Annotated in this window: 56 protein-coding genes, 1 tRNA gene, 1 other RNA gene and 3 pseudogenes (1 of these 61 cut by a window edge); 22 read left to right on the top strand and 39 right to left on the bottom strand. The window is 63.3% G+C overall.

Annotated features, from left to right (window positions below):
- The 3 genes in view from MESS4_RS05825 to MESS4_RS05815 are tightly spaced (at most 27 nt apart) and all read left to right on the top strand, a layout consistent with a single transcriptional unit that may run on beyond the window.
- Positions 1-109, top strand: the 3' portion of a protein-coding gene (locus MESS4_RS05825) for an SRPBCC domain-containing protein (RefSeq protein ID WP_006327639.1). 374 nt of this gene lie to the left of the window's left edge; only the last 109 of its 483 coding nucleotides appear in the window; the start codon falls outside the window, past its left edge; the stop codon is at positions 107-109.
- A 13-nt stretch (positions 110-122) separates the two neighbouring features.
- On the top strand, positions 123-485 hold the full coding sequence (locus tag MESS4_RS05820; protein ID WP_006327638.1) for a hypothetical protein: 363 nt from the start codon (positions 123-125) through the stop codon (positions 483-485).
- Between the two features lie 27 nt (positions 486-512).
- Positions 513-980 carry an SRPBCC family protein gene (locus MESS4_RS05815; protein ID WP_006327633.1) on the top strand — a complete coding sequence of 156 codons (468 nt, stop codon included), beginning with the start codon at positions 513-515 and terminating at the stop codon, positions 978-980.
- A gap of 163 nt (positions 981-1,143) precedes the next feature.
- Here the strand turns inward: MESS4_RS05815 and MESS4_RS05810 are convergent, their stop codons facing one another.
- The 4 genes from MESS4_RS05810 to ssrS form a co-directional block, all read right to left on the bottom strand.
- Positions 1,144-1,911, bottom strand: a complete 768-nt coding sequence (locus MESS4_RS05810) for a TerC family protein (RefSeq protein ID WP_006327632.1) — start codon at positions 1,909-1,911, stop codon at positions 1,144-1,146.
- Positions 1,912-1,981: 70 nt separating this feature from the next.
- Positions 1,982-2,806, bottom strand: coding sequence for a YmdB family metallophosphoesterase (locus MESS4_RS05805; RefSeq protein WP_006327630.1), 825 nt, complete (start codon positions 2,804-2,806; stop codon positions 1,982-1,984).
- A gap of 57 nt (positions 2,807-2,863) precedes the next feature.
- Positions 2,864-3,451: a 5-formyltetrahydrofolate cyclo-ligase gene (locus tag MESS4_RS05800; RefSeq protein ID WP_006327625.1), complete on the bottom strand. Its 588-nt coding sequence runs from the start codon at positions 3,449-3,451 to the stop codon at positions 2,864-2,866.
- A 192-nt stretch (positions 3,452-3,643) separates the two neighbouring features.
- A non-coding RNA gene (gene ssrS / locus MESS4_RS31775) (6S RNA) lies at positions 3,644-3,799 on the bottom strand.
- 171 nt (positions 3,800-3,970) lie between these two features.
- Here ssrS and MESS4_RS05795 point away from each other — a divergent pair.
- The 6 genes from MESS4_RS05795 to msrB all read left to right on the top strand — a co-directional run bounded on the left by MESS4_RS05795 (position 3,971) and on the right by msrB (position 8,153).
- Positions 3,971-4,810, top strand: a complete 840-nt coding sequence (locus MESS4_RS05795; RefSeq protein ID WP_006327624.1) for a MoxR family ATPase — start codon at positions 3,971-3,973, stop codon at positions 4,808-4,810.
- A 78-nt stretch (positions 4,811-4,888) separates the two neighbouring features.
- Positions 4,889-5,335 carry a GNAT family N-acetyltransferase gene (locus tag MESS4_RS05790; RefSeq protein ID WP_006327623.1) on the top strand — a complete coding sequence of 149 codons (447 nt, stop codon included), beginning with the start codon at positions 4,889-4,891 and terminating at the stop codon, positions 5,333-5,335.
- 37 nt (positions 5,336-5,372) lie between these two features.
- Positions 5,373-5,633: a type II toxin-antitoxin system HicB family antitoxin gene (locus tag MESS4_RS31770; RefSeq protein ID WP_006327622.1), complete on the top strand. Its 261-nt coding sequence runs from the start codon at positions 5,373-5,375 to the stop codon at positions 5,631-5,633.
- A gap of 3 nt (positions 5,634-5,636) precedes the next feature.
- On the top strand, positions 5,637-6,827 hold the full coding sequence (locus MESS4_RS05785; protein WP_006327621.1) for a VWA domain-containing protein: 1,191 nt from the start codon (positions 5,637-5,639) through the stop codon (positions 6,825-6,827).
- Between the two features lie 25 nt (positions 6,828-6,852).
- Positions 6,853-7,650: a hypothetical protein gene (locus MESS4_RS05780; protein WP_006327620.1), complete on the top strand. Its 798-nt coding sequence runs from the start codon at positions 6,853-6,855 to the stop codon at positions 7,648-7,650.
- 98 nt (positions 7,651-7,748) lie between these two features.
- On the top strand, positions 7,749-8,153 hold the full coding sequence (gene msrB / locus MESS4_RS05775; protein ID WP_006327618.1) for a peptide-methionine (R)-S-oxide reductase MsrB: 405 nt from the start codon (positions 7,749-7,751) through the stop codon (positions 8,151-8,153).
- A gap of 71 nt (positions 8,154-8,224) precedes the next feature.
- Here the strand turns inward: msrB and MESS4_RS05770 are convergent, their stop codons facing one another.
- Complete coding sequence (locus tag MESS4_RS05770; protein WP_006327617.1) at positions 8,225-8,569, bottom strand: hypothetical protein; 345 nt, start codon at positions 8,567-8,569, stop codon at positions 8,225-8,227.
- Positions 8,570-8,750: 181 nt separating this feature from the next.
- Here MESS4_RS05770 and MESS4_RS05765 point away from each other — a divergent pair, with 181 nt between their 5' ends.
- Positions 8,751-9,260 (top strand): arsenate reductase ArsC, encoded by a 510-nt coding sequence (locus MESS4_RS05765; protein ID WP_006327616.1) that lies wholly within the window; start codon positions 8,751-8,753, stop codon positions 9,258-9,260.
- A gap of 51 nt (positions 9,261-9,311) precedes the next feature.
- Here the strand turns inward: MESS4_RS05765 and MESS4_RS05760 are convergent, their stop codons facing one another.
- The 13 genes and pseudogenes from MESS4_RS05760 to MESS4_RS05705 form a co-directional block, all read right to left on the bottom strand.
- Positions 9,312-9,761, bottom strand: coding sequence for a hypothetical protein (locus tag MESS4_RS05760; RefSeq protein ID WP_006327608.1), 450 nt, complete (start codon positions 9,759-9,761; stop codon positions 9,312-9,314).
- Positions 9,762-9,811: 50 nt separating this feature from the next.
- Positions 9,812-10,072 carry a DUF2312 domain-containing protein gene (locus tag MESS4_RS05755; RefSeq protein WP_006327606.1) on the bottom strand — a complete coding sequence of 87 codons (261 nt, stop codon included), beginning with the start codon at positions 10,070-10,072 and terminating at the stop codon, positions 9,812-9,814.
- 398 nt (positions 10,073-10,470) lie between these two features.
- The gene (gene pyc, locus MESS4_RS05750) at positions 10,471-13,929 is read right to left on the bottom strand and encodes a pyruvate carboxylase (RefSeq protein WP_006327605.1); all 3,459 of its coding nucleotides are present in this window, start codon (positions 13,927-13,929) and stop codon (positions 10,471-10,473) included.
- 175 nt (positions 13,930-14,104) lie between these two features.
- A complete protein-coding gene (locus MESS4_RS05745; protein ID WP_006327601.1) occupies positions 14,105-15,223 on the bottom strand; it encodes a branched-chain amino acid ABC transporter substrate-binding protein in 1,119 nt (372 codons plus the stop codon).
- A 139-nt stretch (positions 15,224-15,362) separates the two neighbouring features.
- Positions 15,363-15,710, bottom strand: a complete 348-nt coding sequence (locus MESS4_RS05740) for a DUF6867 family protein (RefSeq protein WP_006327599.1) — start codon at positions 15,708-15,710, stop codon at positions 15,363-15,365.
- 19 nt (positions 15,711-15,729) lie between these two features.
- The gene (locus tag MESS4_RS05735; RefSeq protein ID WP_006327597.1) at positions 15,730-16,458 is read right to left on the bottom strand and encodes an ABC transporter ATP-binding protein; all 729 of its coding nucleotides are present in this window, start codon (positions 16,456-16,458) and stop codon (positions 15,730-15,732) included.
- Positions 16,458-18,014, bottom strand: coding sequence for an ATP-binding cassette domain-containing protein (locus MESS4_RS05730; protein WP_006327596.1), 1,557 nt, complete (start codon positions 18,012-18,014; stop codon positions 16,458-16,460). Before MESS4_RS05730 ends, MESS4_RS05735 begins: the two co-directional genes overlap by 1 nt.
- Positions 18,014-19,123 (bottom strand): annotated as a pseudogene (gene livM / locus MESS4_RS05725) (high-affinity branched-chain amino acid ABC transporter permease LivM); the annotation flags it as partial. The gene MESS4_RS05730 and the pseudogene livM, both read right to left, overlap by 1 nt.
- 144 nt (positions 19,124-19,267) lie before the next feature.
- A pseudogene (locus MESS4_RS35100) lies at positions 19,268-19,609 on the bottom strand (DUF3382 domain-containing protein); the annotation flags it as partial.
- A gap of 4 nt (positions 19,610-19,613) precedes the next feature.
- Positions 19,614-20,516 carry a branched-chain amino acid ABC transporter permease gene (locus MESS4_RS05720; protein ID WP_006327594.1) on the bottom strand — a complete coding sequence of 301 codons (903 nt, stop codon included), beginning with the start codon at positions 20,514-20,516 and terminating at the stop codon, positions 19,614-19,616.
- A 336-nt stretch (positions 20,517-20,852) separates the two neighbouring features.
- Complete coding sequence (locus tag MESS4_RS05715) at positions 20,853-21,854, bottom strand: 4-hydroxyproline epimerase (RefSeq protein WP_006327593.1); 1,002 nt, start codon at positions 21,852-21,854, stop codon at positions 20,853-20,855.
- Between the two features lie 9 nt (positions 21,855-21,863).
- Positions 21,864-23,117, bottom strand: coding sequence for an FAD-binding oxidoreductase (locus tag MESS4_RS05710; RefSeq protein WP_006327592.1), 1,254 nt, complete (start codon positions 23,115-23,117; stop codon positions 21,864-21,866).
- 68 nt (positions 23,118-23,185) lie between these two features.
- Positions 23,186-24,079 (bottom strand): dihydrodipicolinate synthase family protein, encoded by an 894-nt coding sequence (locus MESS4_RS05705; protein ID WP_006327591.1) that lies wholly within the window; start codon positions 24,077-24,079, stop codon positions 23,186-23,188.
- A 103-nt stretch (positions 24,080-24,182) separates the two neighbouring features.
- On the opposite strand from MESS4_RS05705, the gene MESS4_RS05700 reads away from it, so the two are divergent.
- Positions 24,183-24,836, top strand: coding sequence for a GntR family transcriptional regulator (locus tag MESS4_RS05700; RefSeq protein WP_006327590.1), 654 nt, complete (start codon positions 24,183-24,185; stop codon positions 24,834-24,836).
- 1 nt (position 24,837) lies between these two features.
- On the opposite strand, the gene MESS4_RS05695 is transcribed toward MESS4_RS05700, so the two are convergent.
- Positions 24,838-25,227 carry a winged helix-turn-helix transcriptional regulator gene (locus MESS4_RS05695; protein WP_085987808.1) on the bottom strand — a complete coding sequence of 130 codons (390 nt, stop codon included), beginning with the start codon at positions 25,225-25,227 and terminating at the stop codon, positions 24,838-24,840.
- An 84-nt stretch (positions 25,228-25,311) separates the two neighbouring features.
- On the opposite strand from MESS4_RS05695, the gene MESS4_RS05690 reads away from it, so the two are divergent.
- Positions 25,312-25,641, top strand: coding sequence for a nuclear transport factor 2 family protein (locus tag MESS4_RS05690; RefSeq protein WP_006327588.1), 330 nt, complete (start codon positions 25,312-25,314; stop codon positions 25,639-25,641).
- 33 nt (positions 25,642-25,674) lie between these two features.
- On the opposite strand, the gene MESS4_RS05685 is transcribed toward MESS4_RS05690, so the two are convergent.
- From MESS4_RS05685 to MESS4_RS05670, 4 genes are all read right to left on the bottom strand, one after another.
- Positions 25,675-25,989 carry a hypothetical protein gene (locus MESS4_RS05685; RefSeq protein ID WP_006327587.1) on the bottom strand — a complete coding sequence of 105 codons (315 nt, stop codon included), beginning with the start codon at positions 25,987-25,989 and terminating at the stop codon, positions 25,675-25,677.
- Between the two features lie 327 nt (positions 25,990-26,316).
- Entirely contained in the window at positions 26,317-26,733 is a 417-nt protein-coding gene (locus MESS4_RS05680) for a type II toxin-antitoxin system VapC family toxin (protein ID WP_006327586.1), read from the bottom strand.
- A complete protein-coding gene (locus tag MESS4_RS05675; protein WP_006327585.1) occupies positions 26,730-27,122 on the bottom strand; it encodes a hypothetical protein in 393 nt (130 codons plus the stop codon). Before MESS4_RS05675 ends, MESS4_RS05680 begins: the two co-directional genes overlap by 4 nt.
- A 212-nt stretch (positions 27,123-27,334) precedes the next feature.
- Positions 27,335-28,831, bottom strand: a complete 1,497-nt coding sequence (locus tag MESS4_RS05670) for a CoA-acylating methylmalonate-semialdehyde dehydrogenase (RefSeq protein ID WP_006327583.1) — start codon at positions 28,829-28,831, stop codon at positions 27,335-27,337.
- Positions 28,832-29,209: 378 nt separating this feature from the next.
- On the opposite strand from MESS4_RS05670, the gene MESS4_RS05665 reads away from it, so the two are divergent.
- The 3 genes from MESS4_RS05665 to MESS4_RS05655 all read left to right on the top strand — a co-directional run bounded on the left by MESS4_RS05665 (position 29,210) and on the right by MESS4_RS05655 (position 32,849).
- Positions 29,210-30,091: a LysR family transcriptional regulator gene (locus MESS4_RS05665; RefSeq protein ID WP_006327581.1), complete on the top strand. Its 882-nt coding sequence runs from the start codon at positions 29,210-29,212 to the stop codon at positions 30,089-30,091.
- Between the two features lie 170 nt (positions 30,092-30,261).
- Positions 30,262-30,699: a hypothetical protein gene (locus MESS4_RS05660; RefSeq protein ID WP_006327577.1), complete on the top strand. Its 438-nt coding sequence runs from the start codon at positions 30,262-30,264 to the stop codon at positions 30,697-30,699.
- Positions 30,696-32,849: a phosphatidylserine/phosphatidylglycerophosphate/cardiolipin synthase family protein gene (locus tag MESS4_RS05655; RefSeq protein WP_006327575.1), complete on the top strand. Its 2,154-nt coding sequence runs from the start codon at positions 30,696-30,698 to the stop codon at positions 32,847-32,849. The genes MESS4_RS05660 and MESS4_RS05655 overlap by 4 nt, the downstream gene beginning before the upstream one ends.
- A 101-nt stretch (positions 32,850-32,950) precedes the next feature.
- On the opposite strand, the gene MESS4_RS05650 is transcribed toward MESS4_RS05655, so the two are convergent.
- The 8 genes from MESS4_RS05650 to rsfS all read right to left on the bottom strand — a co-directional run bounded on the left by MESS4_RS05650 (position 32,951) and on the right by rsfS (position 41,180).
- Positions 32,951-34,207, bottom strand: coding sequence for a D-amino acid dehydrogenase (locus MESS4_RS05650; protein ID WP_006327572.1), 1,257 nt, complete (start codon positions 34,205-34,207; stop codon positions 32,951-32,953).
- An 84-nt stretch (positions 34,208-34,291) separates the two neighbouring features.
- Positions 34,292-35,443, bottom strand: a complete 1,152-nt coding sequence (gene alr / locus MESS4_RS05645; protein ID WP_036240781.1) for an alanine racemase — start codon at positions 35,441-35,443, stop codon at positions 34,292-34,294.
- A gap of 86 nt (positions 35,444-35,529) precedes the next feature.
- Positions 35,530-36,054 (bottom strand): RNA pyrophosphohydrolase, encoded by a 525-nt coding sequence (locus MESS4_RS05640; protein WP_036240771.1) that lies wholly within the window; start codon positions 36,052-36,054, stop codon positions 35,530-35,532.
- A 2-nt stretch (positions 36,055-36,056) separates the two neighbouring features.
- Positions 36,057-37,220 (bottom strand): divergent polysaccharide deacetylase family protein, encoded by a 1,164-nt coding sequence (locus tag MESS4_RS05635; RefSeq protein WP_006327569.1) that lies wholly within the window; start codon positions 37,218-37,220, stop codon positions 36,057-36,059.
- Between the two features lie 206 nt (positions 37,221-37,426).
- Positions 37,427-38,752, bottom strand: a complete 1,326-nt coding sequence (locus MESS4_RS05630) for a S41 family peptidase (RefSeq protein WP_006327568.1) — start codon at positions 38,750-38,752, stop codon at positions 37,427-37,429.
- Between the two features lies 1 nt (position 38,753).
- Complete coding sequence (locus MESS4_RS05625; RefSeq protein ID WP_051070849.1) at positions 38,754-40,082, bottom strand: murein hydrolase activator EnvC; 1,329 nt, start codon at positions 40,080-40,082, stop codon at positions 38,754-38,756.
- Between the two features lie 129 nt (positions 40,083-40,211).
- Positions 40,212-40,694, bottom strand: a complete 483-nt coding sequence (gene rlmH / locus MESS4_RS05620) for a 23S rRNA (pseudouridine(1915)-N(3))-methyltransferase RlmH (protein WP_036240769.1) — start codon at positions 40,692-40,694, stop codon at positions 40,212-40,214.
- A 108-nt stretch (positions 40,695-40,802) separates the two neighbouring features.
- Positions 40,803-41,180 carry a ribosome silencing factor gene (gene rsfS, locus MESS4_RS05615; protein ID WP_006327558.1) on the bottom strand — a complete coding sequence of 126 codons (378 nt, stop codon included), beginning with the start codon at positions 41,178-41,180 and terminating at the stop codon, positions 40,803-40,805.
- 242 nt (positions 41,181-41,422) lie between these two features.
- On the opposite strand from rsfS, the gene MESS4_RS05610 reads away from it, so the two are divergent.
- The 3 genes from MESS4_RS05610 (at position 41,423) to MESS4_RS05600 (ending at position 43,750) form a co-directional block, all read left to right on the top strand.
- Positions 41,423-42,280, top strand: a complete 858-nt coding sequence (locus MESS4_RS05610; RefSeq protein WP_006327556.1) for a mechanosensitive ion channel family protein — start codon at positions 41,423-41,425, stop codon at positions 42,278-42,280.
- Between the two features lie 139 nt (positions 42,281-42,419).
- Positions 42,420-42,893 carry a carboxymuconolactone decarboxylase family protein gene (locus MESS4_RS05605; RefSeq protein ID WP_006327554.1) on the top strand — a complete coding sequence of 158 codons (474 nt, stop codon included), beginning with the start codon at positions 42,420-42,422 and terminating at the stop codon, positions 42,891-42,893.
- Entirely contained in the window at positions 42,893-43,750 is an 858-nt protein-coding gene (locus tag MESS4_RS05600) for a sigma-70 family RNA polymerase sigma factor (protein ID WP_006327553.1), read from the top strand. The genes MESS4_RS05605 and MESS4_RS05600 overlap by 1 nt, the downstream gene beginning before the upstream one ends.
- A 17-nt stretch (positions 43,751-43,767) precedes the next feature.
- Here MESS4_RS05600 and MESS4_RS05595 read toward each other — a convergent pair whose 3' ends face one another.
- The 5 genes from MESS4_RS05595 to obgE all read right to left on the bottom strand — a co-directional run bounded on the left by MESS4_RS05595 (position 43,768) and on the right by obgE (position 49,500).
- Complete coding sequence (locus MESS4_RS05595; RefSeq protein ID WP_006327551.1) at positions 43,768-45,066, bottom strand: MFS transporter; 1,299 nt, start codon at positions 45,064-45,066, stop codon at positions 43,768-43,770.
- 93 nt (positions 45,067-45,159) lie between these two features.
- Positions 45,160-45,747 (bottom strand): nicotinate-nucleotide adenylyltransferase, encoded by a 588-nt coding sequence (locus MESS4_RS05590; RefSeq protein WP_036240768.1) that lies wholly within the window; start codon positions 45,745-45,747, stop codon positions 45,160-45,162.
- Positions 45,748-45,991: 244 nt separating this feature from the next.
- Positions 45,992-47,281, bottom strand: coding sequence for a glutamate-5-semialdehyde dehydrogenase (locus tag MESS4_RS05585; protein ID WP_006327546.1), 1,290 nt, complete (start codon positions 47,279-47,281; stop codon positions 45,992-45,994).
- 3 nt (positions 47,282-47,284) lie between these two features.
- Positions 47,285-48,466, bottom strand: coding sequence for a glutamate 5-kinase (gene proB, locus MESS4_RS05580; RefSeq protein WP_006327545.1), 1,182 nt, complete (start codon positions 48,464-48,466; stop codon positions 47,285-47,287).
- A 2-nt stretch (positions 48,467-48,468) separates the two neighbouring features.
- On the bottom strand, positions 48,469-49,500 hold the full coding sequence (gene obgE, locus MESS4_RS05575; RefSeq protein WP_006327544.1) for a GTPase ObgE: 1,032 nt from the start codon (positions 49,498-49,500) through the stop codon (positions 48,469-48,471).
- Between the two features lie 99 nt (positions 49,501-49,599).
- Between obgE and MESS4_RS05570 the strand changes: the two genes are divergently transcribed.
- A complete protein-coding gene (locus tag MESS4_RS05570) occupies positions 49,600-50,469 on the top strand; it encodes an endonuclease/exonuclease/phosphatase family protein (protein WP_006327542.1) in 870 nt (289 codons plus the stop codon).
- A 214-nt stretch (positions 50,470-50,683) separates the two neighbouring features.
- On the opposite strand, the gene MESS4_RS05565 is transcribed toward MESS4_RS05570, so the two are convergent.
- The 3 genes from MESS4_RS05565 to MESS4_RS05555 form a co-directional block, all read right to left on the bottom strand.
- Positions 50,684-51,271, bottom strand: a complete 588-nt coding sequence (locus MESS4_RS05565; protein WP_006327540.1) for a GNAT family protein — start codon at positions 51,269-51,271, stop codon at positions 50,684-50,686.
- A 117-nt stretch (positions 51,272-51,388) separates the two neighbouring features.
- Entirely contained in the window at positions 51,389-51,658 is a 270-nt protein-coding gene (gene rpmA / locus MESS4_RS05560) for a 50S ribosomal protein L27 (RefSeq protein ID WP_006327539.1), read from the bottom strand.
- Between the two features lie 99 nt (positions 51,659-51,757).
- Positions 51,758-52,465 carry a 50S ribosomal protein L21 gene (locus MESS4_RS05555; RefSeq protein WP_006327535.1) on the bottom strand — a complete coding sequence of 236 codons (708 nt, stop codon included), beginning with the start codon at positions 52,463-52,465 and terminating at the stop codon, positions 51,758-51,760.
- A 323-nt stretch (positions 52,466-52,788) separates the two neighbouring features.
- On the opposite strand from MESS4_RS05555, the gene MESS4_RS05550 reads away from it, so the two are divergent.
- The 3 genes and pseudogenes from MESS4_RS05550 to MESS4_RS05540 all read left to right on the top strand — a co-directional run.
- Positions 52,789-52,878, top strand: a tRNA-Ser gene (locus tag MESS4_RS05550).
- Between the two features lie 201 nt (positions 52,879-53,079).
- Positions 53,080-53,268, top strand: a complete 189-nt coding sequence (locus MESS4_RS05545) for a DUF2158 domain-containing protein (protein WP_006327533.1) — start codon at positions 53,080-53,082, stop codon at positions 53,266-53,268.
- Between the two features lie 369 nt (positions 53,269-53,637).
- Positions 53,638-54,760, top strand: a pseudogene (locus tag MESS4_RS05540) (calcium-binding protein); the annotation flags it as partial.

Below are 54,760 nucleotides of genomic sequence, written 5' to 3'. Positions count from 1 at the left end.
GCAGATGCTGGCCTGCATGAAGGCCTATGTCGAATACGGCATCAACCTGCGCGACGGCTATTACCGCGGCGAGATGAAGGGCGAGCCCGCCAACGAAGACAATATTTGAGGAGGGGCCTGCAATGACGACGAAGATCACCGGCGGTATCAACATCGCCATGAAGGTGCCCCCGCACCAATACCAGGAGACGATCGCCTTCTACCGCGACGTCGTCGGCTTGACGCCGTTCACCGCCAAGGCGCCGGCAATCGGCTTTGAGCTCGGCCCCAACCGCCTGTGGATCGATGAAGCACCGATGCTGAGCCAGGCCGAGGTCTGGCTTGAACTCTTCACCGACGATTTTCCGGCCGCCGCCGGTCATCTCGCCAAGGCCGGTGTCGCGCGTTGCGACGCCATCGAGCCTTTGGGCGAGGGCTTCCGCGGCGGCTGGATCACCAATCCGGCCAACATCGTTCACATGGTGCGCGAACCCGACGCCTGGTGAGCGTCAATGCCTGAAAGGAGCATCCCATTGGAGATCCGCGAAAACCCGGCAGCCGAAGCCGGCATGCTGATCCGGCGGCCGGTCGCGGAGGTGTTCGAGGCCATCGTCGATCCGGCGATCACCACGAAATTCTGGTTCACGCACGGCAGCGGCCGGCTGGACGGCGGCAAGCAAGTCCGCTGGGAATGGCGCATGTACGACGTCTCGGCGACGGTCGATGTCAGCGAGATCGTCAAGGACAAGAAGATCGTCATGCAGTGGAGCGAGCCGCCGACCACCGTGGTCTGGACCTTTACCGAAATGCCCGGGAGCGCCACCTTTATCGAGGTCCGAAATTTCGGCTTTGCCGGCAATGGCGACGAGCAGGTGAAAGAGGCAGTCGGCTCGACCGGCGGCTTCACGCTCGTGCTAGCCGGCGCCAAGGCATGGCTTGAACAAGGCCTGACGCTTGGCCTGATCGGCGACCGCCACCCGAAGGGCGTGCCGGCGAACTAGAACCGGCTCAGGATCGCCGCTTTTCCTGCCCACGGCGAGCTTGAAGCCAATTCTCGGCCGGAGCTTCCGGAATGTCCGAAGTATCGATCTCACGGTCAGGCAAATCGGCCAGCCTCGCCAGCTGATCGAGCTGATCCTGGCTAAGATCCTTGGTGGTCATAGCTCAATGCCCGCCGCCGGACTTTGCCTTCTTCCGCCGCCGGGACAGCATGTTGAGCCCCTCGACCAGCGCCGAAAAACCCATGGCCGCGTAGATGTAGCCCTTCGGCACGTGGTAGCCCATGCCGTCGGCGATCAGCGTCATGCCTATCATCAGGAGGAAACCCAGTGCCAGCATGACGATGCTCGGGTTCTTGGCGATGAAATCGGCGAGCGGTCCGGCCGCCAGCATCATAACGGTCACCGCCACGATCACGGCGATGTACATGATGGCGATCTCGTCGGTCATGCCGACGGCGGTGATGATCGAATCGATCGAGAAGACGAGGTCGAGCAGCAGGATCTGGAAGATGGCGCCGGCGAGCGAGATCTGCAGCGTCTCACCCATCATCGTGTCCTTATGATCGTCAGGATCGACCGTATGGTGGATTTCCTTGGTCGCCTTCCAGACCAGGAACAGGCCGCCAGCGATCAGGATGAGATCGCGCCACGAATAGCCGTGGCCGAAGGCCGTGAATACCGGCGTGGTCAGCTGGACGATGATCGAGATGGTGGCCAGCAGCACCAGCCGCATGATCAGCGCGGCCGAGATGCCGAGCCGCCGGGCCTGAGCCCGCTGCCCTTCCGGCAGCTTGTTGGTGAGGATCGAGATGAAGATCAGATTGTCGATGCCGAGCACGACCTCCAGCACCACCAGCGTCAGCAGCGCGACCCACGCGGTCGGGTCGGAGACAAAGGCAAAATGCGGCGCCAGGAATTCGATGAGCTGCATGGAGGTCGTCCCCTCTACGATCTAGAGCAGTTTCGTCGGCAATTAGGTATTGCAAGCGTCTATATCAATGTCACGACCAGAAGGACGGCGCGGTTTCTTCCAGCCGCGGACCGCGGCGAAACGGCGCGATCCGTTCGGTCAGGCCGGTGCGGTCGGAAATCTCGGCGCCGACGCCGCACAATGTCGCCGGTCCGGTCGCCGCCTCGAAACGACCTTTGGGCACCTTCGACAAAAACCGGTTGAGCGGCTCCTCCTTGTCCATGCCGAGCGAGGAATCATAATCGCCGCACATGCCGGCGTCGGAAATATAGCCGGTGCCGCCGTTGAGGATCTGGTGGTCGCCGGTCGGCATGTGTGTGTGGGTGCCGACGACCAGGCTGGCGCGACCATCGACGAAATGCGCAAAGCACATTTTTTCCGAGGTCGCCTCGGCATGGAAGTCTATAACGACAACATCGGCCTGCTCGCTGAGCGGGCAGGCCGCCAGTTCGCGCTCGCCGGCCTGGAACGGATCGTCGAGCTCGGGATGCATGAACACCCGGCCCATGATGTTGGCGACCAGTACGCGCGCGCCGTTCCTGGCGATATAGACGCCTGAGCCGCGCCCGGGCGTGCCCTTGGGAAAATTCGAGGGGCGCAGAAAGCGCTCCTCGCGCGGCGCGAAGATCAGCGCATCGCGCTGGTCCCAGACATGGTTGCCGGTGGTGACGACATCCGCACCAGCCGCAATCGTCTCGCGAAAGATCTCCTCGGTGATGCCGAAGCCGCCGGCGGCGTTCTCGCCATTGACGATGACGAAGTCGAGCTTGAAATCGGAGATCAGGCCGGGCAGCTGTTCCCAAACCGCCGTGCGTCCCGTCTTGCCGACCATGTCACCGAGGAAGAGAAGTCTCATCTAGTTCCTGAAAAAGCAGCATGACTTTCTGAAAGATCATGCGTTCAAAGATTCTATCTACAATCCTGACGCGAAGCGGCGCAACCCGCTCTCGGTGAGTATTTCCGGTATGATCACGTCATGGTCCTCATCCGGGACCAGCGCCACCTCCTGGCAGTCGAAGGCGATGCCGATCAGCCGGGGCGGCCGCCCCTTGTCGACCAGCCTGGCGATCGCACGGTCATAATAGCCGGCGCCGTAGCCGATGCGGTGGCCGCGCGCATCGAAGGCGGCGAGCGGCACCAGCATCACCGAGGGATCGAGCACCGCAGCTTCCTCATGCGGCCCGACGGTGCCGAACCCCATATCGACCATCGGCGCACCACGCACCAGTTCGCGAAACACGATGGTGGTCTTGTCGAGTATGGCCGGCAGGCAGAGCCGTGCGCCCTTCTCGCGCAAGGCGAACAACAACGGTCGAACATCGACCTCCGAGCGCATCGGCCAGAAGCCGGAAACGACCTGACCCGGCTCGACATCGAGGTGATCCCGCGCCGTCTCGGCCATTTCAAGCGCAACTTCCACACGCCAGAATTCGTCGAGCGCATCGCGGCGCCCGAGTGCTTGCTTGCGCAGCTGTTTTTTGAGGTCTTTCGAGGATGTCATGCGCCGACGATAGAAAAGGTCAGATTTGGATGGAGTCTTAGGAGCGACGTTTTCTACAGCATGATCCACCGAAGTGTCAGCAGTTCGGTGAAAAGATCATGCAAAATGAGATCGGCGGAGCGAACTTTTCGTTCGTGAGCTCCACACAAACGGCGCGACGACAAAACCAGCCAAATATGGCCTTTCCGATGGTGACGATCCACACAACCGGTGGAGAAGTCGATCCCGGGTGCCTACAAAGTAGGTGGGCGCCGTGTGAGAAAACCCACGGGTCTTCCCAGGGACAGCTCCCTAAGGATCGTTAAGGCCCCGGGGAAAAGTGTCTCCTGCCGGGAAGCGCAGACCGTCACCACCAATATAGGCCGATGGCCGGCCAAGCGCCAGAGAACGGCAGGGCAATTCGCTGCAAATCCTTGGCTGATAGGCAGCATCGCCACGAAGTTCCGCCACGCCCTTGGCCGCGGCGCTTGCACTGGCTAGGTCGTCTCCTTACGGTCGCCGGAAAACCGAGGAGCAGAAATGCGTTTTGAAGGCACGGCGGCCTATGTCGCCGACAAGGATCTGATGGTGGCGGTCAACGCGGCGATCGCGCTGGAACGGCCATTGCTGGTCAAGGGCGAGCCCGGCACCGGCAAGACCGAACTTGCCCGCCAGGTGGCGGCCGCGCTTGGCCTCGACCTGATCGAATGGCACGTCAAATCGACGACCCGAGCACAGCAGGGTCTTTACGAGTATGATGCCGTCTCGCGATTGCGCGACAGCCAGCTCGGCGACGACCGCTTCAACGACATCAAGAACTACATCAAGCGCGGCAAATTGTGGGAGGCGTTCGCGGCTGGCAAGAAGGTCGTGCTTCTGATCGACGAGATCGACAAGGCCGATATCGAGTTCCCCAACGACTTGCTGCAGGAACTCGATCGCATGGAGTTCTTCGTCTACGAGACCGGCGAGACCATCCGCGCGGCAGTCAGGCCGATCGTCATCATCACCTCCAACAACGAGAAGGAACTGCCGGATGCCTTCCTGCGCCGCTGCTTCTTCCACTATATCCGCTTCCCCGATGTCGACACGCTGCACCGGATCGTCGACGTCCACTATCCCGGCATCAAACAGAACCTGGTGCGCGCCGCCCTCACCCAGTTCTACGCGATCCGCGAAGTGCCGGGCCTGAAGAAGAAGCCCTCGACCTCCGAGGCGCTCGACTGGATAAGGCTGCTGGTCGCCGACGACATCGCGCCGGAGGATCTGCGCGCCGACCCTAAGAACGCGCTGCCCAAGCTGCACGGCGCATTGCTGAAGAACGAACAGGACGTGCATCTGTTCGAGCGATTGGCCTTCATGGCAAGACGGCAGCAATAGCGGTTTCTCCCGCTGTGGACCGTTGCCGCAAGGCAAACGGCAAGGCAGCCTCGGACCTGAACTTCACAGGAGAGCGAAATGACCGAGATCACCATCCGCCCCTTGGCGCAATCCGACCATGCCGACTGGCAACGTCTGTGGACCGCCTATCTCACCTTCTACGAAACCAAGCTGCCGGAAGAGATCTACGCCATCACCTGGAAGCGGCTGTTCACGGCGGGCGAGTTCGAGCCGAAGGGGTTCATCGCCACCCTCGACGGCAAGGCGGTCGGCCTCACCCACTATCTCTATCATCGCTCCTGCTGGTCGCAGATAAACAACTGCTATCTGCAGGACCTGTTCGCCGACCCCGAGGTGCGCGGCAAGGGCGTGGGTGCCGCCCTCATCGAAGCGGTCAAGCAGGAAGCCGGCAAGATCGGCGTCAAGAACGTCTACTGGATGACCCACGAGACCAACGCCACCGCGCGCAAGCTCTACGACTATGTCGCGCGGCGGACCGGCTTCATCGAGTACGATCTGCTATAATGGCAGGCGCGGTTGAAGTAGCCTGGGAACGAGCTGAATGATCCGCTATGTCGCAATTCTGGATGGCGCAGATGACGTCTGGGGAGTGCGGGTGCGCGATCTTCCCGGCTGCCACGGTGGCGGCGCAAGCCCCGGGGAAGCAATTGCCGACGCTACGTCTGCCATGCGCGAATGGGCCGAAGCGCGTACTGCAAGGCACTTGCCCATACCCGATCCAAGTACGGTAGCGGATCTGCTGCGATCCGGTGAAATCGACAGTGCCGGGGGTGAATCCGCCGTGATCTTGAGGCACAGATAGCAATTGTTCATCCCCTTCTTCCTCGAACTGAAGGCAGCACGCGTTCCCGTTTCGCTGCGGGAATATCTGTCGCTGCTGGAAGGTCTGGAAGCAGGATTGGTCGATTATGACGTCGAGGGTTTTTATTACCTCGCGCGCACAGCCCTGGTGAAGGACGAGCGCCACATCGACCGCTTCGACCAGGTCTTTTCGCACATCTTCAAAGGCGTCGAGGCGCTGGCAGGCGAAAACGCGGTCGATGCCGCTAACATCCCGGAGGAATGGCTGCGCCGCCTAGCCGAAAAGCATCTGACCGACGAGGAGAAAAAGCTGGTCGAGGCGCTCGGCGGTTTCGACAAGCTGATGGAGACGCTGAAAAAGCGGCTGGAAGAGCAAAAAGGCCGCCATCAGGGCGGTTCGAAATGGATCGGCACCGGCGGCACCTCGCCCTTCGGCGCCCATGGCTACAACCCCGAAGGCGTGCGCATCGGCCAGCACGAAAGCCGCCACCGCCGCGCGGTCAAAGTCTGGGACAAGCGCGAGTTCAGGAATTTCGACGACGCCGTCGAACTCGGCACCCGCAACATCAAGGTCGCGCTGAAGCGGCTGCGCCGCTGGGTGCGCGAGGGCGCCGAGGAAGAGTTCGACCTGCCCGGCACCATCCATGCCACCGCCGAGCATGGCTATCTCGACGTCAAGACGCGGCCCGAGCGGCGCAACGCGGTGAAACTCCTGATGTTCTTCGATGTCGGCGGCTCGATGGACGATCACGTCCGGAGCGTCGAGGAGCTGTTTTCGGCCGCCCGCGCCGAATTTCGCCAGCTCGAATATTTCTATTTCCACAACTGCCTCTACGAGGGCGTATGGAAGGACAATCGCCGCCGCCATGCGGAGGTGATTGCGACCTTCGACCTCCTTCACAAATATGGTCCCGACTACAAGGTGATCGTCGTCGGCGACGCCTCGATGAGCCCTTATGAGATCGCGCATCCCGGCGGCTCGGTAGAGCATTGGAACCCCGAGGCCGGCGCCGTCTGGCTCGGCCGCCTGCTGCAGCAATGGCCGAACGCGGTATGGCTCAACCCGGAAAGCCAGAAGAACTGGGGTTACACCCATTCGATCGCCATGATCCGCGACATCTTCGGCGGCCGAATGTTTCCGCTAACGCTCTCCGGCCTCGAAGCCGCGACGAAGCAGCTTTCGCGAAAGCACTGAGCGATTTCCCATCACTGGAGCCATCATGACCTGCTTCCTCTGCCTGCAATGCGGTGTCCAATTCGCAGCGAGCGAAGCGCCCCCAGAACGCTGCCCGGTCTGCGAAGACGAGCGGCAATATGTGCGCTGGGAAGGCCAGGCCTGGATCACCCCGGAAGCGCTCGCGGCCGGGCATCGGCTTGTGATGAAGGACGATGCCGGCGTGCTTGCCTTAGGCATCGAGCCACGCTTCGCCATCGGCCAGCGGGCACTGCTGGTCGAAACGCCGCACGGCAACGTGCTGTGGGACTGCATCTCGATGGTCAGCGATGAGGCGGTCGCCGAGATCAACTGGCGGGGCGGCCTCGCGGCGATCGCCATTTCGCACTGCCACTTCTATTCGGCGATGGTCGAGTGGAGCGAGGCGTTTGGCGGCGTGCCGATCTATCTGCACGCCGATGACCGCAAATGGATCATGCGGCCACATCCGGCGATCATCGCTTGGCAGGGCGAGACGCGGGCCATAAACCCTTCGCTGACACTTATCCGCTGCGGCGGCCACTTTGCCGGCAGCCAGGTGCTGCACTGGAAACGCGACGGCGGCAACGCCATGCTGACCGGCGACACGGTGCAGGTGACGCCGACGCGCCGCCATGTCAGCTTCATGTACAGCTACCCGAACCACATTCCACTGAACGCAACGGCAGTGTCCCGCATTGCGGCGGCGCTGGAGCCGTTCGAGTTCGACCATATCCATGGCGCATGGTGGCACCAGAACGTCATCGGCGACGCAAGGACAGCATTCAATGCATCCGTCACGCGCTATCTCGCGGCGATCGCTTGAGGCACGATCGAAGTGCGGGCAAACGCCGTAACAAATGCCTATCTTCGTGCGAATATCACTGCAACCAATAACGAGCCGCCAAGACTGAGGAGATTTCGATGGACACCCACACTTATCCCGTCACCCGCACCGACGCCGAATGGCGCGCCCGGCTGACACCGGAGCAATATGCCGTCATGCGCAACCACGGCACCGAGCGGCCGGGAAGCTGCGCCCTGCTCTACGAGAAGCGCGCCGGCACCTTTTCCTGCGTCGGCTGCGACCAGCCGCTGTTCGAATCCAGGCTGAAGTTCGAGAGCGGCACCGGCTGGCCGAGCTTCAACGACCCGGTGCCCGGTTCGGTCGAGACCACGAGCGACCGCGGCTATGGCATGGTTCGCACCGAATGCCACTGCGCCCGTTGCGGCAGCCATCTCGGCCATGTCTTCGAGGACGGCCCGCCGCCGACCGGTCTGCGCTACTGCATCAACGGCGTGGCGCTGAAATTCGAGCCGGCCGCCTGAGCCCATCGTTTGATCGTCACCTTTGTAAAGGGCGGCTGCGGCCGCCCTTTTTCATGCGTGACCGCATCGTGTCAGACCACCACCACCAGGACCAGCCACAGCACGGCCCCGATCATCATCAGCGAGGCCTTGAAGCCGCCGGACTTTTCCGCGGTTCGCCAGACGGCAAGAGTGAGAAAGATGTTGTAGGGCACCAGCGCGAAATGCACGGCGAGAACGAGGGCAAGCGGCATTTTCAACCCGAGCAGGATGAGTGCCAGCACCGACACTGCAATGTTGATCGCCGTGCCAACCAAGACCAGATCGCGCCAGAACAGCCGGTCGAGCGGCGCCGCGCCCTGCCAGCGCGAACGGAAGAAGCCGGCTGGCTGGCTGACCTTTTTCGGCGCCGTTTCGGCCTGATCCGAATCGCCCATCGATTGAGCCTCGCTTGCGCTCGTGGAACGTCGAAAATGCCGAACCTCACCGGCAAAGCAAGACCCGGCGAAATGTGACACGTACATGACACAGAAATCTGTCATTAATACTTTCACAATCCGGAACTTGTTGTCCGCATCGCCATTCTGTCACAGCAGCGCCAACACGGAGGAGTTCTGAATGAGCGATCATGCCTATAATGTCCTCTTTCTCTGCAACGCCAACTCGGCCCGGTCGATCATGGGCGAAGCCATTCTCAACCGCATCGGCGACGGCCGCTTCAAGGCCTTTTCCGCCGGCTCGCAACCGAAGGGAACCGTCAATCCCTATGCGCTGCAGCTGCTGGAAAGCCTGAAATACGACACATCCTTCGCCAGGTCGAAAAGCTGGGACGAATTTTCCAAACCCGGCTCACCGGAGATGAACTTCGTCTTCACCGTTTGCGACAGCACGGCCAATGAAAGCTGCCCTATCTGGCCCGGCCACCCGATGACCGCGCTATGGGCGGTGCCGGACCCCGCCAAAGCCGACGGCACCGAGGCCGAGCAGCATCTCGCCTTCGCCGAGGCCTACCGCATGCTCAACAACCGCATCGCGGTATTCACCAATTTGCCGATGGAGTCGCTCGACAATCTGGCCCTGCAGCAACATCTCGACGAAATTGGGCGCGACGCCTCGAAGCCAAACTGAGGGCGATGCGTTTCGATTGCCGTGCGGTCAGTGCATGACTGGCGACCAACCTCACGATCGGGCTTCGTCTCCCAAAACCTCGACGACCGCGCGTTCGATGCGCGAAGCCTCCGTCACCAGCCAGTCGGCCATCGCCGGCCAATTGTCCTCGGCAAAGCAGTTCACCCGCCACAGCGAGTTTATGCCCAGCCCTTCGGAACGCTGCTCGGGCCTAAGTCCCAGTCTGTCCTCGATTGCCGCCTTGAAGGGCCGGAGGCGCGTCCATGCTTCGGTGGCGCCGAGCTTCTCGTTGCGACCGAAGAAGACACCGACATGGTTCTGCGCCGGCGCGACATACATGGAAACGACCAACGCGAAGTCGGGCAGCCCGCGCTGCCAGAACCAGGGTCCGCGCCTCGCCATCAGAGCCCTTTCTTCCGGATGCCGTTCCGCGAACAGCGCCCAGAAGCCGCGTTGGCGGAATTCAGAAGCGCGACGGGCGCCGAAATCGAATTCGCTCATGGTTCACCCGTTGAGGGCGCCGCAACCGGCGCCCAAGGCTGTTACCAGCCTTACACCATGCCGAGCGCGGCCTTGTAGAGGTCGAGGATGGTTTCCTCTTCCTGGCGCTCGGCCTGGTCCTTCTTGCGCAGCCGGATGATCGACCGCATCGCCTTGGTGTCGAAGCCGGTGCCCTTGGCTTCGGCGAACACTTCCTTGATGTCGTCGGAGATCGTCTTCTTCTCTTCCTCGAGCCGCTCAATGCGCTCGATGAAGGCGCGCAACTGGCCGGCGGCAACAGTCTGGCTGGTCTCGGCAATGTCGTCGGCCATTTTTTCTCCGCTTCGTTTTTCATGCCGCGACTCGATGGACAAGCGGCAAATTTGAGCGGGTTCGATGCCCGACCGGGCGCCGCGGGTCAAGCCGTTATCGATGCGGCATGAAGGGGCAATCACTTCAGGTTCGAATTTGCATCTTGCCAGGCGTTTGCGCTGCCCCTCACCTGCCTGCCGGCATCCTCTCCCCGTATAGCGACGGGGAGAGGGACGCTCTCATTTATGGTTTCGCCAATCACCAGCGTCGCAAAAAGGGCGCCAGCGTTGCGGCCATTGTCCCTTCTCCCCGTCGCTATACGGGGAGAAGGTGCCGGCAGGCGGACGAGGGGCAGCGCCAAGATCGGCGATTGACCTGGAGCGATTGCCCTGGATATCCCATGAAGGGTCGCCTCGTCTCACCCGAAGGCGATCAGCAGATCCTTCGCATCGATCTGGTCGCCGGCCTTGACCAGCACTTCGGCGATCGTGCCGTCACGCTCGGCATGCAGCGCGGTTTCCATCTTCATCGCCTCGATCGACAAAAGCACGTCGCCGGCCTTGACCGCCTGCCCTGCGGCAACCGCAAGCGCGGAGACGACACCCGGCATCGGCGCGCCGACATGTGCCTCGTTGCCCGGCTCCGCCTTGCGCCGCGCCTTGGCGGCGGATGCGCCATGCGCCCGGTCCGGCACCTTCACCCGGCGCGGCTGGCCGTTGAGCTCGAAGAACACGGTGACCATGCCCTTGTCGTCGACATCGCCAATGGCGAGACAGCGCACCACCAGCGTCTTGCCCTTTTCGATGTCGACGAAAATCTCGTCCTCCGGCTTCATGCCGTAGAAATAGGTCGGCGTCGGCAGCACGCTGACCGGCCCGTAGGTCTCCTGCGCGGCGGCGAAGTCCGAGAAAACCTTCGGGTACATCAGCCACGAGGCGAACTCGAACTCGCTGAGCTTGCGCTCGAGTTTTTCCTCGATTTCGGTCCGGCTCTTCTTGAGATCGGCTGCTTTCAGCAGCGAACCCGGCCGCACCGTGATCGGCCTGTCGCCCTTCAGCGCCTTCTTCTGCAGCGCCTCCGGCCAGCCGCCGGGCGACTGGCCGAGATCGCCGCGCAACATGGAGACGACCGAGTCCGGGAAGGCGATGTCCCTGGCCGGGTTCTCGACGTCGGCGACGGTCAGGTCCTGGCTCACCATCATCAATGCCATGTCGCCGACCACCTTCGACGACGGCGTCACCTTGACGATGTCGCCGAACATCAGATTGACGTCGTGATAGGTCTGCGCCACCTCGTGCCAGCGAGTCTCCAGCCCGAGCGAGCGCGCCTGTTCCTTGAGATTGGTGAACTGCCCGCCCGGCATCTCATGCAGGTAGACTTCCGACGCCGGTCCTTTCAGGTCGCTCTCGAAGGCGGCGTACTGGTTGCGCACCGCTTCCCAGTAGAACGATATCTTCCGGATCCATTGCGGGTCGAGGCCGGGATCCCGCTCGGTGCCCTTCAGCGCCTCGACGATCGAGCCAAGGCAAGGCTGCGAAGTGTTGCCCGAGAAAGAGTCCATCGCCGCATCGATGGCGTCGACACCGCTCTCCACCGCCGCCAGCACTGTCGCCGCCGACAGGCCCGACGTGTCATGCGTGTGGAAATGGATCGGCAGGTCGATCGCCTCGCGCAGCGCCTTGAACAGGACGCGTGCGGCCGCCGGCTTCAACAGCCCGGCCATGTCCTTGACCGCGATGATATGAGCGCCTGCCGCCTGCAATTCCTTGGCCAGCCCGACATAATATTTGAGATCGTACTTGGCGCGGGTCGGATCGAGTATGTCGCCGGTGTAGCAGATCGCCGCCTCGATCAGCTTGCCCTCGGCGCCGACCGCGTCCATGGCGACGCGCATGTTGTCGACCCAGTTGAGGCAATCGAAGACGCGAAACAGGTCGATGCCGCCTGCGGCCGCTTGGCTGACGAAATGCTGGACGACATTGTCGGGATAGTTGGTGTAGCCGACGCCGTTGGCGCCGCGCAGAAGCATCTGCAGCAACAGATTGGGCGCGGCGTCGCGCACCAGCGACAGCCGCTCCCACGGGTCCTCGGTGAGGAAACGCATGGCGACGTCGAACGTCGCGCCGCCCCAGCATTCGAGCGACAGCAGCTGCGGCAAGGCACGCGCGTAGGTGCCGGCAATGCCGGCGATGTCATGCGTGCGCATGCGGGTGGCGAGCAGCGACTGATGGCCATCGCGCATCGTCGTGTCGGTAACGAGCACTTGGCTTTGCTCGCGCATCCAGGCCGCGAATTTCTCCGGCCCAAGCACGTCGAGCTTCTGCTTGCTGCCACCAGGCACATTGCCGTTGAGATAAGGCACGATGGGTGCGGCGCTGTCGGCCTTCGGCTGCGGCCGGCCGCGTGTTTCGGGATGGCCGTTGACCGAGACGTCGGCCAGATAGTTGAGCAGCTTGGTCGCGCGGTCCTGCCGCTTCACGCTGGCAAACAGTTCCGGCGTCGTGTCGATGAACTTGGTCGTATAGGAATTGTCGGCGAAACTCGGATGGTTGATGATCGCTTCGAGGAAGGTCAGGTTGGTGGCGACGCCGCGGATGCGGAACTCGCGCAGCGCCCGGTTCATGCGGGCGATGGTCTCGGCCGGCGTCGGCGCCCACGCCGTCACCTTTTCCAGCAGCGGATCGTAGAAGCGGGTGATCACCGCGCCCGAATAGGCGGTGCCGCCGTCGAGGCGAATGCCGAAGCCGGTGGCGCCGCGATAGGCGGTGATGCGGCCATAGTCCGGGATGAAATTGTGCTCGGGATCTTCGGTGGTGATGCGGCACTGCAGTGCATGGCCGTTCAGCCTGATGTCCTTCTGCGCCGGCACACCCGATTCCGCCGTGCCGATGGCGAAACCGTCGAGTATGTGGATCTGCGCCTTGACGATGTCGATGCCGGTCACCTGCTCGGTAACGGTGTGCTCGACCTGGATGCGCGGATTGACCTCGATGAAGTAGAATTTGCCGGTATCGGCATCCTGCAGGAACTCGACCGTGCCGGCGCCGACATAGCTCGTCTCGCGGGCGATCTTCAGCGCATGGCCGCAGAGCTCCTCGCGCAGTGACTGCTCGAGATAAGGCGCAGGCGCCCGCTCGACCACCTTCTGGTTGCGGCGCTGGATCGAACAGTCGCGCTCGAACAGATGCACGGCATTGCCATGTGTGTCGCCCAGCACCTGCACCTCGACATGGCGGGCGCGCTCGATCAGCTTTTCAAGATAGACCTCGTCCTTGCCGAAGGCCGCCTTCGCCTCACGCTTGCCTTCCGTGACTTCTCGGGCAAGGTCGGCCTCGGAGCGAATGGCGCGCATGCCGCGCCCGCCGCCGCCCCATGATGCCTTCAGCATCACCGGATAGCCGACCTCCTTGGCCAGTTTCTTGACCGACTCCATGTCATCCGGCAACGGATCGGTGGCGGGGATCACCGGCACGCCGACCTCGATGGCCAGATTGCGCGCGGCGACCTTGTTGCCGAGCCTGCGCATCGTATCCGGCTTGGGGCCGATGAAAATGATGCCGGCCTCGGCGCAGGCCTCGGCGAATTCGGGGCTCTCCGACAAAAGCCCATAGCCCGGATGGATGGCGTCGGCGCCCGAAAGCCTGGCGACACGGATCACCTCTTCGATCGACAGATAGCTTTCGATTGGCCCCATGTCCCTGTTGAGGTGCGGCCCGCGTCCGACCTGATAGCTTTCGTCGGCCTTGAAGCGGTGCAGCGAATATTTGTCTTCCTCGGCCCAGATCGCCACGGTTTTGAGGCCGAGTTCGTTGGCCGCGCGAAAGACGCGGATGGCGATTTCGGACCGGTTGGCGACAAGTATCTTCGTGATTGCCAAGGACAAGGTTCCAGACGTGGAGAGGATGGGGACTGAAGCAATGATTAGCGCGAAAATGCTGCAGTGCAAACAAAATCACGAGGCGATTAAACCGATTTAAATGGATTTCTTCGTCGTCAAACGAAAATGCCCGGCGCTGGCGCCGGGCATTCCAAAAATGTCGTGGCCGACAGGCTTACATCTTCTGGATGTAGGTGTACTTGCCGTCGTCGCCCTTCTTCCATTCGTACATGACATAGCCCGGCAGCTTCGGATCGCCCTTCTCGTCATAGGAAAGATCGCCAAGCACGGTCTTGAACGGGCCGTTGGCCTTGAGAGCCTTGGCGACTTCCTGCGGGTCGTTCGACTTGGCGGCCGTCGCGGCAGCCGCGATGGCCTGCATGGCGGCGTAAGAGTAGAGCGTGTACGCCTCGGGTTCGAAGCCCTGGGCGCGGAACTTCTCGACGAGTTCCTTGTTGGCGGGGATCAGGCGCGGATCGGGGCCGAACGTGTTCAGCGTACCCGCGACCGCGTCGCCCGCGATCGAGGCCAATTCGTTCGACACGATGCCGTCGCCGGAAACCAGTGTCGCCTTGAGGCCCTGATCGGCCGCCTGGCGGATGATCAGGCCGGCTTCGGTGTGCAGGCCGCCCCAATAGATGATGGAAACGCCGGCTTCCTTCATCTTGGCGATCAGCGCCGAGAAGTCCTTGTCGCCGACATTGACGCCTTCGTACATGACTTCCGTCACGCCCGCCGCGTTCATCGCCTTCTTGGTCTCGTCGGCGAGGCCCTGGCCGTAGGTCGTCTTGTCGTGGATGACCGCGATCTTGCCGTCCTTGAAGTTCGCCGCCAGATAGGCGCCGGCGATGCTGCCCTGCTGGTCGTCGCGTCCGCAGGTGCGGAACGTGTTCCACAAGCCACGCTCGGTGAACTTCGGGTTGGTCGCGGACGGCGTGATTTCGAGGATGCCGTTCTCCGCGTAGACTTCCGACGCCGGGATCGAGACGCCCGAGTTGAAGTGGCCGACCACGAACTTGACGCCGTCGCCGACGAACTTGTTGGCGACCGAGATGCCCTGCTTCGGATCGGAGACGTCGTCGCCGATCGAAAGCTTGATCTGCTCGCCGTTGATGCCGCCAGCCGCATTGATGTCGGCGGCCGCCGCCTCGGTGCCCTTCTGCAGCTGTGCGCCGAAGGCGGCGTTCGGACCGGTGATCGGACCGGCGACGCCGATCAGTACGTCAGCCCACGCGCTGCCGCCGAACGCGACAAGCGCGGTCAGGGCGACGGCGGACAAAAGTGATTTTCTCATGTAAAACGCTCCCATTTACGGAGTGGGCGTGAATGATGCTTCCATGCGATGCCCACTCTTACTCGCAGAAAGCGTACTTTGCCGATTTTCAGGCACTTGTCACGCCGATTCATTTCCGAAACGGCGTTAATGATGAACGTCAACCTTTTGGTTTCCAGCTCAAAAGCGAGGCTCTTTCGTAGAGCCAATTATACTGTGTCACCATCTGGTTGGTGCGCGTGTATTGATAGCCGATGAAGCCCAATATCATCAGCACGATAGTGTCGACGATATAGTAATGCAGCGAGAACATCGTGCCGTTGAACAGTGCATGATGGATGAACCTTACGCCGAGGCCGAGGCCCAGCATGTAGGCGAACAGCTGGAGAAAGCTGCGCCATGTCTGGGCGCTGGCCTTGCCCGTCATCCAAGCCGCCCAGCCGCCGAGCAGGCAGGTGACGAAGAAGAACTGCCAGATCGAGGGTTCCTCGTAGAGAATGCCCTGCATGACTTTAAGACTCCTGAACTCAGTGATGGCCGCCTTCGAGATAGGCGGCGCGCACTTCCGGATTGGCGAGCAGCTCCTTGCCGGTGCCGCTCATCGTCACATTGCCGTTGACCATGACATAGCCGCGCGTGGCGAGCTTCAGCGCGCCGAAGGCGTTCTGCTCGACCAGGAACACGGTCAGCCCCTGCGTACGGTTCAGCTCGCGGATGGCGTCGAAGATCTGCTTGACGATCAGCGGCGCCAGGCCGAGCGACGGCTCGTCGAGCAGCAGCAGCTTCGGCCGTGCCATCAGCGCGCGCCCGATCGACAGCATCTGCTGCTCGCCGCCCGACAGCGTGCCGCCGCGCTGGGCGATGCGTTCCTTCAGGCGCGGGAACAGCGTGAACACCTTCTCGACGTCCTCGTCATAGTGCTCGAGGTTGTCGAGGCTGGCGCCCATCTGCAGGTTTTCCATCACCGTCATGCGCGGAAATATCCGCCGGCCCTCCGGCGACTGGGCGATGCGCATGCGCGCGATCTCATGGGTCGGCAACTGGGTGATGTCGGTGCCGGCGAAGGTGATGGTGCCCGCGCGGGCGCGTGGCGCACCGAAGATGGTCATCATCAGCGTCGACTTGCCGGCGCCGTTGGCGCCGATCAGCGCCACGATCTCGCCCTGCTTGACGGTGACATCGACGCCGTTCAGCGCCCGGATGTTGCCGTAGTAGGTCTGGACACCCCTAATATCGAGCAGCGTTGTCCCGGCCATCACTTGCGCCCTCCGCGCTTGCCCGCCGCAGGCGTGGCGGCGGCCGTCCCGGAAACTGCTCTTGCAGTCTTCCCGGAAACTGCTTTAGCAGTCTTCCCGGAGGCATGGCTTGTTTCCACCTTGCCCGCATCGACGCGGCGCGAGAATTCCGTCTCCTTGCCCTGGCTGAGAAGCTTGGCCTGCTTGACCCATTCCTCGCGCGCGATGCGCCCGTCGAAAGCGAGATAGGCTTCGGCCGCCTCGACGTCGGATTTCTTCCATGCCGCGATCTGGTCGAAATGGAAGATGCCGTGCTGGTTGAGCTTCTTCTCGTTGACCGTGCCGATGCCCTTGATGCGGGTCAGATTGTCGGCTGTGCCGCCGCGTGGCGCTGCGAGCCGGTTCGAAATCCCTGATGTCTTCGGCGTCGCCGGAGCCTTGGCGGACGGCCTTGCTGCCGGGGATTTGGCAGCGGAAGATTTCGCGGCCGGCCTGCCTGTCGGAACGGCGGTCAGCGAGGCGGGCTGGCTTGCCGCCATCTTCGCGCGCGCGTCGACCTGCCCCGCCTTGGAGGCGCCTTTAGATACCGTGACGCGTTCACCCTCGCTGTGGCCGACCGTGTCGGTCACCGGCCCGGCGAGATAGGAAGCCGATGTGCCGGGGCCATGCGCCGAGTCCGGACCGATATCCAACTGCTCGATCACGTCTTCGTCGCCGACCTCGGTCAGCACGGTCTCTACCTCTTCGTCGTCGACGCCGAGATAGGCGGCGATGACGCGCGGGTCGGTGCGCACCGACTGCGGATTGCCGTCGGAGATCTTGCGTCCATATTCGAGCACGACGACGTGGTCGGAAATCTGCATGACCACCGACATGTCGTGCTCGATCAAAAGGATCGACGTGCCAGTCGTGTTCTTGATGTCCATCAGCAGCGCGTTGAGCGCCATCGATTCCTTCGGATTGAGGCCGGCGGCCGGCTCGTCGAGACAGAGCAGCTCCGGCCCGGTGCACATGGCCCGCGCGATCTCCAGGCGCCGCTGCGCGCCATAGGGCAGGTCGCCGGCCGGATCGTCAGCGCGGTCGACGAGATCGGCCTTCTCCAGCCAGTGCTTGGCGAGCTCGATCGATTCGGCCGAAGCCTTGCGGTAGCCGCTGAAGCCGAACAGGCCGAGGATGGTATAGCCGGACGCCTTCATCAGCTTGTTGTGTTGGGCGACCAGAAGGTTCTCCAGCAGTGTCATGCCGGAGAACAGGCGGATGTTCTGGAAGGTGCGCGCCACCTTGGCGCGCGCCGGGATTTCATGGTTCGGCAGGCGTTCGAGCAGATAGGCGCTTCCATCCTGCCGGTTGAGCGTGATCATGCCTTCCGACGGTTTGTAGAAACCGGTGATGCAGTTGAACACGGTGGTCTTGCCGGCGCCGTTCGGCCCGATCAGCGCGGTGATCTCGCCGCGCCGGGCCTGGAAGGAGAGATCGCCGATTGCGACGAGGCCGCCGAACTTCATCGACAGATGCTCGACCTGCAGGATGGCGTCGTTCATGCCCGGGTTGGCTTTCTGAATCGAGCTCGCATTCATCAGCCGTGACCCTCCTTGGTGAAGGAACTGGAGACAGCCCTTCGCTCCTTCAGGAAGGCGGTAGGCTCGCGGCTGCCGACGAAGCCGCGTGGCTTCCACAGCATGACGATGACCATGGCCATGCCGAACAACAGCATGCGGTAGAGTTCCGGCGTGAAGTCGGGACCGAAGACCTGCTTGAGGAAATCGAGTTCGCGCAGCACCTCCGTGCCGCCGATCATCACCAGCGCGGCAACGGCGATGCCGACCAGCGAGCCCATGCCGCCGAGCACGACTATGGCAAGGATGATCGCCGATTCCAGGAAGACGAAGGATTCCGGGCTGACGAAGCCCTGCCGCGCCGCGAAGAACGAGCCGGCAAAGCCGCCGAACATGGCGCCGGTGGCGAAGGCGGTGAGCTTGGTGGTGGTGGTGTTGATGCCGAGCGAGCGGCAGGCGATCTCGTCCTCGCGCAGCGCTTCCCAGGCCCGGCCGACCGGCATGCGTCGCAGCCTGATGGTGACGAAGGCGGTGAGCAGGCAGAGCCCCAGGATCAAATAGTAGAGGAAGATCTTGTAGTAGGCGCTCGACGTGGCGATGTTCAGCACCTTGGCGATATAGTTCGGGTCCGAGACGTTGAAGGTCATCAGGCCGAAGAAGGTGACCTTGGGAATGCCGGAAATGCCGGCCGAGCCGTTGGTGACCTCACGCCAGTTGATCAGCACGAGGCGGATGATTTCGCCGAAGGCCAGCGTCACGATCGCCAGATAGTCGCCGCGCAGGCGCAGCACCGGAAAGCCGAGCAGTACGCCCCAGAAGGCGGCCATGGCGCCGGCCGCCGGCAGCAGGATCCAGAATGACAGGCCGTATTGGGTGCCGAGCAGCGCATAGGCATAGGCGCCGACGGCGTAGAAGGCGACATAGCCGAGGTCGAGCAGGCCGGCGAGGCCGACGACGATGTTCAGGCCCCAGGCCAGCATCACATAGATCAGGATCTGGATGCCGAAATTGTCGACCCATTTCAGCGAGCCCTGGAAACCGGCCGCCATCGACCCGCCATAGAGAGCAAGCGACACCACGACGATGATCGGGTAGAGCGCCAGCGCGGCTATGCCGAGTGCCGAGAAATGCGCGTGAATGAACGCCCGGAAATGAAACAGCACCGAGGCCAGGGCGTAGATGATCGCCAGCGCCCGCACGAACCGTGCATAGCCGGCAAGACCCGGCCCCAGCAGCCCGTCAAGCGAACTGGCCAGGACAAGCAGCAGGGCCGCGATCACGAGGGCCGCGATGAAATAGGGCAGCCGGAAGAACCGCGTCGCCACGCTGTCCGGCAACAGGCCGGTGGCAACGTCGGTTATCTTCTGGCTGGCCATGAAGGGCTGGCCATAGGCGACATAGAGGAAGCGTCCGACAGCCGTGGCGATCACCACGGCGGCGAGCAGGCCCCAGCGCGTAGTCAGGACCAGTTCATTGGAAATGTTCTGACCGGTCTTCAGCCCGATGAACAGCACGAACAGGCCGAGCGCGATGGCGCCGGCATAAAGTGCCTCGCGCGTGGCGCGCTGCACGGGGGTGGCGACGACGTCGCGCTCCGGAGATACGGTGACGGCCATGATCTCAGACCTTTTCGACTTCTGGCCGGCCCAGAATGCCGGAAGGCAGGAAGATCAGTACGATCGCCAGGATGGAGAAGGCGGCGACATCCTTGTAGTCGATCGAGAAATAGGCCGACCACATGCTCTCGATGAAGCCGATCATCAGCCCGCCGAGCACGGCACCGGGCAGCGAGCCGATGCCGCCGAGCACCGCCGCGGTGAACGCCTTCACGCCGGGCGTGAAGCCGTCGGAGAAGGCAATGACGCCGTAATACATCAGGAACAGCGTGCCGGCGACGGCGGCCAGGGCGGCACCCATGACGAAGGTGATCGAGATGGTGCGGTCGACGTCGACGCCGAGCAACGCCGCCATCTTGCGGTCCTGCTCGCAGGCTCTTTGCGCTCGACCGAGCGACGTCTTGTTGACCAGGTACCAGAACAGCGCCAGCAGCAGTGCGGTGACGACGACGATGATGATCTGTTTCAGCGACACGCTGATGCCGTTGATGTCGTAGACCTTGGACACCATCGGCGGGATCGGCTTGTTGCGCGGCCCTTGCGTCACCTGGACGAAATTGGAGAGCGCGATCGACATGCCGATCGCGGTGATCAGCGGCGCCAGCCGGAATGAGCCGCGCAAGGGCCGGTAGGCCACCTTCTCGATCGTCCAGTTGTACAGGCTGGTCAAAAGCATCGCCACGATCATCATGACCAGGAGTGCGATGACCACCGGCACCGAATAGAACAGCGCGCCGAGGATGAGGAAGACGATGAGGGCGGTGAAGGCGCCGACCATGAAGATGTCGCCATGGGCGAAATTGATCATGCCGATGATGCCGTAGACCATCGTGTAGCCGATCGCGATCAGCCCATAGATCGATCCCAGCGTCAGCCCGTTGATAAGCTGCTGGACAAAATACTGCATGCTGTCGTTGCTCCCCTGGAATGTCGCCCATGCAGACGCATTCCTTTTCGTATTTCCCCTAGTCGTAAAGTTTCGAGCCCGGATTGCAACGTGATTTTTCAACCGTCATGCGTGTTTTGCCGACACGCCATCGGATTGTTCCGTTTTTTCCAATCCAGCCTCTGGACTATCGCGGACCCTATCATTGGCATAACGCAATGTCTTTGACGATTCGGCCGCATCATGCACCTGGTTTCGAAGAAATCGCCGTCAAAATAAGTTGATGAGAAGGATCGTTGCGCCGGCGAGTGCAATCCTTTTCACATCTCCTTGCTTTCCCCTGGGTCAGGATTCCCCTTATTTGACGACAAATCCGTGTGCGAACGGGTCGCGGTCGTCGATGAAGATCGTGTTCAATCCCGTCATGCGCGCCCAGCCGCCGATCGAGGGAATGATCGCCGGCTTGCCCGCCACCGCGACCTCTTTCTCGACCCTGCCCTTGAACAGCGAGCCGATGATCGATTCATGGATGAAATCGTCGCCGGCCCTGAGCTTGCCCTTGGCGTGAAGCTGCGCCATCCGCGCCGAGGTGCCGGTGCCACAAGGCGAGCGGTCGATCGCCTTGTCGCCGTAGAAGACCGCGTTGCGGGAATGCGCCTGGCTGTTGGTTGGCTTACCTGTCCACAGCATGTGCGACAGCCGGTTGATGCCGGGGTTGTCGGGATGCACGAAGGAATATTTCTCGTTGAGCCGTTGCCGCACCACCGGGCTCCAGGCGATGAAGTCGCCCGCCGAATGGTCGGCCATGTCGCGAAAATTCTTCTGTGGCTCGACGATGGCGTAGAAATTGCCGCCATAGGCGACGTCGACGCTGATCTCGCCGAGCCCGGGGCATTCGACCGTCAGCCCTTCGGCATGGAGGAAGGACGGCACATTGGTGATGCGCACTTCTTCGACATACTCGCCGACCCGCTTGTACTCGGCAATGACCAGGCCTGCCGGCGTGTCGAGCCTCAGCACGCCCGACGTTTTCGGCTTGATCAGCCCGTGCTCGACGGCAAAAGTCACCGTGCCGATGGTGCCGTGACCGCACATTGGCAGGCAGCCCGAGGTTTCGATGAACAGGATGGCGATGTCGCAATCCTCGCGCGTCGGCGGATAGAGGATCGACCCAGACATCACGTCATGGCCGCGCGGCTCGAACATCAGCCCGGTGCGGATCCAGTCATATTCGGCCAGGAAATGCGCCCGCCGCTCCATCATCGTCGAGCCATCGAGCAGCGGGCCGCCGCCTGCGACCAGCCGGACAGGATTGCCGCAGGTGTGGCCGTCGATGCAGAAGAAGGTATGGCGCGCCATGTCTGGACCCTATCGGAAACGGTTCGGAGAGAAGGACGAAAGATCAAGCGCCGGATTTTGCCCGAGAACGAGTTCGCGGATCAACCTTCCGGTAGCCGCCGCCTGGGTCAGGCCGAGATGACCGTGGCCGAAGGCATAGACGATATTGCCGGCCTGCCTGGCGCGGCCGATCACCGGCAGCGAATCCGGCAGCGACGGCCGGAACCCCATCCATTCGCGGCCGCCGGCCGGATCGAGCCCCGGCAGGAAATTTTGCGCCTTGCGCAGCAGCGCCTTCGCTCGGGCAAAGTTGGGCGGCCGCTCGATACCGCCGAGTTCGACGGCGCCGCCGACGCGCAAGCCCGCTTCGAGCGGCGTGATGACAAAGCCGTGCCCGGAAAAGATCAGCATCCGCTTCACATCGAAGGCGCTCTTCGGCAGCGTCGTGTTGTAGCCGCGCTCGGTCTCCAGTGGGATGCGGTCGCCAAGCTGCCTCGCCAGTAGATGCGACCATGCCCCGGCAGCGACGACCAGATGCCTTGCCTGCCGCGCGCTGCCGTCGGCCAGCGTCAATGTCGCGCCATCCTGGCCCGCTTCGATATGATCGATCCGCGCTCTTTCGAAACGCGCGCCTTTGGTTTCGGCATAGGCCCAGATTGCCTTGCCCAATGATTCCGGATCGGCAACCGTCTTCCAGCCCGGCACGAACGTGCCCTTGACGAAGCGCGGCGACAGGCCGGACTGCAAGGCGGCAAGGGCATCACCTTCGACATGGCTGAAGCCGATGCCGAAGCGCTGCCTGGCCATCCAGCCCGGCAGCGACGCCCTGAACTCGGCCTCGCTCTCGTAAAGTTCGAGCGAGCCGTCCTCGCGCAGCATGTCTGTCGTACCCGAACGCGCCATCAGCCCGGCCCATTCGACCTCGGTAAGCCGCATCAGCCCGGCCTGCGCCGCGAGGCTGGTCTCGTAGCGGTCGCCGCGCCCGGCGCGCCAGAAGCGGACCAGCCAGGGCATGAGCGTCGGCAAATAGGCCGGTGGGATGCTGAGCGGGCCGAGCGGGTCGGCAAGCCATTTCGGCAATTGCCTGATCATGCCCTTGTGGGCCAGCGGCAGGACATCGGAAAAGGCAAAGGCCGAGGCATTGCCGGAACTCGTTTCCTCGCAAATGCCCGTCCGATCGAAGATCGTGACGTTTCGACCCGCCTCGGCCAGATAGGCAGCCGCGCAAATGCCGATGATGCCACCGCCGATGACAGCGATGTCGAGCGTCGCTTCGTCATTCATGGCCGCGCGCCTCGCCGCATGTCGGCCTCCAACTCGCTCCACTTTGTGGCCAGCGACATTGCCCTTCCTCAGAACTGCGGCAGCTTCGGCCTCACCGCCAGCGCATCCCGGACGATCTTCTCGACCGCCTTGCGGCGCTCGCCCGATAGCGGCTGGCGCGGCATGCGCACGCGGTCGTTGGTATCGATCGCAAGAACCTCGGCAAGTTTGATGTTCTGCACCAGATAGGTTGAGACGTCGAGGTCGAGCAGCGGCCGGAACCAGCGATAGATGCTCAGCGCCTCCTCGCGGCGGCCCTGCTTCATCAGCTGGTAGATGGCGACGGTCTCGCGCGGGAAAGCGGTGACCAGCCCGGCCACCCAGCCGATTGCACCGACCGACAGCGCCTCGAACGCCAGATTGTCGACGCCGGTGAACAGGCCGTAGCGGTCGCCGAAGCGGTTGATGATCTCGGTCGAACGGCGGATGTCGTCGGAGGATTCCTTGATGGCGACGAAGCGCTTGTCCGAGGCCAGCTCCTCCATCTGGTCGACGGTGACGTCGACGCGATAGGCAAGCCGGTTGGAATAGATCATGACTGGCAGGTCGCCGGCCTCGGCGACGGCGCGCAGCGCGGCAACCGTCTCCTGCGGATTGGTATGGTAGATCGGGCTCGGCACCACCATCAGCCCGTTGGCGCCTGCCTTCGCCGCACGGCGCGCGATGCTTGCGGCCTCGCGGGTGCCGGCTTCGTTGACCGTCAGCAGGACCGGCTTCTTGCCGGCGACCTTCTGTGCGGTCTTCAGCACCTCGATCTTTTCGTCATGCGACAGCATCGGGCCTTCGCCGAGCGAGCCGCAGACGATGATGCCGTCGCAGCCGGCCTCCATCTGCAAGCTATAGCAGCGCTCCATCTCGGCATGGTCGAGGCGGTCGTCCTCGGTGAATTTGGTCGTGACGGCGGGAAAAACTCCGGTCCACATAGCGGTCGCTCCATCTGATATATCAGTGGTATATTTGCCGAGAGAGCGGCTGTCAATGTTGAATCTTTTATGATATATCAAAAATATATCAGGAGGCGGCGCATTGGTATATGAGAATTCGAGTTCCGAGCCGGCGGCGGCGAAAGCCTACCGTGTGCTCGAGCACATGATCGTAACGCTCGAGCTGGCGCCCGCAAGCTTCGTGACCGAGGGCGCGCTGATCGACAGGCTCGGGCTCGGCCGCACGCCGGTGCGCGAGGCGATCCAGCGGCTGGCCTGGGAAGGCCTGCTCGATGTACGCCCGCGGGCCGGCATCGCGATTGCCCCGCTTCATCCCGGCGACTGGCTGCGCGTCCTCGATGCTCGGCGCGGGGTCGAGGTGGTGCTTGCCCGCTCGGCCGCTCGCTTCGTTACCCGCGAGGCCGCCGACTTGTTTCACGACGCCGCGCTGGCCATGCAGAGGGCGGTGATATCGGGCAATGTGCTGGCCTTCATCCAGGCCGACAAGGCGCTCGACGAAGCACTTGCGCTGGCCGCAGATAACCCCTTCGCCGCCCGGCTGGCGGCGCCCTTGCAGACCCACAGCCGCCGTTTCTGGTTCCGCTACAAGGCCGACACCGGGCTGGCCGAATCGGCCGAGCACCATGTCGCGCTGATCCGCTCGATCCTCGCCGGCGACGAGGAGACCGCCGCCAAGGACGCCAAGCGGCTGATGGCGCTGCTGCGCGGCCACGCCGAGGCCGCCGCCACTAGGTAATTTACGGCCCGAGCGAGCCTTCGGCTGGCTCCTTCCGCGCCGCCCATTTCAGCAAGGCGTCGAGCGCCGGGCACAACGCCTGGCCCCAGTCGGTCAGACAGTACTCGACCTTCGGCGGTACCTGGTGGTGCACGATGCGGCGCACGATCCCGTCGGCCTCCATCTGCCTGAGCTGCTGGATCAGCATCTTCTGCGAGATCGCCGGGATCGCCCGTTCGAGATCGGAAAAGCGCAGCACCTTGCCGCCAAACAGATGGAACAGGATCACCAGCTTCCAACGGCCTTCGAGGATGCGAAGCACATTTTCCACGCCGCTCGCCGCGGACAATGGCGTCAACGGTTCACCCTTACTTTCAGGTAAGTACCTAACTTTTTCGTATGTTCTTGTCATTTTATCAGCATACCTCATTTTAGAGGCCGGACAAGCGCCGCGGACCTCAAGCCGACGGCAGGAACAGGAACCGGAGACGAAACCATGACCGTAAAACTCCCTCAGCCGCTGGCGGATTATTTTGCAGCCAAGAACCGCCACGACGTTGACGGAATGCTTATCCCCTTCTCATCGGACGCCACGGTTCGGGATGAAGGCGAAACCCATCAGGGTTCGGCCACCATCCGCGGTTGGATGGAAGCAACGACAACCAAATACCGGGTAACAGTCGAAGTCGCCGACGCGACGGTCAATGGCGATGCGTGGCGGATCGCCGGCATCGTCTCGGGAAATTTCCCGGGCAGCCCGGCAACGCTCCACTACCACTTCACGCTGGCCAATGACCGGATCACGCGGCTGGAGATCGGCGCATGACCATCCGCCACATTCGCTCACGCGTTCAGACCGTCATGCGTCATGACCGACTGGGGCCACCACGCTTTGCCAACTGTCGCCGGCAGCGACGATGCAGCTCCTGCCGGCGACATCGGTGACGGCGATGGTCCAGCTTCCCGTCTCTGCGACAAAGATTTCCATGATCGCCACCTGGCCGATCAGCCCGAAAGCAAACTGTCTTTCTTGGTACTTCTCGCTCAAATGGGCGACAAGGTCGCCATGCTCGACGCAGAATTGATATTGGGCGCTTGCGGCATTCGTACCCACCGCCAATGCGCCGGCAAGAGCCAGGGTTTTCACCCATCCTAACAGCGATTTGCGTGCCATAGGGCACCTCCTTTGCCATCACGTTCCGGCAAGGGAGGCGCCAAAGAGATAGGTACTTGACGGCCTCATTTTGCCGGAGCGATCCAGGCCGGTTCCGACGTCATCATCGCGTCGTTCCTTTCCGTATTCCGGTCTGCCATCAGTGGGAGCGATTCCAGATGTTCCCACTATGTTCCATATATGGTATCGGCAACAAAAAAGCGCAAGCGGGCGCCCAAGCGCCCAAGCGGGTGCCAGCAACTTCGTTTCGGAATTGTCATCGAAAGAATGAGACCACAGCCCGCGCGGCCATGCCGAGGGCGCTGCCACGCGATAGCTGGTGAACATTCAGCAGCCAAGAGCGGCAACGTGGCCTAGCTCCGCGTAGTCGAGAATAGGCTTGTCACGTGTAACAATCGTCAAGCCGAACTGGCGAGCTGTCGCCACGACAATCCGGTCGGCGGGATCGCCGGGAGGGTCGGCGGGAAGGAAGGAGGACTCGATCAGGATCCCGTGATGCAAGCTCGCCAATGTAATTGCGGGATGATCCACGACTTTGGAGAACCACAGCGCCGGCGGCATGGTAAGAGCGATCTTTCTCTTGCGGACCAGCATTCCGATTTCCCAGCCGGAAAACGGCGAAACATGGAGCTGGCCTGCCGTGGCGGCTTCCGAAATGGCCGTCCGCGAGCCCTCGGTGAGCGGCGACCTGTTGAACAACCAGATCACCGCACACGTATCGAGTAGCAATGGTATGGAGTTCATGCGTCACCGGCTTCGGCGTCCCACATTTCGTCAACCGGAGATGTCAGGGCATTTTCGTCATGAACAGTCACAGTACCTGCCAGCGCGCCCCATGGATCAAGGGAGAGCGGGGCCGTTGGCGGAGTTGCCAGCACTATCTGCGTCGACTCGGAAACGCGCGTGAACGTCACGCTGCGACGGGTCAGGTTCAGGTTTTCCGTCTTCCATCCGGCGTCGAGCCATGACTTGCCTTGGCTATGACTGAGGTCGTTCGCCCACCAAGCCTGATAGTCGTAGGCGCTTCGGGGAAGTGACGCGCCCAAAATTTCTTCAATCTTCTCAAAATCCAGACTTAACTCGTCCAGAGCCTGCCTCTGCAGAAAATCAGAGATCGGAGCATACTTTGTCATGACGGGCATCCTTTTTTGAATTTAGGATACCCTTAGTGTATCATATTCAACCGATGGGACAAGCGATATCCGAACGCAACGAAAGAAGCGCGCGGCAAACGCCACGCCCTTCCTACTGTTCAATAGCACCATCCTTCACGCCTGCCCGTGCGCCCGCTATCGCCTCGTGGCGAGGACGCAAATTGGATTCCGTCCGGCTAGCTCGTCCCGCCTCAGTTCATCGTCGGGATGACGAACTCGGCACCGTCCTTGACGCCGGACGGCCAGCGCGAGGTCACCGTCTTGGTCTTGGTGTAGAAGCGGAACGCGTCCGGACCATGCTGATTGAGGTCGCCGAAGGAAGACCCCTTCCAGCCGCCGAACGTGTAATAGGCGATCGGCACCGGGATCGGCACGTTGACGCCGACCATGCCGACCTGGACCCGCGAGGCGAAGTCGCGCGCCGCGTCACCATCGCGGGTGAAGATGGCGACACCATTGCCCATCTCGTGGTCGTTGGCGAGCTTGATCGCGTTCTCATAGGTCGGCGCGCGCACCACCGAGAGCACCGGCCCGAAGATCTCTTCCTTGTAGATGCGCATGTCGGCGGTGACGTTGTCGAACAGGCAGCCGCCCATGTAATAGCCCTTCTCGTAGCCCTGCATCGAGAAGCCGCGACCGTCGACCACCAGCTTGGCGCCTTCCTTGACGCCGGTGTCGACATAGCCCTTGACCCGCTCCAGCGCCTGCGCCGCCACCAGCGGACCGAAATCGGCGGACGAATCCGTCGAAGGACCGACCTTCAGGCTTTCGACGCGGGGGATCAGCTTTTCCATCAGCCGGTTGGCGGTGTCGTTGCCGACCGGGACGGCCACCGAGATCGCCATGCAGCGCTCGCCCGCCGAACCGTAGCCGGCACCGATCAGCGCGTCGACGGTCTGGTCCATGTCGGCGTCGGGCATGATGATCATGTGGTTCTTGGCGCCGCCGAAGCACTGCACGCGCTTGCCCGAGGCTGTGCCGCGCGAATAGATGTAGTGGGCGATAGGCGTCGAGCCGACGAAGCCGATGGCCTTGATATCGGGATCGTCGAGAATGGCATCAACTGACTCCTTGTCGCCGTTGACGACGTTGAGAATGCCGGCGGGCAGGCCGGCCTCGATGAACAGTTCGGCGATGCGCATCGGCACGCCGGGATCACGCTCGGAAGGCTTCAGGATGAAGGCGTTGCCGCAGGCGATCGCCGGCGCGATCTTCCACAGCGGGATCATCGCCGGGAAATTGAACGGCGTGATGCCGGCAACGACGCCGAGCGGCTGGCGCATCGAGTAGACGTCGATGCCGGGGCCGGCGCCGTCGGTGAATTCGCCCTTCATCATGTGCGGCGCGCCGATGCAGACCTCGACCACTTCGAGACCGCGCTGGATGTCGCCCTTGGCGTCGGCGATGGTCTTGCCGTGCTCGCGCGCCAGTATGTCGGCCAGTTCGTCATAGTCCCTGGCGACCAGTTCGAGGAACTTCATCAGCACGCGCACGCGCCGCTGCGGGTTGGTCGCCGCCCAGCCGGGCTGCGCCGCCTTGGCGTTTTCCACCGCCGCGCGCAGCTCCGCCCGCGAAGCCAGCGCCACCGTGCCGCGCACCGTGCCGTCCATCGGCTGCATGACATCCTGCTTGCGGCCGCTGGTCCCGGCGACACGCTTGCCGCCAATGAAATGACCGTACTCGATCATGGTTTCTCTCCCTGGATTTGTGATGAGGCATTGTCCGCCTTTGCGTGGCTGATGGCAACGCGAGCCAGAACGCAACCGTTGTGCGGAAAATAGATAACGATTGACGGAGGAGCATCAATTCTCGCAAATGGGAGGTCCGCTTGTCGTCACAGGAACTCTCAAGGTTGAGCTTCGTCACACCCCCCTCTGTCCTGCCGGACATCTCCCCCGCAAGGGGGGAGATCGGCAGCTTCGCTGATGGCGCCTTCTCTGCAGCGTTGGCGATTGGCGAAAACGGCGGCGACATCCGATCTCCCCCCTTGCGGGGGAGATGTCCGGCAGGACAGAGGGGGGTGGGCGGGAACGCGGCGCTCTACTCTAGAATTGCGGACATCAGCCATGAACTGGGATGACGTCCGCATCTTTCTCGCCGTGGCGCGCGCCGGCCAGATCCTTGGCGCGGCGAGGCGGCTGGAGCTCAACCACGCCACCGTCTCGCGCCGCATCGCCGCGCTCGAGGATGCGCTCCGGACGAAACTCTTTCGCCGGCTCACCACCGGCAGCGAGCTGACGCCGGCCGGCGAACGCTTCCTCGATATCGCCGAGCGCATGGAGGGCGACATGATTGCCGCGCGCTCCACGGTTGCCGGCGAAGGCGACGACGTCTCGGGCACCGTGCGCATCGGCGCGCCGGACGGTTTCGGCGTCGCTTTCCTGGCCGGGCGTCTCGGCGCGCTGACGGCCCTGCACCGCGAGCTCACCATCCAGCTGGTGCCGGTGCCACGCTCCTTCTCGCTGTCCAGGCGCGAAGCCGACATCGCCATCACCGTCGAGCGGCCGACGGAAGGCAGGCTGGTGGCCGGAAAGCTGGTCGACTATACGCTCGGCCTGTTCGCGTCGCGGGCCTATGCCGAGGCGCATGGCCTGCCCCAGACGCCCGCCGAGCTCGGCCGACACAGCCTGATCGGCTATGTGCCGGACCTCATCGTCAGCCCCTCGCTCGACTATGCCGCCGAGTTCAGCGCCGACTGGCGCACCAGCTTCGCCATTTCCTCCGCGCTCGGCCAGGCCGAAGCGGTGCGTTCGGGCGCCGGCATCGGCATCCTCCACACTTTCGTCGCCCGTTCGATGCCGGAACTGGTGCCAGTCGACATCGTCGCGCCCATCCGCCGTGCCTACTGGCTGGTCTATCACGAATCGGTGAGGCCGCTGCGCCGCGTGCAGATCGTCGCGGGCTTCATCAACAAGGCGGTGGAAAAGGAACGGGGATTGTTCGCGTGAGGCATGTCGCCCAAAAGTGGGAACCGGTTTTGGGACAACGACATGCATCAAAGGCAACCGTGCCTTTTCCTCGCCATAAAGTCGGCGAGTGTGGCGATGCGCTGTTGCCGACGCCTTGTTGTGCCGCCGCGCCGGACAGGGCATTTTTCGGAAAGCTGGCGCGGGTAGACATGCGAGCCGTTCTTGCAATCCTCCTGCTGGCGCTTTCCGCCTGCGCCAACCCATGGACGAAGGTGCCGGAAACGGAACTGCCCAAACCGGTCCGTTATGCGATGGCGCGTCCCTCGCCTTTCGTCTTCGGCAATTATTGCGGGCCCGGCACCCGCACCGGCGACCTCTCGGCCCGGCCTGTCGACCGCCTCGACACCGCCTGCCAGGCCCATGATGCCTGCTACATCGCCCGCCGCAACCATTGCGACTGCGACGGCGCGCTGGTCGCCTCGGCGAAAGCGATCCGCGACGAAAAGACGGCGCCACGAAAGATGCGCAGGCAGGCAGAGCTTTTGATCGCCACCTTCGCGCTTCCCGTCTGCAAGGTCTTCCCGCAAGGGTTCATGCCGCCGCGCGATCCCGCCCAGCTGAAGGCGATGAACGGAGCGACCGGGTGAGCCGGCGACGTGCCGGATCAATAGCGCTGCTCGGACTGGCGCTCGCCATCCTTGCTGGCTGCGCGGGGCGCCCCGTTGGCAGCTGCGATGTCCTTCCCGGCGAAAGCGCCTGCGCTCGCCCCTCGCTGTCGGCCACGACATCGGGTGCAAAGGTCGCGGCGGCGCAGTTTTTCGGCGATGCGGGTGGCGACTACGAGAAGCGTTTCCTGGCGCTGCTCGCCCACCACCAGCTCGGCGCCATGGACCGGGCGAACGGCACCGGCCCTTTCGGGCATGACCGTCACGACATCGCCAACAGCGACTTCCAGGCGACCTACCGGACGCTGGAACGATTGGCCAAACCGGTCGCCGCGGGACAGGTGGCGCCGTCGAATGGGAAAAAAAGCGAAGGCCATTTCGACGGACGCTGGCGGGTGTCGCGGCAGACGCTTTATATAGACGCAGCGGCGCGGCCGTCCGGGTCGAAGACATTCAGCTTTTCCGGCCTGCAGGCGCGTTCGGTCGAGATCGTGCTGCGCCAGGCGGGCAGAGAACCGGTCGACATCCGCGGCGCCTGCGACGGCACGCTGGCGATCCGGCAGGCCGGCAGCGTACGCAGCTTTCCGGCAGGCACGGCGTTTCGCATCCGCCTGGCGAGCAACGACACCAGCCTGTTTCCAAGCGAGGCCCTGAACCGCTGCGATCTCGATATCAGCTCGAGCCTTGCCCCGGCTGGCGCGCCGCTCACCATCCTGCGCGAAGAGGTCGCCGATCCGGCGCTCACCGCCCTGGACAGCCGCTATGAGCGCTGTCCTGTTCCCGATCCGGCCGGCCTCGATGCGCTCGAACGCGCCTTCTACGCCAGCCGCTGGCTGTCGCAGACCTGTACGCTGACGCTCGGGCAGCCGCGCCTGCTGCGCAAGTCGCGCGACGGCTTCAATGCCAAGGTCGAAGCGATGATGGGCGCCCCGCTGCCCGACAGCGCGTTCGACAAGGGCGATCCCGAACTGCCGCTCGATTTCTCCCGAGCGCCAAAACTCAAGCTGATCTACCTGTCGTCGCTGGAGTTCAAGGCGGACTTTTCCGGCCGCATCATCGAGCGGCTGATCCGCCACCATGCCGCGCTGGGCACCAAGGTGCGCATCATGGTGACCGATGTGCTGGAGCGCGCCAAGGACGACGCCATGCTGCACCGGCTGGCCGCCGAGTTTCCCAATGTCGAATTGCAGGAATACCGCTGGCGAGCCGACCATGGCGCGCCGATCGACGAACAGCTGTCACAGCTGCACAAGACCCACCACGTCAAGATGCTGGCCACGCTGGCCGAGGATCCCGGCCGCTCGCGCGTCATCATCGGCGGCCGCAACATCCATGACGGCTTCCTGTTCCACAAGCCGGTCGACCTGTCGCGCTATCCCGATCTCCAGCAGTACGGCAGGACCGACGGGCTGTCGCTGAACTACTATTCGAACTGGAGCGACTTCGACATCGAGATATCGGACCGGCCCACCGTCGAGACGCTCGCCGCGCATCTTTCGACGCTGTGGCTGCGCGACGCCGATACCAACATTTCGCGGCCCTTCTCCATCCCGGTCCGTTCGGATGGCCGGCGTCCGCCTGGCACGGCGCGGCATTTCATCTCCGTGCCCTATGCCGACGGCGACGCGCTGGAGAGCTATTTTGTCGAACTGATCGACACGGCCCAAAACCATATCGAGATCGTCAATCCCTATCTCAATCTGACGCCGAACCTAGCCCAGGCCTTCGACCGGGCGCTGGCGCGCGGCGTCAAGATCGACATTATCGGCCGCATCGACCTCAAGGGCGACATTGGCGGCAAATTCCTCACCGCGCTCAACAAGCTGTTCGTCGAGAAATATGGCGACCGCATCGACATCCGCGAATTCAAGGCGCCGGATGTCGTGCTGCATTCCAAGATCATGATGATCGATCAAAGGCTGGTGACGATCTCGTCGGTCAACCTCGACAACCGCAGCTTCTTCCACGACTCGGAGAACGGCATGATGGTGCTCGACCCCGCCTTCTACGCCAGGATGAAGCCGATCTATTACGACTACGTCGCCCATTCGAACCCGGTCGCCACCAATGTAACGGTACCGTGGGCCTACCGGCTGCTGTTCTCGGAGGGCTGGGTGAAGGAAGCGTTTTGAACATCAGCGGCGCAGAGGAAACGCCGTTCTGCAGCGATCCTTCACACCCCCCTCTGTCCTGCCGGACCGGCAGGACAGAGGGGGGTGCTGTCCCTCCAGCTCTACTTCAGATACCGTTCCGGCCCCAGATCGCGCACGTTGATGTCGGGCACGCGGCTGGAGATGATGTCGGCCAGCACTTTGGCCGAACCACAGGCCATGGTCCAGCCGAGCGTGCCGTGGCCGGTGTTGAGATAGAGATTGGAGAATTCGGTGCGGCCGATCAGCGGCGGCCCGTCGGGTGTCATCGGCCGCAGCCCGCACCAGAAACTTGCCGCGCGCATGTCGCCGCTGCCTGGAAAAAGATCGCCGACCGAGTGTTCGAGCGTGCGGCGCCGCGATTCATGCAGCCCGAGGTCGAAGCCGGAAATCTCCGCCGTGCCGCCGACCCGGATACGGTCGCCGAGCCTGGTGATCGCCACCTTGTAGGTTTCGTCCATCACCGTCGACACCGGTGCGGCGGCGGCATCCTTGATCGGCACGGTGATCGAATAACCTTTGACCGGATAGACCGGGATCGGCCGTTTCAGCTGGCGCATGAACCTAGCCGAATAGCTGCCCATCGCCATCACATAGGCATCGGCGGCTCTCCAGCCCTTGCTTGTGTTGATGTTGGCGATGCGGTTGCGGTTCCTGATGATGCGCCTGATTGACACATCGTATTCGAAGGTAACGCCGCGCGCCACGCAGAGCTCGGCCAGGCGGTCGGTGAACATCTTGCAGTCGCCGGTCTCGTCGCCCGGCAGCCGCAGGCCGCCGACAAATTTTTCGCGCACCCCGGCCAGCCCCGGCTCGGCCGCGATACAGCCGTCTGGATCGAGGATCTCGTAGGGAACGCCATAGCTCTTCAGGACCCCGACATCGCCTGATGTGCCGTCGAGCTGCTGTTGCGTGCGGAACAGTTGCAGCGTTCCCTTGGCGCGCTCGTCATAGGCGATACCGGTCGCCTCGCGCAGCGCCTTCAGCGTATCGCGGCTGTACTCCGCCAGCGGCACCATGCGCGCCTTGTTCACCGCATAGCGCTCGGTGGTGCAGTTGCGCAGCATCTTGACCAGCCATATCCACATATACGGGTCGAGCGTCGGCCGCACCACCAGTGGGCCATGTTTCATCAAGAGCCACTTGACCGCCTTCAGCGGAACGCCGGGCCCGGCCCATGGCGAGGCGTAGCCCGGCGAGATCTCGCCGGCATTGGCGAAGCTGGTTTCGAGCGCCGGACCTTTCTGGCGGTCGATCACCGTCACCTGATGGCCGGCCTCGGCCAGAAAATAGGCAGTTGTGACCCCGATCACGCCACCGCCCAGCACGAGGATCTTCATCGCATAACTCTCCGCAACGATTTTTTGTCAGGGCCGGGCCATCATTGCCTGTCTGCCGGATTTCGCGGCGCCCGCCAAGTGCCGCTATCGATTCACGTAGCGCCGGTGGAAGCGATGGCCGAGGCTGGTCAGGATTTCATAGCCGATCGTGCCGGCATGGCCGGCCGCCTGGTCCACAGTCTGCGATGGCCCGATCAGTTGGACGAGGTCGCCGGCCTTCAGCCTGCCGGGCGGCAGCGCGGAAATGTCGAGGATGATCGAATCCATCGAGACCCGGCCCAGGAAAGGCAGGCGCACGCCATCGAGGAACGCCGCCGCCGCGGCGCGCCGATGCCAGCCATCGCCATAGCCGAGCGAGATCGTCGCGGCGGCCATCGGTTCGGTGACGTGAAATGCGTGGCCGTAGCCGACGCCGGTTCCGCTATGGAGATTTCGCGTCTGGATGATCCTTGCTTCAAGCCGCACCACCGGCAGCATCGGGTTCGGCTCGGCCGGTGTCGGATTGATGCCGTAGAGTGCCGCACCCGGACGGGCGAGGTCATAGTGAAAGCGCGGTCCAAGAAAGATCCCGGATGAGTTGGCGAGCGAAGCCGGCGCCTTCGGCAGCATTTTGCGCAGCCGCTCGAATTCCAGCCGCTGCTGCTCATTGGCCGGATACGCGGGCTCATCGGCGCAAGCCAGATGGCTCATCACCAAGGTCACGTCGATACCGTCGAAAGCCTGCAAATCCCCGGCGACGGCCTCCACTTCCGCCGCCGCCATGCCGAGCCGCGACATGCCGCTGTCGACCTGGATCGCCGCGGGCAATTTCCGGCCGGCACGGCGGGCCGCCGCGTGCCAGGCCGCCAGTTGCTCCACACTGTTGATGACGGCGGTGAGCCCGGCCGCCTCCGCTTCCCCTTCCGCGCCGGGCGCGATGCCGTTCAACACATAGATCGCGGGACGCCAACCGAGCGCCTTGCGCAGCAGGGCGCCTTCGGACAGCAGCGCGACAAAGAATATGTCGCAGCCTTCCTTGGCCAGCGCCGCTGCCACTTGCCCGGCGCCGAGGCCGTAGCCATCGGCCTTGACGACCCCTGCGCAGCGAGCGCCACCCAGCCGCGCCTTCAGCCGCCGGTAGTTCTCGCGGATGGCACCAAGGTCGATGGTCAGGATCGCGCCGGCCGCCGACTCGCCGACCGTGGCGCTTTCGGCAGCGGCCCCTTCCGGAACGGATTTCTTGAGGACGTCGTTCATGCCGACCTTGCTCGCAGCGGATTGGCCATCAATAAGGCCATGATAGCGATGCAGCAACCATGGCCGGCACGGCAGATAGCAGGCAGCTAGGCTACCAAATGCCGGAACGCCGCCACCACGTCCTCGTAGACCTTGCGCTTGAACGGTACGATCAGGTCGGGCAACTCCTGCATCGGCCGCCACGCCCATTTGTCGAACTCGGCGGTGTGGCCACCCGGCGGCGGATTGATCTGGATTTCGTTTGCGTCGCCGTGAAACCGGAAGGCAAACCATTTTTGCGTCTGGCCGCGATATCGGCCCTTGAAGGCAACGCCGACCAGATGCGCCGGCAGGTCGTAATTGATCCAGTGCGGCGCCTCTGCCAGCAGCGAGACCGAGCGCATGCCGGTTTCTTCATACAGTTCCCGCTCCGCCGCCTGCAGCGGCTCCTCACCCTTGTCGATGCCGCCCTGCGGCATCTGCCAGAGCAGCTTTGTACCGGCGAATTCGCTGTCCGGTTCGGCAATGCGATGGCCAACCCAGACCAGACCCTCGGAATTTAGGATCATCAGCCCGACGCAGGGGCGATAAGGCAGCGTCTCGGGATCGATCTTTTCTTTTGCCTTCGCCATGCTCAACCTTTTTGCGGATCTATCGCCACTGCCGAAATCGGTACGATCTCGATGCCGCGCTTCTTGGCCTCGATCACCCAGGACGCCACCGTGTCGACGGTCAGGTCGAAGGCCGAGCCGATGCCGACGGCGGAGCCCTTCGCGCGGGCGGTCGCTTCGAGCTGGTCCAGCTTCTTGAGGATGGCGCCACGGTCCTGCACGGCATCGATCGCCGTATCGCCGGCCACGAACGGCACGCCGTCCTTCAGCGCCAGTTCGGAGGCGAGGCTGCGTGCCGACGAGCCGTCGTCGACATAGGCCAGGCCGCGCTTGCCGAGCTCGGCCATGAACGGACCCATCGCCGTCGCATCGGCCGAAAAGCGCGCCCCCATATAGTTCATGACGCCGGTATAGTTGGTCGTCCGCGACAGCGCCCAGCGCAGGCTCTTCAAATTCTCGTCCGGGCTCGCGGCGATCGTCAGCGTGTTGCGGCCTGGATTGACATTCGGATAGTCGAACGGTTCGAGCGGCACCTGCATGACGATCTCATGGCCGCTCTGCCGCGCCGCCTGCATCCAGCGGCCAATGCTGTTGCCTTGCGGCGCGAACGCCAGCGTCACCTCCGCCGGCAGCTTGGCGATGGCCGCCTGCGTACCGGTCTGCGACACGGCGAGCCCACCGATGACGATCGCAACGCGCGCGCCGCGCGCCCCGGACCACGGCCGCGCATAGACGTCGAACGGCCGCCTGCCATCGACGGCGCGGACCGGCAACGGGCCGGTGTCGCTGGCTTCGATCAGCGCTCTGTCGGGTAGATGCGCGATTTTCAGGTTCTGGCCGATGGCCGAGGGGTCGCGAATGACAATGGCTGCCTTGGGCGGGCCGTCGCCCTCTTCGGTCTCGACAAGGATGATCCGCGGGCCGCCGGTCTTGGGCGCTGCTTCCGCTTTCGGCGCCGGCGCCGGCTCAGTGACCGGCGCGGCGGCCGTCACCTTCGGCGTTGAAACGGCTGTTACCTCCGGCTTTCGAAACGGCTTTTCGCGCAACGCGATCGCGCCGGAGACGCTAATCACGGCCAGCACGACAAGCGCGGCCACGACCGCGCCGGTGCTGATCCTGTTGGCCGCGCGCGGCGGCCGGACAGCCTGTCCGAGCGGGCGTTCGATATCCTTGCCGATGTCAGCCAAGCCGCATCCCCGGGCGCATGATCCGAAAAGTGAAAATCACTTTTCCCGCGAAATCCTGCGCGAAGTCCATAATCGCTGGCGCGTTACTCAGACGCGTGGCGCTCCAGCCACGGTCCCCCGAATCAAACTGCCGGAACCTCGCGGCCCCGGCAGCATCGCATCGCTTCGATCAGGCGGCCAGACCTGTTTGCCCGGCCGATCGACCCTTACTGGTTCAAGACAGCCTTGTCCGGATTCGGCGGGAACGCCGGATCGGTCTTCTGGCCGCGCAGCAGCTGCTCGGCATAGATGAGCTGCAGGTCGTCCTTCGGATCCGGCGGCACATAGGCCGCCGAGCCCGAACCGGTGGTGCCCTCGTCGGCGCCCTTGATATGGCCCTTGAGGTCCGATTCGCCGCGCGTCAGGTCCCTGCCCTGCAGTTCGGGCGGCAGCGGCTGGTCGACCTTGATGTCGGGCGTGATGCCCTTGCCCTGGATCGACTTGCCGGACGGTGTGTAATAGAGAGCCGTCGTCAGGCGCAGCGCACCGTTCTCGCCGAGCGGGATGATCGTCTGCACCGAACCCTTGCCGAAGGACTGCGTGCCGACCACCGTGGCACGGCGCAGATCCTGCAACGCGCCGGCGACGATTTCAGAGGCGCTGGCCGAGCCGCCATTGACGAGCACGATCAGCGGCTTGGCGCCGATGTCGTCGCCGGGCCGGGCGTCGAAGCGGGTGACGTCCTTGGGATCGCGGCCACGGGTCGAGACGATTTCGCCGCGGTCGAGGAAGGCGTCGGACACGCTCACCGCCTGGTCGAGCAGGCCGCCCGGATTGAGCCTGAGATCGAGCACATAGCCCTTGAGCTTGTCGTTCGGCACCTGCTTCTTGATGGTGTCGATGGCGTTCTCAAGGTCGTCATAGGTCTTTTCGGTGAAGGATGTGATCTTCATATAGCCGATGTCGTTCTCGACCCGGAACTTGACCGCCTTGACCTTGATGATGTCGCGCACCACCGTCAGCTCGATCGGCTTGTCGGCGCCCTGGCGCAGGATGGTGAGCTTGATCGGCGTGTTGACCAGCCCGCGCATCTTCTCGACCGCGTCGTTGAGGCTCAGACCGCGAACCTCCTCGCCGTCGATCTTGGCAATATAGTCGCCGGCAAGCACGCCCGCCTTGGCGGCCGGCGTGTCGTCGATCGGCGTGATCACCTTGACCAGGTCGTTCTCCATGGTGACCTCGATGCCGAGGCCGCCGAACTCGCCCTTGGTCTGCACGCGCATGTCCTGCGCCTCTTCGGCATTCATGTAGGAGGAGTGCGGGTCGAGCGAGGTAAGCATGCCGTTGATGGCGTTTTCGACCAGCGACTTGTCGTCCGGCGGCGTCACATATTGCGCCCGCACCCGTTCGAAGATGTCGCCGAAGATCGCCAGTTGCTTGTAGGTTTCGGAGCCCGCAGCGTTCGCCGTCGAGCTTGGCGCGCCATGGACCAGGCTCATCGCGGATGCGCCCATCAGCGCACCGGCAAACAAAAGCGACAGTTTCCGCATCATCTCACGTCCTTCCAGAGAAACGGTCCGCCCACCATGGGGTCGGATCGACGGGTTTTCCATCCTTGCGGAACTCGACGTAGAGCTCCGGCGTGGCATTTCCATTCTTCGATGCCGAGGTGCTCGCCACCCGGGCCTCTCCCATCGCGCCGACCGGCTCTCCTGCGAGCACCGACTGGCCAGACGCGACGCTGATTCTGCTCATCCCCGCCAGAACGACATGATAGCCGTCACCCGCGTTCAGGATCAAGAGTTGACCATAGGAGCGAAAAGGTCCCGCATAAAGCACATTTCCGTCCGCCGGCGCGGTGACGATGGCTCCCGATTGTGTCGCAACCATGTCGCCGAGCATCACCGCGCCGTTACCGTCATCGGCCCCGTAACGCCGCTTGATCTTGCCGATGACCGGCAGCGCGATCTGCCCCTGGAGCGCCGAAAACGGCGCCGCGGCGGTGAGCCGGTTGGCTTCCGGCACCGGCAGGGACGCCAGTTCCGGCTGCGCCGGGACCTTGTCGGCATCCGCGGACTTCTGCTCGGCGGCCTTCGCCGCGTCCGCCGCCTTGCGCTCCTTGTCGGCCTCGAGCGACGCGATCAGTTCCTTTAGACTGCCGGCCTTGGCCGCAAGTGCTTGGGATCGCTGCTTTTCGGCGACCAGCGCCGTTTGCGTGTCGGCTTCGAGCTTCTGCTTGGCTTCGAGCAGCATGCTTAGCCGCTTCTTCTCCGCCGTCTGCTCGCCGACCGCCGCCGTCAGCCGTGCCCGCTCCGCCTCGATCGAGGCCGTCACCCGCGACTGCTCCTTGAGGTCGGCCAGCAGGATCTCGGTCTGCTGGCGCAATTCCGGCACCACGGCGCCGAGCAGGATGGCGCTGCGCACCGACGACAGCGCGTCCTCCGGCTTGACCAGGATCGCCGGCGGCGGATTGAGCCCCATGCGCTGCAGCGCGCCCAGCACCTCGGCCAGGACGTCGCGCCGCACCGCCAGAGAGGCGCGGATCTTCTGCTCCTCGCCTTTCAACCCTTCCAGCTTGGCGCCGATGTCCTCGATATCCTGGCCAAGCTTTTGCTCGGTCATCGCCGACTGGATCAGCGCCGCGGTGATCGAGGCATGATCTTTCTTGATCGTCGCTATGTCGGCGGCGAGCTTGGCCAGCCGCTCGGACGACAGCGTGATATCCTTCGACACCTGTTCGTATTCGGCCCGGCTCTGATCCGGATCGGGTGCCAGGTCGAGCGTGTTCTCGGCCCTGACGGCACTGAGCGACAGCACGAACGCCACCGCCGCAATGCCGCAGCCGCGCAGAATGCTCAATCTCGATCGTCCAATTTCAGACATTGAGCCCCGACTCTATGCGTGGCTTCGTTAACGAACAATCAACCATGTTCGATAGCTTGCCAACGTAGCACAATCTCACGGTGCATTGGGGCGGAAATCCGTGTGATTCGCAACGATACACGGCCAGGCTCACGACCGATGATAGGGATGCCCCGAAAGGATGGTGGCGGCCCGGTAAAGCTGCTCGCCCAGCATCACGCGGACCAATTGGTGCGGCCAGGTCAGCGCGCCGAACGACACCAACAGATCGGCTTGATCGCGCAGCGATTGATCGTGGCCGTCGGCGCCGCCGATGGCGATGACCAGTGCCTTGCGCCCACCATCGCGCAGCAGGCCGATGCGACCGGCGAAATCGTCGGAGGAAAGGTTCCTGCCGCGCTCGTCGAGCAGCAGCAGCGCGGTGCCCGGCTGCAAATATGTCTGCAACCTCTGGCCTTCCTCGCGCCGCCGCTCGTTAGCGGTCTGGGCGCGGCCTTCCGCGATCTCGGCAATGCCGGCAAATTCGAGCCCCACAGCGGGACCGCTTTTGGCGAAGCGCTCGAAATAACGGTCGGCGAGCTGCTTCTCGGGGCCGGCTTTCATTCGGCCCACGGCATGAACTGATATCTTCATCCTACCTCAAAGAGCCGCCAATGCATGTCGCCCAAAAACGTGCCCTCGGGCTTGAACCGAAGGTGCGCGCCGGTTTGGCACAACGACATGCATCAAGACAAATACGGCTCAGTGCAGGGTCTCTTCCTCGAGATCCGGCGCCTGCCACATCTTTTCGAGATTGTAGAAGTCACGGACTTCGGGACGGAAGACATGGACGATGATGTCGCCCGAATCGATCAGGACCCAGTCGGCGCCGGCCAGTCCCTCGACGCGCGCCGTGCCGAGCCCGGCATCCTTGAGCGCCTTGAGGAGATGATCGGCGACTGCCGAGACATGACGGTGCGATCGGCCCGATGCGATGACCATGTAGTCGCCGAGGCTCGATTTCCGCTGAATGTCGATTGAGACGATATTTTCGGCCTTGGAGTCTTCCAGACTGGCAAGGACTGTCGTGATGGCGCGGGACACGGCGTCGTTTACGCTGATCCCGGCCGGCGAAGGCACGATGTCGGCCCTCTTCCGCAGTGCTGTTCTCAGTGTAGTTCCTTTCGCAGCAAGAACAACCAAATCACCCCTTCAAATCAGGTGACATCGCTTAGATAGGCAGAGTTGCGTTGCAGTTTCAAGACGGCAGGTCCTGCCAGCGCCAACGCAGTGCCGTTCTTCCGGTTCCACAACGCAAGAAAAATCGGAACTCTTGCCGCCCTGCCGGGGTTATCGGCGCATCGACCAACCGGATTTCCATCATGCCGATCGATCCCCAGAACGCGCTCCTCAGCGTGCAGGCCGGGCTTGCGCAACTCAGCACGCTGATCGTCTCCTATTCCTTCTCGGCCATCGGTGCCGTCATCCTGCTGGTCGTCGGCTATACCGTCGCCGGTCTCGCCGAGCGCTCGCTCTATGCCGGCCTCGGCCACATCAACGGCTTCGATGCGACGCTGCGTCACTTCTTCTCGAAGATCGTCCGCTACGCCATCCTGGTCCTCGTGGTCATCATGGTGCTCGGCCAGTTCGGCGTGCAGACGGCTTCGATCATTGCCGCCATCGGCGCCATCGGCCTGGCCATCGGCCTGGCGCTGCAAGGGACGCTGCAAAACATCGCCGCCGGCATCATGCTGCTGGCGCTGCGGCCATTCCGCATCGGCGAATATGCCGAAGTCGGCGCCATTTCCGGGACCATCGAGGAAATCGGTCTGTTCGCCACCAGGTTGAGGACGGTCGACGGCGTCTACATCCTCGCCCCCAATTCGACGCTGTGGAACCAGCCTGTCCGCAACTATTCGCGCAACGGCGTCCGTCGCGGCGACATCACGCTGACCATCGGCTCGTGGAACGACATCGATTTCGCGCAAAAGACAATGCTCGGCGTCGTCGCCGCCGAGCGACACGTCAGGCGGGAACCGGCCCCGATCGCCTTCGTCGCCACCGTCGGCGACAGCACCGTCGCCATCACCTTGCGCTACTGGACCTCGGCCGCGGATTTCTTCGCCACCCAGATCGACCTCACCAAACGCGCCAAGCAGGCCTTCGACGCCGAAGGCATTTCGGTTCCCGCGCCGCCGCCGGAAGCGCCTCGGCCGGAACCCTCCGCCACACGGCAATAGCCGGGACGGTTAGACTCGGCTCCAAGGACGGGCACACCCCACGCTTCGCCTGGCGACAGGCACAAAAAATTTGGCGTGCATGTCACACCGGTGGATCCTGTCTCGTCATGATGTCGCAACCAACAGAAGGAAGCCTATCATGACCGCAAAACTTGATCTCTTCGCCGCTGCCCCTTCCCTGATGAAGGAATGGCAGCGCGCGGCCCTCGCCATTTCCTCCAGCCTCGAGCCCAGCCTGAGCGAGCTTGTGAAGATTCGCGCCTCCCAGATCAACGGCTGCGCCAACTGCCTCAATATGCACACTGTGTTTGCCCGCGAAAACGGCGAGACCGAGCAGCGCATCAACCTGCTGCCGGCATGGCGCGAGGCGCCTTGCTATACCGGCCGCGAGCGCGCCGCGCTCGGCTGGACCGACGCGCTGACGCGAATGTCCGAAGGACATACGCACGAAAGTGCCTATGACGCCCTGAAGGCCGAGTTTACGGAGGAGGAGCAGGTGAAACTCACATTGATGATCAATGTCATCAACGGCTACAATCGCCTTGCGGTTGGCTTCAGTGCCTGGGCCGATCCGGCGGTTGTAAGGTCCGCCGCCAAGGCGGCGGCCGCCTGATGATGAACGCGGAGTCCGAGCATGCGGCGGCGAATTTCGAGCTGCTGCGTCCAAAGCTTATGCGCGTCGCCTACCGCATGCTTGGCTCCGTGGCCGACGCCGAAGACATGGTGCAGGAGGCCTTCATCCGCTGGATGAGGGCCGACCGCACAGAGGTGCGCGAGCCCGAAGCGTTCCTGCGCCGCACGGTCATGCGCCTCTGTCTGGACCAGCTCAAATCGGCACGACGCCAGCGCGAGACCTATATTGGACCCTGGCTTCCCGATCCAGTCGTGGAGGACAACGAAGCAGAAGACGTCACCTTGCCACTGATGCTCGCGCTGGAACGCCTTTCTCCGCTCGAGCGCGCGGCCTTTCTGCTGCACGATGTGTTCGGGCTGGAGTTTGGGGAGGTCGCGGCCGCTATCCAGCGCGACGCGGCGGCCTGCCGCCAGCTCGCTGCCCGTGCGCGCGCCCATATGCGTGAGGCGCGACCTCGCTTTCAGGTGGAAAAACAACGTGGCCTTGAACTTGCCGAGGCCTTTTACGCCGCCTCGCGCAGCGGCGACATGAAGGCGCTTGGCGCGATGCTGAAGGCCGACGTCAGCGCCCATGCCGATGGCGGCGGCAAACGTCCGGCAGCCACGGAGCCGGCCCTGGGATTCGACGCCGTTATGAAGCAATACGAGCAGGTGGCGGCCTGGTTGCGCGAGAATGGCTCGACACTTGTCCGTGTCGGTTTCGTCAATGGATTGCCAGGCTTCGTCACGCTGGAAGCCGATGGCGAACTCCAGACGACGGCGCTCGAAATCGAGGACGGCAAGATCGCGGCGATCTATGTCGTGCGTAACCCTGACAAGCTCAGGCATCTGCACTAGATCCTCAGAAACCGACCTCAGCCTTCGGAGCGACGGCGCTGCTCCTCCGGCGCGAAGGCCAGCTCCACCGGCAACGGCGCCTGTGCGCTCATCGGCGCGAAATTGCCGGTCTCGGCGGCTGGAACGGCCAGCGTCGTCATCACCCGCCACAGCACGAACAGGCAAAAGGCAGCGGCGATCGCGATGGCCACATAGATGAAGGTCTGCGTCCCATAGATGACGGAAAGCCCGGTCACGATGCCGGGCACGATGAAGCCCGCCAGCGACCACGCAAACAGAAGCGAACTGGACAGCGCCACCATGTCGTCCTTGCCGGCGCGGTCGGCGGCATGCGCGCTGGCCAGCGAATAGATCGATTCCGATGCGCCGTCCCAGACTATGTAGATGACAACGAGCACAGCCAGCGCGCCGCCGTCAAAGCCGAGCGCAAACAGGCCCGCCGCCAGGGCCAGCGCGGAGGCTGCGATCAGCACATAGCGCCGGTCGGTGCGATCGGAAATCCAGCCGAGCGGAATCTGCAGGATCAGTGTGCCGACCGGCATTGCCGACAAAAGCAGCGCCACATCCGCCTGGCTGTAACCCTTGGCCGTGGCATGGATCGGCGCGAAGCCCGAAATCGCCATCGACAGGCCGCCGACGGCGAGCATGCCGGCAACGCCCACCGGCGAAATCCGCCAGGCTAGGCCAAGCGCGACCGATGCAGCCTGCGGCGGCGGCGGCTGGGCAAGCCGCGTCAGCCCCACGGGCAAGATCGACAGAGCGGTGAAGGCGATGCCGATCAACGGGGCCTGCGCAGTCCCGATATCGACCGCCGCCAGCGTGGCGTAACCGACTCCGAGCCCCGCGACATAGGCGACGTAAAATACCGCCATCACTCGGCCGCGTATGGCGTTGGCGACGGCATCGTTCAGCCAGCTTTGCGCGACGATGAACAGGCCACATATGGCAAAACCGTAGAGTGCGCGCGCCGCGATCCACAGCAGCGGGATCGTCCCGGCCCCGACGGCGGCATTGGACAACACGATCAACGCCGACAGCACCATGAACGCGCGGGCATGGCCAACGCGCCGCACCAGCGGTCCAGTCAGGATGCAGCCAGCGAGGCCGCCGGCCGAAAGGCCGGTGATGATCAGCCCGGCCCAGGTCGGATCGAAGCCCTCGGCGCCGAGCCGGACCGGTATGTAGGCGAACATCAGCCCATTGCCGATGGCGACCAGCGCCATCGACAGGATGACGCTGGCAATGGCGATCGCCGGCGCCGACGGGCTGCCCTGACGCGGGTCTGGTCGGGTCTGGTTTCGCTCGAGTGTCGTCATGCCCGCGCAGGATCGCCCATGGATCAGGGAAATGCCGCCGCAAAAGCGACATCAGCGGTCTTCCCTTCTCACCCTTGTGGGAGAAGGAAACTCCTATCCTTTCGCCATCTTGCGGATGGCGCTCGACGACAGCGATGAACGCGGGCCGTGGATGAAGGTCCAGGCCGGCGCCTTCATTCGGGCGAGACGCGGCGTATCTCCCTCGTCGACGCGGGCGTAGTCGAAGGTTTTGGCGACAACCGACGACAGGAAGGACAGCGTCGCACCCGGGCGGTCGATCACCGCGATCGGGAAGGTCATGACGATCTGGCGCCAGCGCTGCCAGCGGTGGAAGTCGCGAAGCGAATCGGCGCCCATGATCCAGACGAAGTCGACGCCGGGATTGCGCGCCTTGACCAGCGCCAGCGTGTCGGCGGTGAAGCGGACATGATGCGCGGCCTCGAAGGCGGTGACCTTGATCTTCGGGTTCCTGGCAGTCTGCTCAGACAGGCTGAGCCGCTCAGTCAGCGGCGCCAGTTCCCGCGTGTTCTTGAGCGGATTGCCGGGGGTCACTATCCACCACAGCTGGTCGAGCGCCAGGCGTCTCAGCGCAATCTCGGCGACCAACGCATGGCCGGCATGCGGCGGATTGAACGAACCGCCGAACAAGCCGACGGCCAGGCCTTTTTCGGCATGCGGCATGTGCAGGTAGGGCGAGGAGGCAGATAGGGAGGATAGCATCGCGCTACGCACCCCCCTCTGTCCTGCCGGACATCTCCCCCGCAAGGGGGGAGATTGGCAGTTTCATTGGCGGCGCAAATTCTGCAAGATTGGCAATTGGCGAAAACAGAAATGACAGCCAATCTCCCCCCTTGCGGGGGAGATGTCCGGCAGGACAGAGGGGGGTGGCTGGGCGCAAAACTTCAGGTTCTTTGAGCAAAAAGCTTCAAGGCCGCACCTGTCCCGATCCGCGCACGCGGTATTTGAACGACGTCAGCTGCTCGACGCCGACCGGCCCGCGAGCATGCATCTTGCCGGTGGCGATGCCGATCTCGGCGCCCATGCCGAACTCGCCGCCATCGGCGAATTGCGTCGAGGCATTGTGCAAAAGGATCGCCGAATCGATCTCGTTGAAGAATTTTTCGACGGCACTAGCATCCTCGGCGACGATCGCCTCGGTGTGGTGCGAGGAGAACGTCTCGATATGTTCGATCGCGCCGGCAACGCCGTCGACCAGCTTCACCGCGATAATGGCGTCGAGATATTCGGTCACCCAATCAGCGTCGGTGGCGGGCCGGGCATCGAAAAACAGCTTCAGCACCTCGGCATCAGCATGGATTTCGCACCCAGCCGCGCGCAGCGCGTCGAGAATCGGCACGAGATGGGTGGTGGCGGCAACGGCACGGTCGACGAGCAGCGTTTCGGCGGCGCCGCAGACACCGGTGCGCCGCATCTTGGCGTTGACCGCGATCCTGACTGCCATGTCGAGATCGGCTGAACGGTCGATATAGAGATGGCAGATGCCTTCGAGATGGGCAAAGACCGGCACTCGCGCCTCGCTTTGTACCCGCCCAACCAGGCTCTTGCCCCCACGCGGAATGATCACATCGAGATTGCCGCCGAGGCCTTTCAGCATTTCGCCGACGGCGGCGCGGTCGGTGGTCGGCACCAATTGGATGGCGTCCTGCGGCAGACCGGCCGCCTTCAGCCCCTCGACCAGGCAGGCATGGATCGCGGCGGAGGAATTGAGCGAATCCGAACCGCCGCGCAGGATCACCGGATTGCCGGCCTTGAGGCAGAGCGCGCCGGCATCCGCCGTCACGTTCGGCCGGCTCTCATAGATGACGCCGACGACGCCAAGCGGCGTGCGCACGCGCTCGATATGCAAGCCGTTCGGCCGGTCCCACGCAGCGATAACGTCGCCGACCGGATCGCGCAGGTCGGCGATCTCGCGGATGCCTTCGGCCATGGCCCGGATGCGAGCGGGATCGAGCTTCAGCCGATCCATGAAGGAGGCGGAGAGCCCTGATTCCTCGCCATTCGAGATGTCGATGGCATTGGCGTCGAGAATATCCTGTTCCCGGGCGACAATCGCCTCCGCCATGGCGACAAGCGCCGCGTTCTTGGCGGCGGTCGCAGCAATGGCCAGCGGTCGGGCGGCGGCACGGGCGCGGCGGCCGATATCGGCCATCATCGCCACCGTGTCGTCCCGGGATTTTTCATGCAGCTTCAGCATGGCTCATCCTCCGCTCGTTACTTGGTCGCTCACCCGTACTTGGTCACCAGCCCCTACTTGGTCACCCGCATGGCTCACCACAAGGTCGTCGCGGTGGACCATCGCCGAGCGCGCCTCGTAGCCGAGCACGGTTTCGATCTCGGCGGTCTTCAGGCCAGCGATCCTTACGGCATCGGCGGCATCATAGGCAACCAGTCCGCGCGCGATCTCGCGGCCCTCTGCCGACAGGATCGCCACCGTGTCGCCGCGCGAGAAATTACCGCTGACCAGCTTGACCCCGGCCGGCAGCAGCGACTTGCCCGACTTGAGCGCGCCAATGGCGCCGGCATCGACGGTCAGCCGCCCCGCCGGTTCGAGTTGCCCGGCGATCCATGTCTTATAGCCCTTGACTGGATTGGCGCTCGGCCGGAAGAAGGTCGCCCGCTCGCCGCGCTCGATCGCCATCAGCGGCGACAGCCGCGTACCGGCGGTGATGATCATCGCGGTGCCGGCGGCGGTGGCGATCTTGCCGGCGTCGAGCTTGGTGCGCATGCCGCCGCGCGACAGCTCCGAAGCCGCGGCGCCCGCCATCGCTTCGATGTCGGGCGTGATGCGGTCGACAACCGGAATGAACTTGGCTTGCGGATCGCGCGCCGGCGGTGCCGTATAAAGCCCGTCAATGTCGGAGAGCAGCACCAGCAGGTCGGCGCCCATCATGGTGGCGACGCGCGCCGCCAGCCGGTCGTTATCGCCATAACGGATTTCGGAGGTCGCCACCGTGTCGTTCTCGTTGATGACCGGCACCGCCTTCATCTTGAGCAGCGTCGAGATCGTCGCGCGCGCGTTGAGATAGCGGCGGCGCTCTTCGGTGTCGCCGAGCGTCAGCAGGATCTGTCCCGATTTCAGGCCGCCCTTGCCGAGCGCATCCGACCAGGCGCCGGCCAGCGCGATCTGCCCGACGGCGGCCGCCGCCTGGCTCTCCTCGAGCTTCAGCGCCCGCTTGCCAAGGCCGAGAATGGTGCGGCCAAGCGCAATGGCGCCGGACGACACGACGAGGATTTCGGCACCGCCTTCGGCCAGCACGGCGATGTCGTCGGCGAGCGAGGCCAGCCAGTCCCGCTTCAGGCCGCTCGTGCGGTCGACAAGCAGCGCCGAGCCAATCTTGACGGTGATGCGCCGGTATTTTTTCAGCGACTGCGCGGCCATTGCTATTTTTCCCAGCGCGTCTCGACCGGGGCGGCGACAGCGGCGCGTGCTTCCGCCACCACCGCCATCAGTGCGCGCAGCACCGCCTCGACGCCTTCGCCGGTGACGGCGGACAACAGCATCGGCGCGCGGCCGGCGGCGCGCTTCAGCGAGGCGACCTTCTTCTTGCGCTGCTCGGCATCGAGAATGTCGACCTGGGAAAGCGCGACGATCTCGACCTTCTCGGTCAGCCCGTTGCCATAGGCGTCGAGTTCGGCGCGCACGGTCTTGTAGGCCTTGCCGGGATTTTCTTCTTGCGCCGAAACGAGGTGCAGCAGCACGCGCGTGCGCTCGACATGACCGAGGAAACGGTCGCCGATGCCGACGCCCTCATGCGCGCCTTCGATCAGGCCGGGAATGTCGGCGATGACGAATTCGCGCCCGTCGATGCGGGCGACGCCGAGGCCGGGATGCAGCGTGGTGAAGGGATAGTCGGCGATCTTCGGCTTGGCCGCGGTGACGGCGGCGAGAAAAGTCGACTTGCCGGCATTGGGCAGGCCGACCAGGCCGGCGTCGGCGATCAGCTTGAGCCTCAGCCAGATGTTCATCTCTTCGCCCGGCAATCCCGGATTGGCGCGGCGCGGCGCCTGGTTGGTCGAGGTCTTGAAATGCTGGTTGCCGAAGCCGCCATTGCCGCCCTTGGCCAAAAGAAAGCGCTGGCCGACCACGGTCAGGTCGCAGATCAGCGTCTCATTGTCCTCGGCGAAGACCTGGGTGCCCGCCGGCACTTTCAGCGTCACGTCGGCGCCCTTGGCGCCGGTCATGTTGCGGCCCATGCCATGCGTGCCGGTCTTGGCCTTGAAATGCTGCTGGTAGCGGTAGTCGATCAGCGTGTTCAGCCCATTGACGGCCTCCAGCCAGACATCGCCGCCACGGCCGCCATCGCCGCCGTCGGGACCGCCGAACTCGATGAATTTCTCGCGCCGGAACGAAACCGAACCGGCGCCGCCGTCGCCGGAGCGGATGTAGACCTTGGCCTGATCGAGAAATTTCATCGGATTGTGGTTTCTGCTATTGGCTTTGCGGGATTGCTCTAAACCAAGGCGGGGCGAAGGGCGAGGCCGTTTTGTGACCTTGGCCGGGGAGATATCGCAATGAGGCTTGTAACCTACAACATCCAGTATGGCATTGGTCTCGATGGCCGCTACGATGTCGGGCGCATTGCCGACGCCGTGCGCGGCGCCGACGTGATCGCGCTGCAGGAGGTTACCCGCAACAACCCCAAGAATGGTGGCCGCGACATGGTCGCCGAACTCGGCGACGCCTTGCCCGACTACTTTGCCGTCTATGGCAGCAATTTCGAGGCCAACATCGGCTCCGGCATCGAGAACGGCCGCGCCATCACGAGAACCTTCCAGCTCGGCAACATGGTGCTGTCGAAAACGCCCATCCATCTGTCGCGCAATCTGCTTTTGCCGCGCAGCCGCAGCTTCGAGGCGATGAACTTCCAGCGTGGCGCGCTGGAAGCGCTGATCGAGACGCCGCTTGGCTTCACCCGCTTCTATTCCATCCATCTCGATCACCGCAGCCCCGTCGAACGCGTGAGCCAGATACAGTTCCTGCGCCAGCGCCTGTTGAATTACGCGCTTGAGGGCGGCGCACTGTCCGGCGTCGCCGAGATCGGCCTGCCGGAATTGCCGCATCCCGAAGCCTTTGTCGCCATGGGCGATTTCAACATGCTGGCCGGATCGCCCGAATATGTCGAACTCGCCGGCCGACCGGACCATGAATTCGGCATGCCGCTGACCGCCGACTTTGCCGTCGATGCCGCCATGCGCCTCAACGTGGCCGGCGCCGATCTCGTTACCTGGGTCGACCCCAAGCGGTCCGACGACACCAGCCGCCACAAGCGCATCGACTATGTCTTTTCCAGCGCCTCGCTCGCCAGAGCGCTGAAGCGGCTTTGGGTCGACCGGCAAACGGTCGGTTCGGATCACTTGCCGGTCTGGGTCGAAATGGCCTGACCGGAGCCGCTTAGGCAATCGCATATGGGCAAGAGCCCCCCTCACCCGGATTGCCAACCGAATCGCGAAGGGCAATTCGGGGCAATCCGACCTCTCCCCGAGGGGAGAGGAAGTCGCGGCGCGCCAGCCTCTTCTCCCCCACGGGGAGAAGGTGGCCGCGAAGCGGCCGGATGAGGGGGGACTCCCATATGCGATTGCCCTGCAGGGCAGCTCATTAAAAATGCACCCAGTTCCTGAGGCTGGTCCAGGTCTTGCGGTCGAGACGGTAGCGCTCGACCGGCACCTGGCCGGCGACGATCGAGTTCAGCATGCCCTGGCCGGCATACTGGAAGCCGCATTTGTGGATGACCCGGCGCGAGGCCGGATTGATGACCCGGGTCGACGCATGCAGCACCTGGATCGACGTCTTCTGGAAGGCGAGGTCGACCAGCGCGTGCGCGGCCTCGGTCGCATAGCCGTGCTTCCAGTAGGGCTCGCCGATCCAGTAGCCGAGTTCCAGCCCGCGGTCGGTGGTGTTGAGGCCGGCGCAACCGACGAAGGTTTCGGTGCCGGCCAGCATCAATGCATAGGCGATGCCTGCCCGGCGCGATGCCGCCATGGCGAGGAAGGCGCGGGCTTCGGCCTCGCCATAGGGGTGCGGCATGCGGGCCAGCATTTCGGCGACATGGCGATTGTCGGCAAGCGTCACCAATTGCCCGATATCGCTTTCACGCGGCGGCCGCATGACCAGCCGCTCGGTCGCGAGCACCGGGCAATCTATCGCGTAACTTTCGTCTTCCGTGTCTTCCGCTTCGGCAACCATGTCAGTCCTCCAGGCACAAGAAAAAGGGGAGATGGAAACCCATCTCCCCTGATCCTTTTCCTGGCTTGGCCAGACACCGGTCCCGAGATGGGTGCCGGTGTTGTGGTGCGGAACCGGCTACTCCGCTGCTTTGGTAATCGGGTTCACCGATACGTAGGTTCGGCCGTTGGCTTTTTTGTTGAAGGTGACTGCGCCGGCTTCGAGCGCAAACAGCGTATGATCCGTGCCCATGCCGACATTGACGCCCGGATGCCACGAGGTACCGCGCTGACGAATGATGATGTTGCCCGGAATCACGGCTTCGCCGCCGAACTTCTTCACGCCGAGCCGCTTGGAATGGGAGTCGCGACCATTGCGCGACGAACCGCCAGCTTTCTTGTGTGCCATCTAACTAACTCCGATGCGCCGTAAGGCGCCTAAAGGGTCTTATGAACGCGTTCGCGTTCCGTTTCAAGTCCGATCCGGCGACGATCGCGCCGGCTGGTTTTACTTCTTCGCCAATTCCTTGGCCTGCTCGCGCCAGTCCTTGATCTGGTCGGCGCTGAACGGCATGTGCTCGTCGATCTTGGCGACATCCTTGTCGGTGAGCTTGGCGATCTGCGCGAAGGTGGTGATGCCCTGTTCGTTCAGCTGGCCGGCCGCGACCGGGCCGATGCCCTTGATTACGGTCAGGTCGTCCGGCTCGCCCTTCGGCGCCTTGAACAGCGTCGCGGCTGTCTCGGCCTTGGCTTCTTCCTTCGGGGCAGTCTCTGCCTTGGCTTCCTTCTTGGCCTTGGCCTCCTTCGGCGCGGCCTCGGCTTTCGCCTCAGGCGCTACCTCGGCCTTCGCCTCGGTCTTCGGCGCTTCCGTCTTGGCGGCGGCCTTCTTCGACGGCTTGGCTCCATCCAGCAGGATCTCGGCGATCCGCACGGTGGTCAAAAGCTGACGATGGCCGATCTTGCGGCGCGAATTCTGCCGGCGGCGCTTCTTGAAAGCGATGACGGTGCGGTTCTTGCCCTGTTCGACGACTTCCGCAGTAACCAATGCGCCGTCGACGAACGGCGCGCCGAACGTCACATTCTCGCCCTCGCCATGCGCGAGCACATGGCCGATCTCGACGATGTCGCCGACCTGGCCTTCGACTTTTTCGATCTTCAGGAGATCGTTGGCGGCGACGCGATACTGCTTGCCGCCCGTTTTGATGACTGCGAACATTTTTTGCCTTTCGCTGTTCGGTCGGCCTTGATGAACCGCATCACGCGGTTCGGCCGTCTTTTTGTCAGTCTGCGGGTTCAAAAAACAAGCGGCGCGGAAGAACCCCCCACGCCGATTGCGCGCTGTCCCTAACCGAAGGTTGCGTCGAAGTCAAGGCAAACACCCGAAAGCAAGCCGGCGGCATTGGCATAGGCGGCGGCAGGTATCGAAGGACGGACCGTACGGCCCCGAGAGAAGCCCGATATCAGGCAGATTGGGCCTTGTAACCTGCCTGTCCAGCCGTTATCTAGTGCGCCGCGCCGGCAACGGCGGACCATGACCGCGGAGAGGTGGCAGAGTGGTCGAATGCACCGCACTCGAAATGCGGCATGGGTGCAAGCCCATCGGGGGTTCGAATCCCTCCCTCTCCGCCACCCTGGCTTTCGAAAAGCCCACCTCTCTCAAACTCTTAGTGCAAGCCTTTTGCATATTGGGCTGGGGCACCGAAAGGTCAACTTTCACCGTAATGGCCAGCTGTCACGACAGGCTTCGGCAAGATCTCTGGTGCGCTTGTCGATAGGCGCCGTTGGTGGTTACCTCTCCACGTTTTGTTTTGAACTCCAGGGAGGAACATCATGGCGGACAGTTTCAAGACCGGAGATGTCGTCAAACTGAAGTCCGGTGGCCCGAACATGACGATCAACGATCATGCTGCCTCCGGCATGTATCTGTGCAATTGGTTCAATCGCGAGGGCGACATCTGGACCCCTCAACACGCCGCTTTCAAGCCGGACCAGTTGATAGCGGTCGATCGATCTCAATGACTTGAAGACGCAGCGGTTTGGGTTGATTGAATCGTCAGCTCGCGGCGCCAGCTCGGTGCGCGGCGATTGCGCTGAGGATGATCTCGCCGAAATCCCTGAACTTCGCGGCGCCGACGCCAATCGCAACAAGAGAACAGCTCTAGAAGCGTCAGGAAAGCCAAGCGATCCGAACCCGGCTGGCTGCTGATTATCCAACGCATTGCCGCCGTTAAGATTCTGGTAACGGCGTACAATCAAATCACATGGCGATCAGTATCCATCGAAGATCAATGATTCTATCAACGCATGTCGCTAATTGATTTGGCGCTAATATAGAGCCTCGCGTAGGCAGGGGTCGGGGCGCTACCGAATCATACGAAGGATGTTCGCATGGCTACGATGCACTACACCTGGGGCGCCTCAGCTGCCCAGGCCAAGGCCAACGGCTTCAACCTGGTCGATCTTCAATACGCCTCATCGGTCAACGCCTTGCCGGATGGCTCGAAGGCCCTGATCTGGCTCGGCGAGAGCAATGGCGTAACCCAGTCGTTTATCGACAAGGTAACGCCTCTCATCGGCAATTCGAAGGTTTTAGGGTTTTTTCTGACCGACGAGCCTGATCCCACCGGCAAATACCACACCAAGGTGAGCGCCGCCAATCTGAAGGCGGAATCCGACTGGATCCATGCCAATTTCCCGGGCGCCAAGACTTTCATCACCCTGATGGACATGGGGCCGTACACAGATTCGAATTATGCCAATACCTACAATCCCGCCAACACCGGGATCGATTATTACGGGATAAACCCCTATCCGGTGCGCACGACCGCGGTGGACTTCAACTACATCGACAGAGCCGTGGCCGCGGCTTTGGAGGCAGGCATCCCGAAGAGCGCGATCATTCCGGTCTATCAGACGTTTGGCGGCGGCGGCTGGACGACCAATACGGGCGGGTCGTATGTCATGCCGACGACGTCCCAGATGCAGACCATGATGGACCGCTGGGAAAAGCTGATTCCCGATCCGGCCTTTGACATGGCTTATAAATGGGCCTCGCAGAACGGCGAAACCTCGCTCGGCAACACGTCGTCGATGCAATCCTTTTTCCGGGACCACAACACTCAGACCGGAACGACCACCCCGCCACCTACCAACAACCCGCCACCTACCAACAATCCACCTCCGACCAACAACCCGCCACCTACCGACAACCCACCTGCTACGGCCGATAAACTCAACGGCACCAGCGGAGCCGATATACTTGGAGCAACCGGTGCCCACACGATGACCGGCCATGGCGGCAATGACGAGTACTATGTCGACAATGCCGGTGACAGGGTGGTCGAGTCCTCTGGCCAAGGTCAAGACCGAGTGTGGACCTCCGTGAGCTATGCGCTCTCAGCCGGCTCGTCGATTGAAGTCCTTGGCACCACCAAGGACGCCGGCACCACGGCAATCAACCTGACCGGCAACGAGTTGGCCCAAACCATCCAGGGCAATGCCGGCGCCAACA

The organism is Mesorhizobium sp. STM 4661 (genome assembly GCF_000359125.1).
GTDB lineage: Bacteria > Pseudomonadota > Alphaproteobacteria > Rhizobiales > Rhizobiaceae > Mesorhizobium.
The sequence above is the reverse complement of the archived record's forward strand: the minus strand, read 5'-3'. Positions and strand labels throughout refer to the sequence as shown.

What these genes read in the sequence shown, in the direction of transcription:
- MESS4_RS05665 (WP_006327581.1), top strand. Translation starts at nt 29,210, where the DNA reads ATGAACTGGGATGACGTCCGCATCTTTCTCGCCGTGGCGCGCGCCGGC.
- MESS4_RS05595 (WP_006327551.1), bottom strand. Translation starts at nt 45,066, where the DNA reads ATGACGACACTCGAGCGAAACCAGACCCGACCAGACCCGCGTCAGGGC.
- MESS4_RS05660 (WP_006327577.1), top strand. Translation starts at nt 30,262, where the DNA reads ATGCGAGCCGTTCTTGCAATCCTCCTGCTGGCGCTTTCCGCCTGCGCC.
- MESS4_RS05695 (WP_085987808.1), bottom strand. Translation starts at nt 25,227, where the DNA reads ATGACAAGAACATACGAAAAAGTTAGGTACTTACCTGAAAGTAAGGGT.
- MESS4_RS05625 (WP_051070849.1), bottom strand. Translation starts at nt 40,082, where the DNA reads ATGTCTGAAATTGGACGATCGAGATTGAGCATTCTGCGCGGCTGCGGC.
- MESS4_RS05720 (WP_006327594.1), bottom strand. Translation starts at nt 20,516, where the DNA reads ATGCAGTATTTTGTCCAGCAGCTTATCAACGGGCTGACGCTGGGATCG.
- MESS4_RS05745 (WP_006327601.1), bottom strand. Translation starts at nt 15,223, where the DNA reads ATGAGAAAATCACTTTTGTCCGCCGTCGCCCTGACCGCGCTTGTCGCG.
- MESS4_RS05605 (WP_006327554.1), top strand. Translation starts at nt 42,420, where the DNA reads ATGACCGCAAAACTTGATCTCTTCGCCGCTGCCCCTTCCCTGATGAAG.
- MESS4_RS05810 (WP_006327632.1), bottom strand. Translation starts at nt 1,911, where the DNA reads ATGCAGCTCATCGAATTCCTGGCGCCGCATTTTGCCTTTGTCTCCGAC.
- MESS4_RS05675 (WP_006327585.1), bottom strand. Translation starts at nt 27,122, where the DNA reads ATGACAAAGTATGCTCCGATCTCTGATTTTCTGCAGAGGCAGGCTCTG.
- MESS4_RS05640 (WP_036240771.1), bottom strand. Translation starts at nt 36,054, where the DNA reads ATGGCGAAGGCAAAAGAAAAGATCGATCCCGAGACGCTGCCTTATCGC.
- MESS4_RS05780 (WP_006327620.1), top strand. Translation starts at nt 6,853, where the DNA reads ATGACCTGCTTCCTCTGCCTGCAATGCGGTGTCCAATTCGCAGCGAGC.
- rlmH (WP_036240769.1), bottom strand. Translation starts at nt 40,694, where the DNA reads ATGAAGATATCAGTTCATGCCGTGGGCCGAATGAAAGCCGGCCCCGAG.
- MESS4_RS05770 (WP_006327617.1), bottom strand. Translation starts at nt 8,569, where the DNA reads ATGGGCGATTCGGATCAGGCCGAAACGGCGCCGAAAAAGGTCAGCCAG.
- MESS4_RS05565 (WP_006327540.1), bottom strand. Translation starts at nt 51,271, where the DNA reads ATGGTTGCCGAAGCGGAAGACACGGAAGACGAAAGTTACGCGATAGAT.
- MESS4_RS05650 (WP_006327572.1), bottom strand. Translation starts at nt 34,207, where the DNA reads ATGAAGATCCTCGTGCTGGGCGGTGGCGTGATCGGGGTCACAACTGCC.
- MESS4_RS05585 (WP_006327546.1), bottom strand. Translation starts at nt 47,281, where the DNA reads ATGCTGAAGCTGCATGAAAAATCCCGGGACGACACGGTGGCGATGATG.
- MESS4_RS05610 (WP_006327556.1), top strand. Translation starts at nt 41,423, where the DNA reads ATGCCGATCGATCCCCAGAACGCGCTCCTCAGCGTGCAGGCCGGGCTT.
- MESS4_RS05545 (WP_006327533.1), top strand. Translation starts at nt 53,080, where the DNA reads ATGGCGGACAGTTTCAAGACCGGAGATGTCGTCAAACTGAAGTCCGGT.
- MESS4_RS05630 (WP_006327568.1), bottom strand. Translation starts at nt 38,752, where the DNA reads ATGATGCGGAAACTGTCGCTTTTGTTTGCCGGTGCGCTGATGGGCGCA.
- msrB (WP_006327618.1), top strand. Translation starts at nt 7,749, where the DNA reads ATGGACACCCACACTTATCCCGTCACCCGCACCGACGCCGAATGGCGC.
- MESS4_RS31770 (WP_006327622.1), top strand. Translation starts at nt 5,373, where the DNA reads ATGATCCGCTATGTCGCAATTCTGGATGGCGCAGATGACGTCTGGGGA.
- alr (WP_036240781.1), bottom strand. Translation starts at nt 35,443, where the DNA reads ATGAACGACGTCCTCAAGAAATCCGTTCCGGAAGGGGCCGCTGCCGAA.
- rpmA (WP_006327539.1), bottom strand. Translation starts at nt 51,658, where the DNA reads ATGGCACACAAGAAAGCTGGCGGTTCGTCGCGCAATGGTCGCGACTCC.
- MESS4_RS05690 (WP_006327588.1), top strand. Translation starts at nt 25,312, where the DNA reads ATGACCGTAAAACTCCCTCAGCCGCTGGCGGATTATTTTGCAGCCAAG.
- obgE (WP_006327544.1), bottom strand. Translation starts at nt 49,500, where the DNA reads ATGAAATTTCTCGATCAGGCCAAGGTCTACATCCGCTCCGGCGACGGC.
- MESS4_RS05685 (WP_006327587.1), bottom strand. Translation starts at nt 25,989, where the DNA reads ATGGCACGCAAATCGCTGTTAGGATGGGTGAAAACCCTGGCTCTTGCC.
- MESS4_RS05680 (WP_006327586.1), bottom strand. Translation starts at nt 26,733, where the DNA reads ATGAACTCCATACCATTGCTACTCGATACGTGTGCGGTGATCTGGTTG.
- MESS4_RS05735 (WP_006327597.1), bottom strand. Translation starts at nt 16,458, where the DNA reads ATGGCCGGGACAACGCTGCTCGATATTAGGGGTGTCCAGACCTACTAC.
- proB (WP_006327545.1), bottom strand. Translation starts at nt 48,466, where the DNA reads ATGGCCGCGCAGTCGCTGAAAAAATACCGGCGCATCACCGTCAAGATT.
- MESS4_RS05760 (WP_006327608.1), bottom strand. Translation starts at nt 9,761, where the DNA reads ATGAGCGAATTCGATTTCGGCGCCCGTCGCGCTTCTGAATTCCGCCAA.
- MESS4_RS05570 (WP_006327542.1), top strand. Translation starts at nt 49,600, where the DNA reads ATGAGGCTTGTAACCTACAACATCCAGTATGGCATTGGTCTCGATGGC.
- MESS4_RS05820 (WP_006327638.1), top strand. Translation starts at nt 123, where the DNA reads ATGACGACGAAGATCACCGGCGGTATCAACATCGCCATGAAGGTGCCC.
- MESS4_RS05800 (WP_006327625.1), bottom strand. Translation starts at nt 3,451, where the DNA reads ATGACATCCTCGAAAGACCTCAAAAAACAGCTGCGCAAGCAAGCACTC.
- MESS4_RS05715 (WP_006327593.1), bottom strand. Translation starts at nt 21,854, where the DNA reads ATGGCGCGCCATACCTTCTTCTGCATCGACGGCCACACCTGCGGCAAT.
- MESS4_RS05765 (WP_006327616.1), top strand. Translation starts at nt 8,751, where the DNA reads ATGAGCGATCATGCCTATAATGTCCTCTTTCTCTGCAACGCCAACTCG.
- MESS4_RS05795 (WP_006327624.1), top strand. Translation starts at nt 3,971, where the DNA reads ATGCGTTTTGAAGGCACGGCGGCCTATGTCGCCGACAAGGATCTGATG.
- MESS4_RS05670 (WP_006327583.1), bottom strand. Translation starts at nt 28,831, where the DNA reads ATGATCGAGTACGGTCATTTCATTGGCGGCAAGCGTGTCGCCGGGACC.
- MESS4_RS05755 (WP_006327606.1), bottom strand. Translation starts at nt 10,072, where the DNA reads ATGGCCGACGACATTGCCGAGACCAGCCAGACTGTTGCCGCCGGCCAG.
- MESS4_RS05705 (WP_006327591.1), bottom strand. Translation starts at nt 24,079, where the DNA reads ATGTGGACCGGAGTTTTTCCCGCCGTCACGACCAAATTCACCGAGGAC.
- MESS4_RS05710 (WP_006327592.1), bottom strand. Translation starts at nt 23,117, where the DNA reads ATGAATGACGAAGCGACGCTCGACATCGCTGTCATCGGCGGTGGCATC.
- MESS4_RS05590 (WP_036240768.1), bottom strand. Translation starts at nt 45,747, where the DNA reads ATGCCGCATGCCGAAAAAGGCCTGGCCGTCGGCTTGTTCGGCGGTTCG.
- MESS4_RS05600 (WP_006327553.1), top strand. Translation starts at nt 42,893, where the DNA reads ATGATGAACGCGGAGTCCGAGCATGCGGCGGCGAATTTCGAGCTGCTG.
- MESS4_RS05555 (WP_006327535.1), bottom strand. Translation starts at nt 52,465, where the DNA reads ATGTTCGCAGTCATCAAAACGGGCGGCAAGCAGTATCGCGTCGCCGCC.
- MESS4_RS05730 (WP_006327596.1), bottom strand. Translation starts at nt 18,014, where the DNA reads ATGAATGCGAGCTCGATTCAGAAAGCCAACCCGGGCATGAACGACGCC.
- MESS4_RS05805 (WP_006327630.1), bottom strand. Translation starts at nt 2,806, where the DNA reads ATGAGACTTCTCTTCCTCGGTGACATGGTCGGCAAGACGGGACGCACG.
- MESS4_RS05790 (WP_006327623.1), top strand. Translation starts at nt 4,889, where the DNA reads ATGACCGAGATCACCATCCGCCCCTTGGCGCAATCCGACCATGCCGAC.
- MESS4_RS05740 (WP_006327599.1), bottom strand. Translation starts at nt 15,710, where the DNA reads ATGCAGGGCATTCTCTACGAGGAACCCTCGATCTGGCAGTTCTTCTTC.